53 protein-coding genes and 1 tRNA gene (1 of these 54 cut by a window edge) are annotated in these 57,187 nt (G+C 56.3%); 21 read left to right on the forward strand and 33 right to left on the reverse strand.

Annotated features, from left to right (window positions below; all coding sequences use genetic code 11):
• Positions 1-270, forward strand: a 270-nt coding sequence (locus AC2FIT_RS00005; RefSeq protein WP_496825495.1) for a hypothetical protein, incomplete at its 5' end; no start/stop codon positions are given.
• Between the two features lie 157 nt (positions 271-427).
• Here AC2FIT_RS00005 and AC2FIT_RS00010 read toward each other — a convergent pair.
• From AC2FIT_RS00010 to recA, 4 genes are all read right to left on the reverse strand, one after another.
• The gene (locus AC2FIT_RS00010) at positions 428-1,093 is read right to left on the reverse strand and encodes a transglutaminase-like cysteine peptidase (protein WP_496825496.1); all 666 of its coding nucleotides are present in this window, start codon (positions 1,091-1,093) and stop codon (positions 428-430) included.
• Between the two features lie 313 nt (positions 1,094-1,406).
• Positions 1,407-1,694 (reverse strand): DUF1330 domain-containing protein, encoded by a 288-nt coding sequence (locus tag AC2FIT_RS00015; RefSeq protein ID WP_496825497.1) that lies wholly within the window; start codon positions 1,692-1,694, stop codon positions 1,407-1,409.
• 1 nt (position 1,695) lies between these two features.
• On the reverse strand, positions 1,696-4,365 hold the full coding sequence (gene alaS, locus AC2FIT_RS00020) for an alanine--tRNA ligase (protein ID WP_496825499.1): 2,670 nt from the start codon (positions 4,363-4,365) through the stop codon (positions 1,696-1,698).
• Positions 4,366-4,503: 138 nt separating this feature from the next.
• A complete protein-coding gene (gene recA / locus AC2FIT_RS00025) occupies positions 4,504-5,571 on the reverse strand; it encodes a recombinase RecA (protein ID WP_068331329.1) in 1,068 nt (355 codons plus the stop codon).
• Positions 5,572-5,763: 192 nt separating this feature from the next.
• On the opposite strand from recA, the gene AC2FIT_RS00030 reads away from it, so the two are divergent.
• A complete protein-coding gene (locus AC2FIT_RS00030; protein ID WP_496825500.1) occupies positions 5,764-6,357 on the forward strand; it encodes a gamma-glutamyl kinase in 594 nt (197 codons plus the stop codon).
• Here AC2FIT_RS00030 and AC2FIT_RS00035 read toward each other — a convergent pair.
• The 3 genes from AC2FIT_RS00035 to guaB all read right to left on the reverse strand — a co-directional run bounded on the left by AC2FIT_RS00035 (position 6,354) and on the right by guaB (position 11,452).
• Entirely contained in the window at positions 6,354-8,645 is a 2,292-nt protein-coding gene (locus AC2FIT_RS00035) for an ATP-binding protein (RefSeq protein ID WP_496825502.1), read from the reverse strand. The two genes, AC2FIT_RS00030 and AC2FIT_RS00035, sit on opposite strands and share 4 nt — an antisense overlap.
• Before the next feature lie 104 nt (positions 8,646-8,749).
• The gene (locus tag AC2FIT_RS00040) at positions 8,750-9,907 is read right to left on the reverse strand and encodes an RsmB/NOP family class I SAM-dependent RNA methyltransferase (protein WP_496826462.1); all 1,158 of its coding nucleotides are present in this window, start codon (positions 9,905-9,907) and stop codon (positions 8,750-8,752) included.
• Positions 9,908-10,003: 96 nt separating this feature from the next.
• Positions 10,004-11,452 (reverse strand): IMP dehydrogenase, encoded by a 1,449-nt coding sequence (gene guaB, locus AC2FIT_RS00045; RefSeq protein WP_496825503.1) that lies wholly within the window; start codon positions 11,450-11,452, stop codon positions 10,004-10,006.
• Between the two features lie 218 nt (positions 11,453-11,670).
• Between guaB and AC2FIT_RS00050 the strand changes: the two genes are divergently transcribed.
• Together AC2FIT_RS00050 and AC2FIT_RS00055 are read left to right on the forward strand one after the other, a co-directional pair.
• A complete protein-coding gene (locus AC2FIT_RS00050; protein ID WP_496825504.1) occupies positions 11,671-13,716 on the forward strand; it encodes an ASKHA domain-containing protein in 2,046 nt (681 codons plus the stop codon).
• 24 nt (positions 13,717-13,740) lie between these two features.
• A complete protein-coding gene (locus AC2FIT_RS00055; protein ID WP_496825506.1) occupies positions 13,741-14,604 on the forward strand; it encodes a class I SAM-dependent methyltransferase in 864 nt (287 codons plus the stop codon).
• 48 nt (positions 14,605-14,652) lie between these two features.
• On the opposite strand, the gene AC2FIT_RS00060 is transcribed toward AC2FIT_RS00055, so the two are convergent.
• From AC2FIT_RS00060 to AC2FIT_RS00075, 4 genes are all read right to left on the reverse strand, one after another.
• Complete coding sequence (locus tag AC2FIT_RS00060; RefSeq protein WP_496825508.1) at positions 14,653-15,480, reverse strand: polyphosphate kinase 2 family protein; 828 nt, start codon at positions 15,478-15,480, stop codon at positions 14,653-14,655.
• Positions 15,481-15,606: 126 nt separating this feature from the next.
• Entirely contained in the window at positions 15,607-16,668 is a 1,062-nt protein-coding gene (locus AC2FIT_RS00065; RefSeq protein WP_496825510.1) for a methyltetrahydrofolate cobalamin methyltransferase, read from the reverse strand.
• A gap of 9 nt (positions 16,669-16,677) precedes the next feature.
• A complete protein-coding gene (locus AC2FIT_RS00070) occupies positions 16,678-17,604 on the reverse strand; it encodes a methylenetetrahydrofolate reductase (RefSeq protein WP_496826464.1) in 927 nt (308 codons plus the stop codon).
• A gap of 26 nt (positions 17,605-17,630) precedes the next feature.
• Positions 17,631-17,927: a virulence factor gene (locus AC2FIT_RS00075; RefSeq protein ID WP_224888995.1), complete on the reverse strand. Its 297-nt coding sequence runs from the start codon at positions 17,925-17,927 to the stop codon at positions 17,631-17,633.
• 240 nt (positions 17,928-18,167) lie between these two features.
• Between AC2FIT_RS00075 and AC2FIT_RS00080 the strand changes: the two genes are divergently transcribed.
• Positions 18,168-19,280 (forward strand): Ppx/GppA phosphatase family protein, encoded by a 1,113-nt coding sequence (locus AC2FIT_RS00080; protein WP_068331347.1) that lies wholly within the window; start codon positions 18,168-18,170, stop codon positions 19,278-19,280.
• Positions 19,280-19,996, forward strand: a complete 717-nt coding sequence (locus tag AC2FIT_RS00085) for an RlmE family RNA methyltransferase (protein ID WP_068331350.1) — start codon at positions 19,280-19,282, stop codon at positions 19,994-19,996. The genes AC2FIT_RS00080 and AC2FIT_RS00085 overlap by 1 nt, the downstream gene beginning before the upstream one ends.
• A 1-nt stretch (position 19,997) precedes the next feature.
• On the opposite strand, the gene AC2FIT_RS00090 is transcribed toward AC2FIT_RS00085, so the two are convergent.
• From AC2FIT_RS00090 to AC2FIT_RS00100, 3 genes are all read right to left on the reverse strand, one after another.
• Positions 19,998-20,186: a hypothetical protein gene (locus tag AC2FIT_RS00090; RefSeq protein WP_496825512.1), complete on the reverse strand. Its 189-nt coding sequence runs from the start codon at positions 20,184-20,186 to the stop codon at positions 19,998-20,000.
• Positions 20,187-20,283: 97 nt separating this feature from the next.
• The gene (locus AC2FIT_RS00095; protein ID WP_496825514.1) at positions 20,284-22,185 is read right to left on the reverse strand and encodes a cytochrome c3 family protein; all 1,902 of its coding nucleotides are present in this window, start codon (positions 22,183-22,185) and stop codon (positions 20,284-20,286) included.
• The gene (locus AC2FIT_RS00100; protein WP_496825516.1) at positions 22,182-23,048 is read right to left on the reverse strand and encodes a YihY/virulence factor BrkB family protein; all 867 of its coding nucleotides are present in this window, start codon (positions 23,046-23,048) and stop codon (positions 22,182-22,184) included. The genes AC2FIT_RS00095 and AC2FIT_RS00100 overlap by 4 nt, the downstream gene beginning before the upstream one ends.
• Before the next feature lie 126 nt (positions 23,049-23,174).
• Between AC2FIT_RS00100 and AC2FIT_RS00105 the strand changes: the two genes are divergently transcribed.
• Both AC2FIT_RS00105 and AC2FIT_RS00110 read left to right on the forward strand, forming a co-directional pair.
• Positions 23,175-24,290 carry an AI-2E family transporter gene (locus AC2FIT_RS00105; protein ID WP_496825518.1) on the forward strand — a complete coding sequence of 372 codons (1,116 nt, stop codon included), beginning with the start codon at positions 23,175-23,177 and terminating at the stop codon, positions 24,288-24,290.
• Between the two features lie 3 nt (positions 24,291-24,293).
• Positions 24,294-25,400, forward strand: a complete 1,107-nt coding sequence (locus AC2FIT_RS00110) for an acetoin utilization protein AcuC (protein ID WP_496825520.1) — start codon at positions 24,294-24,296, stop codon at positions 25,398-25,400.
• A 50-nt stretch (positions 25,401-25,450) separates the two neighbouring features.
• Here the strand turns inward: AC2FIT_RS00110 and AC2FIT_RS00115 are convergent, their stop codons facing one another.
• Positions 25,451-26,131, reverse strand: a complete 681-nt coding sequence (locus tag AC2FIT_RS00115) for a Crp/Fnr family transcriptional regulator (protein WP_496825521.1) — start codon at positions 26,129-26,131, stop codon at positions 25,451-25,453.
• Positions 26,132-26,327: 196 nt separating this feature from the next.
• On the opposite strand from AC2FIT_RS00115, the gene AC2FIT_RS00120 reads away from it, so the two are divergent.
• The 3 genes from AC2FIT_RS00120 to cls all read left to right on the forward strand — a co-directional run bounded on the left by AC2FIT_RS00120 (position 26,328) and on the right by cls (position 30,444).
• The gene (locus tag AC2FIT_RS00120; RefSeq protein WP_496825523.1) at positions 26,328-27,965 is read left to right on the forward strand and encodes an arylsulfatase; all 1,638 of its coding nucleotides are present in this window, start codon (positions 26,328-26,330) and stop codon (positions 27,963-27,965) included.
• A 68-nt stretch (positions 27,966-28,033) separates the two neighbouring features.
• Entirely contained in the window at positions 28,034-29,008 is a 975-nt protein-coding gene (locus AC2FIT_RS00125; RefSeq protein ID WP_496825525.1) for an HAD family hydrolase, read from the forward strand.
• Positions 29,009-29,031: 23 nt separating this feature from the next.
• Complete coding sequence (gene cls, locus AC2FIT_RS00130; RefSeq protein ID WP_496825527.1) at positions 29,032-30,444, forward strand: cardiolipin synthase; 1,413 nt, start codon at positions 29,032-29,034, stop codon at positions 30,442-30,444.
• On the opposite strand, the gene AC2FIT_RS00135 is transcribed toward cls, so the two are convergent.
• The gene (locus tag AC2FIT_RS00135) at positions 30,441-30,875 is read right to left on the reverse strand and encodes an ion channel (protein ID WP_068331370.1); all 435 of its coding nucleotides are present in this window, start codon (positions 30,873-30,875) and stop codon (positions 30,441-30,443) included. The two genes, cls and AC2FIT_RS00135, sit on opposite strands and share 4 nt — an antisense overlap.
• 152 nt (positions 30,876-31,027) lie before the next feature.
• Between AC2FIT_RS00135 and AC2FIT_RS00140 the strand changes: the two genes are divergently transcribed.
• The 3 genes from AC2FIT_RS00140 to AC2FIT_RS00150 are packed head-to-tail and all read left to right on the forward strand — an operon-like array spanning position 31,028 to position 35,116.
• Complete coding sequence (locus AC2FIT_RS00140; protein WP_496825529.1) at positions 31,028-31,675, forward strand: ABC transporter ATP-binding protein; 648 nt, start codon at positions 31,028-31,030, stop codon at positions 31,673-31,675.
• Positions 31,672-34,086: an ABC transporter permease gene (locus AC2FIT_RS00145; protein WP_496825531.1), complete on the forward strand. Its 2,415-nt coding sequence runs from the start codon at positions 31,672-31,674 to the stop codon at positions 34,084-34,086. The genes AC2FIT_RS00140 and AC2FIT_RS00145 overlap by 4 nt, the downstream gene beginning before the upstream one ends.
• A complete protein-coding gene (locus AC2FIT_RS00150) occupies positions 34,076-35,116 on the forward strand; it encodes a lipocalin-like domain-containing protein (protein WP_496825533.1) in 1,041 nt (346 codons plus the stop codon). The genes AC2FIT_RS00145 and AC2FIT_RS00150 overlap by 11 nt, the downstream gene beginning before the upstream one ends.
• A gap of 40 nt (positions 35,117-35,156) precedes the next feature.
• Here AC2FIT_RS00150 and AC2FIT_RS00155 read toward each other — a convergent pair whose 3' ends face one another.
• The 8 genes from AC2FIT_RS00155 to AC2FIT_RS00190 all read right to left on the reverse strand — a co-directional run bounded on the left by AC2FIT_RS00155 (position 35,157) and on the right by AC2FIT_RS00190 (position 42,733).
• Positions 35,157-35,588, reverse strand: coding sequence for a universal stress protein (locus tag AC2FIT_RS00155; RefSeq protein ID WP_068331378.1), 432 nt, complete (start codon positions 35,586-35,588; stop codon positions 35,157-35,159).
• Positions 35,585-38,197, reverse strand: coding sequence for a TRAP transporter permease (locus tag AC2FIT_RS00160; RefSeq protein ID WP_496825535.1), 2,613 nt, complete (start codon positions 38,195-38,197; stop codon positions 35,585-35,587). Before AC2FIT_RS00160 ends, AC2FIT_RS00155 begins: the two co-directional genes overlap by 4 nt.
• A 99-nt stretch (positions 38,198-38,296) precedes the next feature.
• Positions 38,297-39,265 carry a TAXI family TRAP transporter solute-binding subunit gene (locus AC2FIT_RS00165; protein ID WP_068331382.1) on the reverse strand — a complete coding sequence of 323 codons (969 nt, stop codon included), beginning with the start codon at positions 39,263-39,265 and terminating at the stop codon, positions 38,297-38,299.
• Between the two features lie 187 nt (positions 39,266-39,452).
• On the reverse strand, positions 39,453-40,751 hold the full coding sequence (locus AC2FIT_RS00170; protein ID WP_496825538.1) for a glycosyltransferase family 2 protein: 1,299 nt from the start codon (positions 40,749-40,751) through the stop codon (positions 39,453-39,455).
• A gap of 343 nt (positions 40,752-41,094) precedes the next feature.
• Positions 41,095-41,496: a hypothetical protein gene (locus AC2FIT_RS00175; RefSeq protein ID WP_496825540.1), complete on the reverse strand. Its 402-nt coding sequence runs from the start codon at positions 41,494-41,496 to the stop codon at positions 41,095-41,097.
• Positions 41,493-41,879 (reverse strand): helix-turn-helix domain-containing protein, encoded by a 387-nt coding sequence (locus AC2FIT_RS00180; protein WP_496825541.1) that lies wholly within the window; start codon positions 41,877-41,879, stop codon positions 41,493-41,495. The genes AC2FIT_RS00175 and AC2FIT_RS00180 overlap by 4 nt, the downstream gene beginning before the upstream one ends.
• Positions 41,866-42,363 carry a hypothetical protein gene (locus AC2FIT_RS00185; RefSeq protein ID WP_496825543.1) on the reverse strand — a complete coding sequence of 166 codons (498 nt, stop codon included), beginning with the start codon at positions 42,361-42,363 and terminating at the stop codon, positions 41,866-41,868. Before AC2FIT_RS00185 ends, AC2FIT_RS00180 begins: the two co-directional genes overlap by 14 nt.
• 286 nt (positions 42,364-42,649) lie before the next feature.
• A tRNA-Leu gene (locus AC2FIT_RS00190) sits at positions 42,650-42,733 on the reverse strand.
• A 145-nt stretch (positions 42,734-42,878) separates the two neighbouring features.
• Between AC2FIT_RS00190 and AC2FIT_RS00195 the strand changes: the two genes are divergently transcribed.
• Together AC2FIT_RS00195 and AC2FIT_RS00200 are read left to right on the forward strand one after the other, a co-directional pair.
• Positions 42,879-43,457, forward strand: coding sequence for a YqaA family protein (locus AC2FIT_RS00195; RefSeq protein WP_496825545.1), 579 nt, complete (start codon positions 42,879-42,881; stop codon positions 43,455-43,457).
• The gene (locus AC2FIT_RS00200) at positions 43,454-43,921 is read left to right on the forward strand and encodes a disulfide bond formation protein B (RefSeq protein ID WP_496825547.1); all 468 of its coding nucleotides are present in this window, start codon (positions 43,454-43,456) and stop codon (positions 43,919-43,921) included. Before AC2FIT_RS00195 ends, AC2FIT_RS00200 begins: the two co-directional genes overlap by 4 nt.
• Here the strand turns inward: AC2FIT_RS00200 and AC2FIT_RS00205 are convergent.
• Entirely contained in the window at positions 43,918-44,505 is a 588-nt protein-coding gene (locus AC2FIT_RS00205) for an HNH endonuclease (protein WP_496825549.1), read from the reverse strand. The genes AC2FIT_RS00200 and AC2FIT_RS00205 overlap by 4 nt on opposite strands.
• Positions 44,506-44,719: 214 nt before the next feature.
• On the opposite strand from AC2FIT_RS00205, the gene AC2FIT_RS00210 reads away from it, so the two are divergent.
• Entirely contained in the window at positions 44,720-45,325 is a 606-nt protein-coding gene (locus tag AC2FIT_RS00210; RefSeq protein ID WP_496825551.1) for an rRNA large subunit pseudouridine synthase E, read from the forward strand.
• A 31-nt stretch (positions 45,326-45,356) separates the two neighbouring features.
• Positions 45,357-45,782, forward strand: coding sequence for a VOC family protein (locus tag AC2FIT_RS00215; protein WP_496825553.1), 426 nt, complete (start codon positions 45,357-45,359; stop codon positions 45,780-45,782).
• A gap of 11 nt (positions 45,783-45,793) precedes the next feature.
• On the opposite strand, the gene AC2FIT_RS00220 is transcribed toward AC2FIT_RS00215, so the two are convergent.
• The 3 genes from AC2FIT_RS00220 to AC2FIT_RS00230 form a co-directional block, all read right to left on the reverse strand.
• Positions 45,794-46,207: a GNAT family N-acetyltransferase gene (locus AC2FIT_RS00220; RefSeq protein WP_496825555.1), complete on the reverse strand. Its 414-nt coding sequence runs from the start codon at positions 46,205-46,207 to the stop codon at positions 45,794-45,796.
• 93 nt (positions 46,208-46,300) lie between these two features.
• Positions 46,301-46,966, reverse strand: a complete 666-nt coding sequence (locus tag AC2FIT_RS00225; RefSeq protein ID WP_496825557.1) for an alpha/beta hydrolase — start codon at positions 46,964-46,966, stop codon at positions 46,301-46,303.
• Entirely contained in the window at positions 46,963-47,595 is a 633-nt protein-coding gene (locus tag AC2FIT_RS00230) for a DNA-3-methyladenine glycosylase family protein (protein ID WP_496825558.1), read from the reverse strand. The genes AC2FIT_RS00225 and AC2FIT_RS00230 overlap by 4 nt, the downstream gene beginning before the upstream one ends.
• Before the next feature lie 98 nt (positions 47,596-47,693).
• Here AC2FIT_RS00230 and AC2FIT_RS00235 point away from each other — a divergent pair, with 98 nt between their 5' ends.
• Positions 47,694-48,920, forward strand: a complete 1,227-nt coding sequence (locus AC2FIT_RS00235; RefSeq protein WP_496825559.1) for an MFS transporter — start codon at positions 47,694-47,696, stop codon at positions 48,918-48,920.
• A gap of 3 nt (positions 48,921-48,923) precedes the next feature.
• Here AC2FIT_RS00235 and AC2FIT_RS00240 read toward each other — a convergent pair whose 3' ends face one another.
• The 3 genes from AC2FIT_RS00240 to cysS are packed head-to-tail and all read right to left on the reverse strand — an operon-like array spanning position 48,924 to position 52,731.
• The gene (locus tag AC2FIT_RS00240; RefSeq protein WP_496825560.1) at positions 48,924-49,706 is read right to left on the reverse strand and encodes a squalene/phytoene synthase family protein; all 783 of its coding nucleotides are present in this window, start codon (positions 49,704-49,706) and stop codon (positions 48,924-48,926) included.
• Positions 49,703-51,337 carry a citramalate synthase gene (cimA, locus tag AC2FIT_RS00245; protein WP_496825561.1) on the reverse strand — a complete coding sequence of 545 codons (1,635 nt, stop codon included), beginning with the start codon at positions 51,335-51,337 and terminating at the stop codon, positions 49,703-49,705. Before cimA ends, AC2FIT_RS00240 begins: the two co-directional genes overlap by 4 nt.
• Positions 51,337-52,731: a cysteine--tRNA ligase gene (gene cysS, locus AC2FIT_RS00250; RefSeq protein WP_496825562.1), complete on the reverse strand. Its 1,395-nt coding sequence runs from the start codon at positions 52,729-52,731 to the stop codon at positions 51,337-51,339. Before cysS ends, cimA begins: the two co-directional genes overlap by 1 nt.
• Before the next feature lie 330 nt (positions 52,732-53,061).
• Between cysS and AC2FIT_RS00255 the strand changes: the two genes are divergently transcribed.
• Positions 53,062-54,252, forward strand: a complete 1,191-nt coding sequence (locus AC2FIT_RS00255; protein WP_496825563.1) for a pyridoxal phosphate-dependent aminotransferase — start codon at positions 53,062-53,064, stop codon at positions 54,250-54,252.
• A 6-nt stretch (positions 54,253-54,258) separates the two neighbouring features.
• On the opposite strand, the gene AC2FIT_RS00260 is transcribed toward AC2FIT_RS00255, so the two are convergent.
• Positions 54,259-54,777, reverse strand: coding sequence for an outer membrane protein (locus AC2FIT_RS00260; protein ID WP_496825565.1), 519 nt, complete (start codon positions 54,775-54,777; stop codon positions 54,259-54,261).
• A gap of 415 nt (positions 54,778-55,192) precedes the next feature.
• Between AC2FIT_RS00260 and AC2FIT_RS00265 the strand changes: the two genes are divergently transcribed.
• Positions 55,193-56,737, forward strand: a complete 1,545-nt coding sequence (locus AC2FIT_RS00265) for a trimethylamine methyltransferase family protein (RefSeq protein WP_496825567.1) — start codon at positions 55,193-55,195, stop codon at positions 56,735-56,737.
• 402 nt (positions 56,738-57,139) lie between these two features.
• Here the strand turns inward: AC2FIT_RS00265 and AC2FIT_RS00270 are convergent, their stop codons facing one another.
• A protein-coding gene (locus AC2FIT_RS00270; RefSeq protein ID WP_496825569.1) for a vitamin B12-dependent ribonucleotide reductase crosses the window boundary here: on the reverse strand, positions 57,140-57,187 show its final stretch. It continues 3,573 nt past the right edge of the window; only the last 48 of its 3,621 coding nucleotides appear in the window; the start codon falls outside the window, past its right edge; it ends in the stop codon at positions 57,140-57,142.

Raw genomic sequence — 57,187 nt, forward strand, 5'->3', positions numbered from 1 at the left:
AATGACGGCAACGGCAACGGCGGCAACAACGGCGGCGGTGGCAATGACGGCAACGGCAACGGCGGCAACAACGGCGGTCCGGGCAACGGTAACGGAAACAACGAAAACACAGGAAACGGCGGAGGCAACACTAGCGGCTTCGGCCCCGGCACCGGAAACGGTGGCAGCAATAACGGCCAGGGCGACGGCGGAAACTCCGGCGGTGCAGGTACTGGCGGAGGCGCTGGCGGTGGTAACGCGGGCGGACCTGGCAGCGGCGGAGTATTCTAACCGAAAAGCGGAGCGTGGCTGCCGTTTCGTGACGTCTGGTCACCCAGCCAACTCAAAGAACGCCAATAGAACACTAAAATGGGCGGCCAGTCGGTCGCCCTTGGTTTTGACTTAACTTCCCCGAAACCGACAGAAAAATACGGGCGAACACAGGGGCTCAACTGCGGGCATATACGCCTACCCATCCGCTGGGCTTCCGCGGATTTTGCATCCGAAGAAACAGATACCGCGTCGCGGACCAAGACTTGATCTGATTGGTCAAGTTGTCCAAAACCAAATCCCCGCCCGCCGACCGATAAATCAGTACTGCATGCGAGTTACGCTTTGCATCCAGCACAGTAGCAATGAGCAATTTGCTGGGATCGACACCTGCGCGGATCAGATCGCGCTTTTTCAGCAAGGCAAAGTCTTCGCAATCCCCACCACGCGACGTCGGCAACGCCCATCTCTCGGCGGTTCTATACTGCGAAAAATCTGTCACCGAACGTGTTGTTGCATTCACTTGACGATTCACACGTTGAATAATCTTCATTTCTTGCTGGCTCGTCAGCGGCGCAGACGTTCTGGTCGCGCAGGCCCAACTGTACTTCCGGCACAATTGTCGGGCACCAGACGGTGGAGGTGAAACAGCAACTGCCTTTATAAAGCGGCCTTCGCTTGCGTCCGCGCCCGAGCCTGCAATCATCGCTCCGACAGCCAGGGCGCAAATGATAACAAGTCGACCTAAAGGCGATTTCAAGTGCGCAAATGAGGCTCTGACTTCAGTGCTCAACGGTTTCATGCCTGTTCCCCGATCTAAATTTACCCACTCGATTGCAAACAAACGGGACCGTAGATTGTTGTACCTTAATATCAATCGACGGGATCGCCTGTTCAATCAGAGGTGAAGTTGCAGGTAAAAAAAGGCGGAAATCCGTTCCACACTTTGACCATTTCAGGCAAGAATTGAGGGCGCACGGCCACAATTCCAAGAGAACTTGCGCGGTGAAACCCGGCAATTCACGTAGTAACCAATTGTAAAATTGAGACTAAATCGAGCAAGGAAATTTTAAGGCAGCCGAGGATCTCGACTGCCTGCTAGATTGGCTAAAATCCGCTTACACAACTTTTAGTTGCAGCTAAATCACGCGCTTTTGTTACTCTGTTATCTCAACAACCATAAGCTCACGCTCACTGGCGCCTCGTGCGTGGTCTAGCGCTTTCTGGTATTCGGGCGAGTTGTAACACTCAACGGCAGCTTCGACCGACGGAAACCGGGCAACCACGTTGCGTGGACGCTCTTTACCTTCCAACTGCACATAACGGGCGGCACGCGCGATAAACGCGCCCCCGTGCTTGGCAATCGCGGGGCCAGCCAATTCAGCATATTTACCGTAAGCTTCATTGTCGGTCACGGTCACGTGGGCAATCCAGAGTGCGGGCATCTTATCCTCCCAAAACTTGTTCGGCGGCTTTTATTGCCGCGTCGGAATTCGACGCATCGCGGCCACCGCCTTGCGCCATATCAGGACGTCCACCGCCGCCCTTGCCGCCTAATTCAGAAACAGCCGCCCGCACCAGATCGACCGCTGACACCTTGTCGATCAGGTCCGATGTAACACCAGCAGCCACAGCCGCCTTCCCGCCCGCATCGGCAATCAAAAGCACGGCACCCGAGCCCAAACGGCTTTTGTGTTCATCGATCAGCGCAGGCAGATCCTTGCCCGAAACCCCCGTCAGCGCCTGGGCCAGGAAAGGAACACCATTCACGTCGCGCGCCTCTGCCCCGCCCTGCCCTGAACCTCCGGCCATGGCCAGATCGCGACGCAGCTGAGCGACTTCATTTTGCAAAGCCTTACGCTCGTCCAGCAACGACTTGACCCTGCTGACAACGTCGTCTGGCTGCGCCTTTAGTTCCACCGCAATCTGACCTAACCGTTGATCTTGCGCCGACAGATGTCTCAGCGCCTCATCGCCAGTCAGAGCCTCAATCCGACGAACGCCCGCACTGCTGGCGCTATCACCAAGCACCACAAAGGTACCGATATCGCCAGTCTGTCGCACATGGGTGCCGCCGCATAGTTCGATTGACCAGGTTTCTCCATCCTGCCCTTTACCGGTAGGTGCCTTGCCCATTGAAACAACACGAACCTCGTCACCGTATTTTTCGCCAAACAAAGCCTGAGCACCCAATTCTCGCGCATCATCTGGCGTCATGACCCGCGTCTCAACGGCCGAGTTCTGGCGGATGAACGCGTTTACCTCGCGCTCGACCTTCTGAATTTCCTCTTGGCTGAGCGCCTTTGAGTGGCTGAAATCAAACCGCAACCGGTCAGCTGCATTCAACGAACCACGCTGAGCCACGTGATCGCCCAGCGTTTCGCGCAGGGCCTCGTGCAGCAGGTGCGTAGCAGAGTGGTTGGCCCGGATAGCCGTCCGCCGAACGTGATTCACTTCAAGTTCTACGGCGTCACCTTTCGACAAAGTGCCGCTAGCGACCGAGACCTTGTGGGCATAGATTTTACCATCGGCGAACTTCTTGGTGTCTTCGACATTCGCAACGTCATCACGGTTTTCCAAACGGCGGACTACGCCAGTGTCTCCAACCTGACCGCCTGCCTCACCATAGAATGGGGTCTGGTTCACGACGATCCATCCCCTGCCGCCCCTATCAATCTTGTCGACCAAAACGCCATCAATGATCAACGCAGCCACCTGACCTTCAGCCTTTTCGGTATCGTAGCCCAGAAAATCCGTCGCTCCGGCACCATCCAGCACATCAAACCACACAGCCTGATCCGCAGACTCACCCGACCCAGCCCATGCCGCCCGGGCCTTGGCCTTTTGCTCGGCCATGGCTGCATCAAAACCGTCCGTGTCCACAGTCCGGCCCTTCTCACGCAGTGCATCCTGCGTCAGGTCCAGCGGGAAACCATAAGTATCGTAAAGCTTAAACGCCGCCTCACCCGGCAGTGCTGCACCTTCAGGCAAGTCGGCAACTTCGTCATCCAGCAGCTTCAAACCGCGATCAAGTGTTTGCTTGAACCTCGTTTCCTCAAGCAACAACGTCTCTTCAATCAGCGCCTGTGCCTGACCCAGTTCCGAATACTGTGCGCCCATCAGTTGTGCCAGAGTGGGCACCAGACGATGCATCACCGGGTCTTTCGCACCCAGCAAATGCGCGTGGCGCATCGCCCGACGCATGATGCGGCGCAGTACGTATCCGCGACCGTCGTTCGACGGCATCACCCCATCCGCAATCAGGAAAGAAGTCGAACGTAGGTGGTCAGCGATGACCCGATGATGAACGTTCTGTTCGCCGTAAGGGTCAACGCCAGTGACGTCCGCCGAAGCCTCAATCAGTGTTTTGAACAGGTCGGTGTCATAGTTGTCGTGGCTGCCTTGCAGCAACGCGCCGATCCGTTCCAACCCCATGCCAGTGTCGATCGACTGCATATCCAGTTCGACCATCGAGCCGTCTTCGAACTGCTCGTTCTGCATGAAAACGATGTTCCAGATCTCAATGAAGCGGTCGCCATCTTCCTCGGCCGAACCCGGAGGGCCACCCCAGATATGATCCCCATGATCAAAGAATATTTCTGTGCACGGTCCGCAGGGGCCGGTCGGGCCCATCTGCCAGAAATTATCATTCGTCGCGATGCGAATGATCCTGTCTTCCGGTACGCCGACCTTCTTCCAGATCTCAAACGCCTCATCATCGGTATGATAGACCGTGGTCAGCAGGCGATTTTTATCGATCCCGAATTCCTTTGTTATCAATTCCCAAGCAAAGGGAATCGCGTCGTTCTTGAAGTAATCGCCGAACGAAAAGTTACCCAGCATTTCAAAGAAAGTATGGTGGCGCGCGGTATAGCCGACATTGTCCAGATCATTGTGCTTCCCGCCTGCGCGTACACATTTCTGCGCGGTGGTGGCACGCTGATAGTCTCGGGTTTCTACCCCGGTGAACAGGTTCTTGAACTGAACCATGCCGGAATTCACGAACATCAACGTCGGGTCATTGCGCGGAACCAGCGGGCTGGACGCGACCACCTCGTGCCCCTGCTTGGCAAAGTAGTTCAGAAAGGTTGATCGGATATCGTTCAGCGTTGGCATAAGGCTCTCTCAGCGCGCAATCATATTGTGTTGAAACGGGTTTAGCCCCCTCCTTTCGGATAGTCCACAGCATTGGCGGCCCTCAACGTCGCAAGGCGGCCCCGAAAGGCCGCCCCGCTCATACTGATTTCAAAGGTATTAAGCTTCGAGGATATCGTCATCCTCTGCCGCGCCTGGGGGCATGTCGAAATCCAAACCATGCGCTGCGCGAATTTTATCTTCGATTTCAAGTGCCGCGCGGCTGTTGTCGCGCAAGTACTGCTTGGCATTTTCACGCCCCTGCCCGATCCGTTCGTCGCCATAGCTGAACCACGAACCTGACTTTTCGACAACACCAGCCTTGACACCCAAATCCAGCAGCTCGCCCATTTTTGAGATACCTTCTCCGTACATGATGTCGAATTCCACCTGCTTGAACGGCGGCGCCACCTTGTTCTTTACGACCTTGACGCGGGTCTGGTTGCCGACAACTTCGTCACGGTCCTTGATCGCCCCAATACGGCGAATGTCCAGACGGACCGAGCTGTAGAACTTGAGCGCGTTACCGCCCGTCGTGGTTTCGGGGCTGCCAAACATCACACCGATTTTCATGCGAATCTGGTTGATGAAAATAACCATACAGTTCGAGCGGCTGATTGAGCCGGTCAGCTTGCGCATCGCCTGGCTCATCAATCGAGCCTGCACGCCGACATTGCTGTCCCCCATGTCGCCCTCAAGCTCGGATTTCGGCGTCAATGCCGCCACCGAGTCGACCACCACCATGTTCACCGCACCCGATCGCACCAGAGTATCGGTAATCTCAAGCGCCTGTTCACCAGTGTCAGGCTGCGAGATCAGCAACTCATCCAGATCAACACCCAGTTTGCGGGCATATTGCGGGTCAAGCGCGTGTTCGGCATCGACAAATGCGCAGACGCCACCGCGTTTCTGCTGCTCAGCAATGCAGTGCAGGGTCAACGTTGTCTTGCCTGAGCTTTCCGGGCCGTAGATCTCAACAATCCGCCCCATCGGCAAACCGCCGATCCCCAGCGCAATGTCCAAACCCAGCGAACCGGTTGAGCTTGCATCAATGTCCTGCTTGGCGTTTTCGCCCAGCTTCATGATCGAGCCTTTGCCAAACTGCCGCTCGATCTGTGCCAGCGCACTGTCGAGCGCCTTTTGCTTGTCTGCGTTTTTCTTATCGCTCATTGTCAGAAGATCCGCCATTGTCCTGTCGCCTTCCCTTTTGTCACACCCTTGATCGGGCGGCAATCGCTGCTTTGTTCGCCTCTTGTTCCTTATGAGACCAAAAAGAGAACATTTCAACTAAAACTTACAAAACTCACTGTTGGGGAATTGTGTTAAGAAGTCGTTTACGCCAATCTGCTCTGGTAAGTAAGATCTAAACAAGGCCAATAAATGCTTGTTTTCTATAAGGAACGCCTTGCGTTTTTAGCGGTTCCCAAAACCGGAAGCACAGCCTACCATACTGCCTTGCGCGACCGTGCCGATCTGGTGGTAACTGGTCCGCCGGACCTGAAACACGCCTCTGTCCGTCGCTACGACCGCTTTTTTCAGAACATTTTTCGAAAAATGTACGACACCGAGATGGAGATCATGGCCGTCGTGCGCGAACCGCTGGATTGGCTGGGCAGTTGGTATCGCTTTCGCAGCCGCGACGACCGGATCGGGCATCCGCACTCCACGCGGAATCTTAGCTTTGATGATTTTGTACGGGCCTACATGCGATCCCCCCGCCCGGAGTTTGCGGATGTCGGCAGCCAAAGCCAGTTTTTCCGCACCCGCAGTAACGGTGTGGGCGCAAGCCATGTCTTTAAGTATGAGAACCAGGGCAAGGTTCTGGACTTCCTGCAAGACCGGCTGAACATGCAGATCAATTTGCAGAAAGAAAATGTCTCACCCCAACGAGAGCTCTTCCTGTCGCGCACGACTGAAGGGGAATTTCGCAAAAGATATGCGACAGAATTCGCTTGTCACGAGGCAGCACGTTAGTTGAGCTGCTGAAAAACCGCTTCGGTCAATTGATTTAATGAGAACGGCTTTGGCAAAAAGGTCGAGTTTGTAATTTCCGGACCAGAATCACCAAACGCACCCTCTGTATAGCCAGACATGAAAATCACCTGAACGTCTGGTCGCGTCTCTTTGGCTTTCCGCACCCAGGTTGGGCCATCCATTCCGGGCATGACCACGTCTGTAACGAAAACATCTACATTCAGCGCACCATCCTCAAGCAGTCGCAGAGCCTCTTCTGCGGACCCGGCTTCGAGCACGGTGTACCCCTTTAGCCGCAAGGCGCGTGTCGCAAAAGCACGCACCGGTGCCTCATCTTCCACCAGCAGTACAACCCCTTCACCCTGTCGAGCGCTGCGTGAGTTGGCTGAGGGAAGCTTTTCCGCCTGCCCCTGCTGCGCATGAGTAGAGACGGGTAGGTAAACTGTAAATTCTGACCCATGCCCTTGAAAACTGTCGACGAAAATGAAACCACCTGTCTGCTTGACGATTCCGTACACTGTGGACAATCCCAGACCTGTGCCTTCGCCGGTGCGTTTGGTGGTATAGAAGGGCTCGAACACTTTTTGCAACTTGTCTGCCGGGATTCCCACACCGCTGTCGATCACTTTGACAGTAACGTATTCGCCCGGCTGAACAGTCGCCCGGTCACGGGTCAGAGGTGTGTTCAGCACAACCACCTCGGTCTCAATCCTGACCTCGCCACCATCTGGCATAGCGTCGCGGGCGTTCACAACAAGGTTCATAAGCACCTGCTCCAACTGCCTTTTGTCTGCCCTTACGGGCTTCAACACCGGATCATGACTGAGGATCAGGCGAATTTTCTCACCAACCAATCGGTTCAAGAGGTGGATCAAGTCCGAGATCGTATCCCGAAGGTCTAACACCTCGGGCTGGAGCGTTTGTTTCCGCGAGAAAGCCAGCAACTGACTGACCAAAGCGGCAGCCCTGTTTGCGTTTTGGTTGATCTGAACAAGATCACCATAGTCCGGATCACCTTGGTCATGCCTAAGCAACAGCAGGTCACAATGCCCCGAAATCGCAGTGAGAAGATTGTTGAAATCATGCGCAACACCACCGGCAAGCTGTCCGACGGCCTGCATTTTTTGCCCCTGCACGAACTGTGCCTCAAGTGTCTTGAGTTCCGTAGCATCGTTTAACACGGCAATCAGGCAAACCTGTCCCTTACTCACGACACGAGCCAATGTGACTTGAACAAAAACCTCTTTGTCCTGTCGGGTCAGTCGCAGGAACTCGGACCGTATTGTCGGCTCTTGCGCCGCTGTGAGGGCGAGCCAATCCAGGATTGGATGCCCAAGAGCTTGCATAATCTGATCGACATTGGTTTCCCCGGGCTCGATATCGCCAATCAGTTTGACGGCCAGGCGATTGGCCTCAAGAATACGACCATCCGGCGACAGGCACATGATAGGTACAGGTAGGTCAGTAAAGGATGTTCCATTTCCGTCCTTTTCAGCCTGCGCCATCGGTAAAATCAGCAAATCCCGCAGTATTCCCGAGCGGCCAAGCTCGTACACGGCGGCAGAAGCCGGGCCTTCTACCGTTTGGACCTCAGTGAGGTTGTCTTTTTCACGTGGCTCGCTGGTAAACACATCATGAAGCTTCTCAGGCCGACGCCCCAAAAAATGTGCTGCTGCATGATTTACTCGCAACAAAGTTCCGTTGCGCCCTTCGGTGACAACCGGCACACTTACCTCATCCCACTGCCCTGGAACATCCAGATGAAAACGCCAGCAAAACCGCCCGCTGCCTACATCGAACACAGAAACAGGAATGGTTGACCCGATCGTTACAACCTCTTCGTGCGCTTTGCCGTAAATCTCTGCCCTTGACTGCAGCCGCAACAATATCGCTGGAGGGTTCGCAAACATGGACTTAAGACACTGCTCCAACCGATTGCCGGGAAAGGCGCGTATGCGTGTTCGCGCCTCGGGGTTCGCAGTCAGAATGTCGCCCTGAGCATTTGCGATCACGCAGGGAACCAGCTCTTGTTCCGTAAACACAGCCATGGTTTTGACCACCTGCTGCGCAATGTGGTCTGCAATTACTCCGCGCACAACAACCAGTAATACAGCCGATAACATGGAAACCCCGGCCACAATGAATCCGGTGTGCCACATTTGCGGCAAGAGACCGACCACAGGCGAAAGGATCAGCAGCTCACCGATAACGACCAACGAGACGAGCCGCAGGCCGGAGGGTGTCTTTTTTGATGATGGATCAGAGAAAAATTCCGTGGCGTCGGTCATAAACAACTCAAGTCAGTAGGCTTTTTCCCAATCAGCCGAAATATGGTTAATATCCACTTAAGAGAAGCCGAACACTTTCGTTTAAGTTGCTAAACTCAGGCGCACTAGCGCGTCAAGTGTGCAGTGAAGAATCCGTCGGTCCCGTTCGTAACAAGCCACGTGTTACGAAATGTCTCTGACCACGCCGGATTTGCGGAAAGGAAAGCATCAACAACCGCGCCGTTTTCCTCATCAAGCATCGAGCACGTCGCATAAGCCAGCACGCCACCCTGGATCAGCATCGAAGACAGTTTTGTCAGAATTGACGATTGAATCTCTGTCAATTCCATCAGCCGCGCCTCTGTCAACGCCCATTTCCCCGCCGGAGCCCGACGCCACGAGCCGCTGCCAGAACATGGTGCATCGGCAAGTATGACATCGAACGGTGCGTGTCGATCAAGCTCTGCCGTTGAAACAAGCTCGACCCGCGCGCCAGCTCGCTCAGCCCGCGACGGAAGATCACGCAGCCGGTCGGGGTTAACATCATGCGCGAACACTTTAACGTCCTGATGCACCGCCAACGCCAATGACTTTCCACCACCACCGGCGCAATAGTCCAGAACACGCAGCCCCGGACGCAGATTCAGCGCAGCGACAACCGCCTGGCTGGCCGCATCCTGAAGCTCGACAAGGCCGTCTCGATAAGCTGTGCTCTGACTGATTTTGCGGGCGCCCTCTTCAACCTCTAAGGCCGTACCACAAGCCGGGTGCGAAACAGCCACAATATCTTCCGCAGCCAAGGCCGCGACAGCCGTCGACACGTCCGCCTTGATGAGATTGACCCGCAGATGTACCGGTGCACGATGTTGCAACGTTTGCGCCACCGAAGCTGCCTGATTGCCCAGCGAAGACTGAAATCTGGGCCATAACCATTCCGGAATATCCAAGCGTTCGGCGTCCGTATCAAAATCACGCCCCACCTCACCTGCGGTCACGACGGGTGGCGCGTGGCGCACACCCGAGAACAGGTCACTCACCGGCTCGTCTTTTGCCCGAACGGCCCCGATCATCAGGCCACGTCCGGTCTCTGATCCTCCAAGTGCCGCAAAAGACCGCTTGCATCGAATTGCGGAAAAAACGTGATCCCGTACCGCTGCGCGATCTTTCGACCCTGCAAACCGGCTTCGACGCGCCCAGTTGGTCAGCGACTTTTCAACGGGCATACCGGCAATTATCTCGTCAAGGATTTCTATCGAAGCTTGAATACGAGCGGCCGGGGTCATGGTGTCTTCCATTGTTGTAGACAAGGCGCAGAAACCTGCGCCACGATAGCAAAACGGCGCCCTGTTCCGGACGCCGCATTATACGAAAACCTGCGCTTACATCACACGGTAGTTCGGGCTTTCCCGGGTTATCTGCACATCATGCACATGGCTTTCCTTCAGGCCCGCACCCGTGATTTTAACGAAGCTGCAGTTTCTGCGCATCTCTTCCACTGTCGCACAGCCAGTATAGCCCATCGCCGCACGCAGGCCGCCGACAAGTTGGTGAACCACTGCGCTGGCCGAGCCTTTGTACGGCACTTGTCCTTCGATCCCTTCGGGCACCAGCTTGTCATTTGCTGCATCCTTCTGGAAATAACGATCCGCCGAGCCGCGCGCCATTGCACCAAGGCTGCCCATGCCGCGATATGACTTGAACGAACGGCCTTGGTACAGGATCACTTCGCCTGGGCTTTCGTCAGTACCTGCGATCATCGAACCGACCATGGCGCAGGATGCACCCGCCGCAATCGCCTTGGCAAAATCGCCCGAGAATTTGATGCCGCCATCGGCAATCACCGGAACATCCCCGGCGGCGGTCGCGCAGTCCATGATTGCCGTCAGCTGAGGCACGCCGACTCCAGCCACCATGCGCGTGGTACAGATAGAACCGGGCCCGATGCCGACCTTGATTGCATCCGCCCCGGCGTCGATCAGAGCCTTGGTCGCCTCGCCCGTGGCGACGTTACCGGCGATAATCTGCACCTCGTTCGACAGCGTCTTGGCGCGCTTCACCGCGTCTATAACGCCTTGCGAATGTCCATGTGCCGTATCCACAACGATGATATCGACGCCGGAATCCACCAATTGTTCCGACCGTGCAAATCCTTCATCACCAACCGAGGTCGCCGCAGCCACTCGCAAACGACCCAAATGGTCTTTGCAGGCGGTCGGGTTCAGAACGGCCTGTTCGGTGTCTTTTAGCGTCAAAAGACCGGTCAGCTTGCCTTTACCATCTACCACCAACAGCTTTTCGATACGCCGCGCCCGCATTAGGCTTTTGGCCTCTTCCAAATCAGCAGGTTCTTGCAGCATCGCCAAATTGTCCGAGGTCATCATTGCCTTGATCGGCGTATCGTCCGAGGTCGCGAACCGCATGTCACGGTTGGTCACGATGCCAACCACACGGCCTCCATCGTCAACAACCGGAAAACCGGTGAAGTTGTACCGCTGCACCAACGCCTGAGCGTCTGCCAATGTCTGATCGGCGCGCAGCGTGACGGGGTTGTAGACGATACCTGATTCAAACCGCTTGACCCTGCGTACCTCGCGAGACTGTTCTTCTATTGTCAGGTTCTTGTGAATGACGCCAATGCCGCCGGCCTGCGCCATGGCTATGGCCATGCGCGCCTCGGTCACCGTATCCATCGCCGAGCTGAGCAACGGGATGTTCATCTTGATTGCACGGGTCACGCGAGTGGTCGTGTCCGCCTTGGCAGGCAGCACCGTCGATGCCCCCGGAACCAAAAGTACGTCGTCAAAGGTGAGTGCCTCACGAATCTGCATCTGCTACCCTCATGCATAAGCCCGTTTGGCGGTGACCCTATTACATGGATTTACGCCAAGTAAAAGCCCCTGACCCAAACTAGTTTTCTCCTACGGACAGATGCCACGCCAAAAAACGACGCTCACAGTTTCAAAGGTGCCGCTGAATGGCCTTTCCCTTTGCGCGCAAACCCATATCTTGCGCGGCATACGCGCGAATTCAAAAAGGCAGGCCAGACATGACCACCGACCCTCTTGTTGTCTTTACCCCATCGGGCAAACGCGGGCATTTCCCTGTTGGCACCCCGGTTCTGACTGCGGCCCGGCAGTTGGGCGTAGATTTGGACTCGGTCTGCGGCGGGCGTGGAATATGTTCGAAATGTCAGATCACGCCCAGCTATGGCGAGTTTCCCAAACACGGCGTGACGGTATCGGATGGCGCGCTGAGCGAATGGAACGCGGTAGAACAACGCTATGATGACAAGCGCGGTCTGAAACCGGGCCGTCGTCTGGGCTGTCAGGCAACGGTCCAGGGCGATATCGTGATCGACGTGCCGCCAGAAAGTCAGGTACACCGCCAGGTCGTCCGCAAGGCCGCAACGGCCCGCGCTATCACGATGGACCCGGCAACGCGGCTGTATTTCGTTGTCGTGGAAGAGCCCGACATGCACTCACCCACCGGCGATTTGGAGCGTTTGGAGCGCGCTCTGCGCGAGCAATGGCAAATCGACGCCGTAACCGCCGATCTGTCGCTGATGTCCAAGCTGCAGCCGGTTCTGCGAAAAGGAAAATGGGAAGTCACGGTTGCCCTTCACAAGGGTCACAAGGACCCGGTCGCGCGCATCGTTGAAATCTGGCCCGGCTTGCATGAAAGCGGGCTTTACGGTCTGGCCATCGACCTTGGTTCAACCACCATCGCGGCACATCTGACCGATCTGGAAACCGGAGAGGTCAAAGCCTCCTCAGGACTGATGAACCCACAGATTCGGTTCGGCGAAGACCTGATGAGCCGAGTGTCCTACTCCATGATGAACCCCGGCGGCGATCAAGAGATGACGAAGGCCGTACGCGAGGCGATCAATGACCTGACCACCTCGATTGCTGAAGAGGCCGGGATCGACGCCGACCTGATTGTCGAGACGGTCTTTGTCTGCAACCCGGTCATGCACCATCTGCTGCTTGGGCTGGATCCGGTGGAACTGGGCCAGGCACCTTTCGCGTTGGCGACCTCTGAGAGCATCTCGTTGCCCGCGCGCGAAATGGACCTGACCAATATGAACCCGCGTGCGCAGGTTTACATCCTGCCTTGTATCGCGGGCCATGTCGGCGCGGACTGTGCCGCCGTGGCATTATCAGAAGAGCCGGGCAAGTCTGATGACCTTGTGCTGATCGTTGACGTGGGTACAAACGCCGAGCTTCTGCTTGGCAACACCAGCCGCGTTCTGGCCTGTTCCTCGCCGACGGGTCCGGCGTTTGAGGGTGCGCAGATCAGTTCCGGCCAACGCGCCGCACCCGGCGCGATCGAGCGTATCGAGATCGACCCCGCAACCAAAGAGCCACGCTTTCGCGTCATCGGATCGGAGAAATGGTCCAACGAAGAAGGTTTCTATCAGGATGTCGCAACGACCGGTATTACCGGCATCTGCGGATCCGGCATCATCGAGGCTGTCGCCGAAATGCGTATTGCTGGCCTGGTGGACGAAAGCGGACTGATCGGGTCGGCCGAGCAAACCGGCACCTCTCGTTGCGTTCCCGAGGGTCGCACGCATGCCTATCTGATCCACGATGCCAGCGCCGAGGGCGGCCCGCGCATTACTGTGACCCAAGGCGACATCCGCGCCATCCAACTGGCGAAATCAGCGCTACACGCAGGTGCCCGCCTGCTGATGGACGAAATGAAGGTCGACAAAGTGGATCGTGTGGTACTGGCCGGGGCATTTGGCGCCCATATCTCAACCAAACACGCCATGGTTCTGGGCATGATCCCAGACGCGCCGCTGGACCACGTGACAAGTGCAGGCAACGCCGCAGGAACCGGCGCGCGGATCGCCCTGTGCAACATCGCAGCCCGGGCCGAGATTGAACGTGTTGTGCGTGAAATCACCAAGGTCGAAACCGCGATTGAGCCCAAGTTTCAGGAACATTTCGTCGCCGCCAACGCAATCCCACACAAAACCGACCCGTTCCCGGAACTGGCGCAGGTGGTCAGCTTGCCCTCGCCCACGTTCAACACGGGCGGAGGGGATGAGGAAAAGTCTGGCCGCCGTCGCCGTCGCCGGTCATAGTCGCCTCACTGGCAGGAGGTCATCATGCACGTTGCGAACGAAGAACAGGCTGAATACTGGGGAAGCTCGCCCTCTGGTGCCAAATGGCTGACCTATGAGGAGCAAATGGATGAGTTGCTTGAACCAGTTCTTGATCTGGTCTTCGAGCGCGCGAATCTGCAGCCCGGCATGCGTGTGCTGGATATCGGCTGCGGCACTGGGGCAAGCTCGGTAAGGGCCGCGCAGATAGTCGGCAACACCGGGCATGTCCTTGCCGCAGATTTGGCGCAGCCGTTTCTGAACCGCGCCGCACAGCGGGCTGCAGAGCATGGGTTGGACAACATAGGTTTTCAGTACGCAGATGTTCAGACCTATCCGTTTACAGAGGCTGATCGCGACGCGATGATCTCGCGTTTTGGGGTCATGTTCTTCGAAGACCCGGTTGCGGCCTTTGCCAACATAGGCCACGCGTTGAGACCGGGCGGTCAGATGACCTTTGCCGCTTGGGGACCGCTGAGCGGAAACCCATGGTTCAAGATACCGCATATCGCGGCCTGCGCACGATTGGGCAACCCACCACCCATGGACCGAAACGCCCCCGGCCCCCTGGCCTTTCACGACCAGGATCGGGTGTCGGGTCTCTTGGCGGACGCTGGGCTGACCGAAATCGTTGTAGACCAAGTGCCCACCCATCTGCACATTCGTAGTACGCTGGAAGTCTGCGCCAAGCTCTGCACGCGTATCGGGCCTGCTGCCCGGCTGATCACCCTTTTCGAAGGCGACGACCAAGACGTCCTGGCGATTCAACAGGCGGTGGCTGAAGCCTTTCGACCTTTTGCCACCAAAAACACCGTTGAAATTCCGGCGCTGATCAATCTGTTTCAGGCGCGACGACCTGAGACCGGCTAGACCGTCGGCGCGTTATTCGGGTGAAAGCGACTTTTCGCAGCGCCGCACCTACTCGGTCCGGGCGCGCAAACTATCGATTAGAGACTGATCAACATCCAGAACCTTGCAAGCCGCATCCAACGTACGCTTGTCCAAATGCTGAGGGTTCAGATCAATATCCTTCGAAAACGTGTCCACAATGGCTCGCATGGCGGCGACTCTTGCATATTTCTTGTTGTTAGCCGGGATCACATGCCACGGAGCAATATCCGTTGATGTTCGAGCAAACATCTCATCAACTGCAACCTTGGCTTCAGCCCAACGCTCTCGGTTTCGAAAATCTTCATAGGTCAATTTCCAGCGTTTCATCGGGTTACGCAAACGCTCGGTGAACCGTCTCGTCTGTTCTTCCTGAGAGATGTGGAAGAATAGCTTCACGATCCTTGCGCCATCATCAATCAACATCCGCTCAAAATCGTTGATCTCGCGATAGGCCGCCCGCCAGCGCTTTTCCGGCGTGAACTTTTCAAGCCGCTCCACCATTACGCGTCCGTACCAACTGCGGTCGAAGGCAGAGATGGCACCTTCCGGAGGCAAACGCTCCCAGAAACGCAACAAGTAATGGCGGTTCAGATAGTAGTTTCTGGGGGCTCCGATCGGCCAGACCTTGAAACTGCGCGGGTCCAATGCCTGACTAATCCGTCGAATTGTGCCGCCCTTGCCAGCCGCATCCCAACCTTCAAAAACAAGCACTCCTTTCACGCCGTGAAACAAAAACGCTTGCTGGATCACGGCCAAGTGCGCCTGCAGATTGACCAGTTCTTGAAAATAAACCTTTTTTTCCAGACGCTTACTCAAGTCGGCGTCCGCCAATTTCGGAGGGGTGTGTTCTTTCATTTCAAAACCTGATCCTTGCCGCGAGAATCCCAGCATTGTCGCATGCCGCAATTTCTACGTCATTGATCAGGGTCAATAAAAAAGGCCGGGCATAATACCCGGCCTGTGATCATCCTGTTGCAACGGTTACGCGCGGCGACGACGGCCACCGCCACGGCGTCCGCCAGCAGCGCCAGCGGCGCCGGCCTCCTCGGGCGCTTTGTTGAACTTGATCCACTCACCACCATGCGGGTCATTGTTGGTCAGCAGGTTGGCGGCGCGGATGGCCTCCATCTCTTTGCCAGGGCGCGGCTTTGTCGAGCCCAAGCCGAACATTTGAACGAATGTCTCATCGTCCATACCCTCGGGCAGAATGATGCCTGCAGCGGCGACGGCTTCTTTCTTTTCAGCAATCTTTTTCTGCGTCACCGGCAGAGCCACCGGGTTCATGATCGCCGAAGTCATACCAGCACCCATCGCCATCGGCAGGAAGGCATTGTTGATGCCGTGACGGTTCGGTAGACCGAACGAGATATTGGACGCACCGCATGTGGTGTTTACGCCCAGTTCCTCACGCAGACGGCGGACCAGGGCAAACACTTGCTGACCAGCCGTTGCCATCGCGCCAATCGGCATGACCAGTGGGTCAACAACGATGTCATGGGCGGGAATGCCATAGTCGGCAGCACGTTCAACGATCGTTTTCGCAACCGTAAAACGGACATCCGGGTCTTCGGAAATCCCGGTATCGTCGTTTGAAATTGCAACAACCGGTACGTTGTATTTTTTTACGAGCGGCAGAACCAGTTCCAGACGTTCTTCTTCGCCCGTAACCGAGTTCAGCAGGGGACGGCCCTCAGCCGCTTCCAAACCGGATTCCAAAGCACCAGGTACGGACGAGTCGATACAGAGCGGTACCTCAACCAAGCCTTGAACCAGCTCAACAATTTTGCGCATTAACGGCGGTTCGGTTTCGTTCGGGTTGGGGTTCGAGTTATAGACAACGCCTGCATTGATATCCAGAACCGTCGCACCCGCCATCACCTGCGCCAGTGCGTCCTTTTCAACCGTTGAGAAATCACCCGCCTCAAGCTCGGCCGCCAGTTTTTTTCGGCCGGTCGGGTTGATCCGCTCACCAATGACACAGAACGGCTCGTCAAAGCCCAGAACCGCGGTTTTTGTTTTTGATTCTACGACTGTACGAGTCATATCCGTTCCTTAAGAGTTAGCTGGCTTTGCCGAAGCGCCGCCATTGTCGATTGCCCAATTGGCGTTGGTCTTGATGCCACCAAGCGGGAAGAAATGCACATTGGTGATGTTAAAGTCCGGGTTGGCCGCCTTGTGCTCTGCCAGTTGGGTCAACACATCGGTCGGCTCGTAGGGCAGCAGCAGTTTGGATACATCCATCGCGCGCTTTTGCAGAACCTTCAGGGACGGGCCTACGCCACACGCAATCGCGAATTTGATCAGTGTTTGCAGCTTGGCCGGACCCGCGATTCCGATATGGATCGGCAGGTCTATACCTGCCTTTTTCAGGCCGTCTGCCCAGGCGATGATCGGTTTGGCGTCGAATGCGAACTGCGTAGCCAGCGCCATCTCGGCATCCGTGGTTTCGCTGAATTTCTGCTTCCACCGCAGCGCATCTTCGACGTTTCTGGTCGAGCCGTCCGGGTCGATATCCTTGTTGCCCTCGGGGTGGCCCGCCACGTGCAGACGCTTGAAGCCCGCCTTGTCGAACAGCCCACTTTCCAGCAATTGCATCGAGCTATCGAATGCACCGTGCGGTTTTTCTACGCCACCGGCCAGCAAAAGCGCCTGATCAACACCAGCCTCGCCCTGATACATGGAGATCCAGTTTTCCAGCGTTGCCGCGTCTTTGATGATGCGCGCGGGAAAATGCGGCATGACCGGATAGCCCTCATCCGCAATCCGTTTGGCCGTTTTGACCATGTCCTTGATCGGCGTGCCCTCGATGTGGGCTATGTAGACGCGCGTGCCTTCGGGCAGCAGTGCGCGAAAATCTTCGACCTTCTCGGCGGTGCGTGGCATCACCTCGATCGAATATCCTTTCAAAAAGGCTTCGACGGTCGGGTTTACCGGGGCCTTTTCAGCCGCATCACGTTTCTTGAAGTTCAGCAAAGCCATTGCGGCCTCCCATAAAGATCTGGGGCTCATGCCCAACCGTCATTGGCGATCAGTGCCTTGACACGGTCCTGATCGTATTCTGTTTCCAGACGCAGGGCTTGCGCCTCGGCAATCTCGGACGGGTCGCCCTCAACTGCAAAGGGTTCGGCTTTGCGCCACTCGGCCAGATAGGCATCACTGTCCTTGGCGTTCACCTTCATGGCAGCACGGTCGATGGCTTGTTCGAACCGTTCCTCCAACTGCCGCTTTGCACCGCGACGACCTTTGCCGACGATGACTTGGGCCGGGATATCGCGCCAGTATACGATGGTGACGTCAGGCATTGCCTTTGATTCCTCCTAACCAGATGTGACGGTTCTAAACACCAATATGGGCCAAGGTCGGTCGGTTTTCGACACACGGCGTATTTCAAACGACCTTTTGCCTTGGATGCGTTCTGCGCTTTCTATCGAAAACACAAACAAATGCGCACCTCAAAATACTCATCACCTTAATGAGCGTCTTGCAGGTTGGATTGGGCCGACATATGGTCGGGGTAACTCGAAAATCGGAGGGCGTGGAAGATGGCGCCCAAGCGTCCCAAAGGTGCGGGCGCGTTCCCGAAGGCGGTCGAAAGCCCCGCGCCGGCAAGGCCCGATCCAGACGCGTTGTACGCGGCACTGGACTTGGGAACAAATAGTTGCCGCATGTTAATAGCCCAGCCCAAGGGCAGCGGGTTTCATGTGGTGGATAGCTTTTCCAAGTCCGTGCAGTTGGGCGCGGGTTTGGAACGGACCGGACGGTTGTCTCGGTCCTCGATGGCGCGCACTATTCAGGCGCTTCGCATCTGTCAGCAAAAACTGAAACGCAACAAGGTCAAACGCATGCGCCTTGTCGCGACCGAGGCGTGTCGGCGTGCAAAAAACTCACGCGATTTCATTCGTCAGGTAAAACGCGAAACCGGCCTGACACTTGAAATCATCCAGCCCGAGGAAGAGGCACGTCTGGCCGTCATCTCGTGCGCGCCGCTGGTGTCGACCAAGACCGAGCAGTTGTTGGTCGTGGATATCGGCGGCGGTTCGACCGAGTTGGTGTGGATTGATATCTCGTCTGTTCCGCGCCGCGATCGTCCTGCTGCGATCATGCGTTTGCACAATGGGTTTCACACGGTCGAAAGCCCGTTTCCCGCAGCCAAGGTCGTAGATTGGATTAGCGTGCCGCTTGGAGTCGCGACGTTGAGAGATCAGTTCAACGACGTCGAAGACGACTCAGCCCGCTTTGCCCTTATGAGCTGGTTTTTCGAAGAAAACCTGGCCGACTTTGCGCCCTACAAGGACGAGCAGGCCCGGGAACGGTTTCAGATTGTGGGAACCAGTGGGACGGTGACGACCGTGGCTGCCTCTCATCTTGGGTTAAAGCGCTATGACCGGACCAAGGTTGACGGTCTGCGGATGACCAGCGATCAGATTGACAAAGTCATACGGGGATACTTAGAACTCGGCCCACTTGGGCGACGACGCGATCCGCGTATCGGTGATGACCGGCAAGCCCTGATCATGTCCGGCTCGGCCATTCTGCAGGCATTGCTGCGTTGTTGGCCCACCGACCGCCTTTCCGTGGCGGACCGTGGGCTGCGCGAAGGTTTGCTTTATGCACAGATGAGCGCGGACGGTGTATTGGAAGACGGACCGTTTTGATGGCGAAAAAACCGACTGGCAAGAATACCTCGGGCCGCGGACAACGCGACCTGAAGGTCAAGGTAAAGACAGCGCGCGGGCGAAAGCTCAGCTCGACCCGCTGGCTTGAGCGGCAGTTGAACGACCCATACGTCAAACGCGCGCAGGCCGAGGGCTATCGCGGGCGCGCGGCATATAAGATTCTTGAGTTGGACGATAAGTTTCGCTTTCTCGTCCCCGGTGCGCGTGTTGTCGACCTTGGCTGTGCGCCCGGCGGCTGGTGTCAGGTCGCTGTAAAACGTGTGAACGCGCTGGGCGAACGGTCCGGTAAACGCGTCGGCACTGTTTTGGGTGTCGATCTGCAAGAGGTTGAACCCGTGGCTGGCGCGGAAACTCATGTGCTGGACTTTATGGAGGACGACGCCGACCAAAAGGTCAAAGACTGGCTGGGTGGCAAGGCGGATGTTGTCATGTCCGACATGGCGGCAGCCTCGTCAGGGCACAAGCAAACCGACCATCTGCGGATCATGGCCTTGTGTGAAACAGCGGCCTACTTCGCCTTTGATGTGTTAGAGGAAGGCGGCACCTTTGTTGCCAAGGTTCTGGCCGGCGGTGCCGAGGGCGATTTGCAGAAACTGCTCAAGCAGAAGTTCGAAAAGGTTGCGAATGTAAAACCACCCGCGTCCCGATCCAACAGCTCTGAAAAATTTGTGGTCGCGACTGGCTTTCGCGGTTGAGCTAGTCGTCAATCCAACGCCGATAACCGGTCAGGAATTGCTCGCGCAGCGAATCCGCCGCAGTACGTTGCAGCAGCAGCGCCTCACCGTGGTTTATGTAGTTTGGTTTCCTGGCCTGCAAATCTGCGATGCGCTGATTAAGCTTTGATGGGTTCTGCAGTTGCGATGTATGGACCGGTTTCTCAGACATACGTCACCTCGGGGCCTGATAGGGTTTCTAACTTGCCCCCTCGTTAACCCAGAAATTTGCCGGGAACGTGGCGCAATCCGGGCCGCGACATGCAGATTTAAGGAAAAAGCTGCGCCTTGAGCTGCAAAAGGTTCGGGTCTTGCGGAAGAATTTCCAAGCCTTCATTCAGTACGTCGCGTGCGGCTCCGGCACCGCGATTGATCTGTGCCAACTGTACCAACATTGGCCATGCTTCAGCGCGTTGCGGATCTAGGGCGACGACTTCGCGAAAGGCGCGTTCGGCGGCCGGGGCATTGCGGAACGTCAACGCCATCCCCGCTAAAACAAGATGGGTTTCAGGAAAATCCAGACGATTGCCAATTGCTCCTTGCCATTCTGCCATGCTCTGCGCCACCCGCGTCTGCTGTTCTGGCTCCAAGGACTGAGCCGGAATGTTCAGAAACTCCTTGGCCGCCGAAATTCGAACATTCAGCGTCGGGTCAGAGAGCAAAGGTTCAAGCCTTTGGATTTGATCCCGCAACACTGCAGGACGTTGTAGCGGCGCGGCGTTGGCGCGTACCAATGGGTCAGGGTCCAGTAGCAAGGGCGCGGTTTTTTCAGCGACCTCAGCCGATGCAAACGGCTGCAACAAGTAAGCCGCCGTCGCGCGCACAATGCCTGCAGCATCAGCGTTGGTCGCTATTTCCAGCAATGCGTCCGGTCCATCCGCCCGACCAGTTGAGGCCGCGTGAAACGCCGTTCCAAAATGCGGTGTTCTATGCGCCGAGTCGGGGAACCATGCCGCGATTTGTTGCGCGGCCCAAGCCTGATCTTCGCCTTCGTGACAATCCGTACAGGCGTCCTCACCCAACCCTAGATCAGGGCGCGGGATACGAAAGCTGTGATCGCGCCGCCCATCAACGCCCATATAGACGCGCTCAATCATGTGGCAGGTTTTGCACTGCGCCCCTTCGCTGTCTTCCGGATGGTGATGGTGCAGCGGCGTATCATACTCCTTACCCGTCAGGGTCGGAAAGTCGGGATTGCCTGCGGGGGAATGGCATTGCGTGCAAACGCCATTCCCCTCGGCCTTGAGCGTTGCACCGTGCGAATCATGGCAGTTCATACAACCGACACCCTGCGCATACATCTTGGATTGCAGGAACGAGCCGTAAACATAGACCTCATCCAAAATCTGCCCATCGGGATGATAAAGACCGGGGCGCAGCACTGCCAGATTATAGGCGTCATGGTAGGGTGTCCCGGGAAGTGGATTGCCATCGCCATGCGCCTCGCGCCGGGAATGGCAACCGGCGCATTGCTGGATTTCGGCCTCGGTCCGGCCCCTGCCCCAGCTCGCGGTGAAGCCATACTCGCTCAGATCATCAGAAATGGGTTGATCCTGTGTCCAACCGATATGAGCAGACCCGGGGCCGTGGCAGGCCTCGCACCCGACCCCGATCTCGGATTGAACCGAGCCATAGCTGCGCGTCTCTACGTCATAGTTTTTTTCGAACCCTGTGGCATGGCATTCTGCACACCGCGCGTTCCAGTTCTTGTATGGACCGGTCCAATGCAACCCGTCATCCGGCGGAAGGTCCTGATCGGGATAAAGGTGAAACCAACGTTGGTTTTCGGTGTCCCATACGACATCGAAACTCTGCAATCGGCCGGGTTCGGTTTCGAACAGATATTGCTGCAACGGCTCAATACCAACCACCGAGTGTACATCGTAGGGCGTGGTTACACCGTCCTTTTCGGTAACACGCGCTTGCAGCGCGTCCTCCGCCGCGCTGAAGTCTACCGACATACCGTCGAGCTCAAACCGAGTGCCGTCAAAGTCAGCAACTACATGGCCATCTTCGACCTGTGTCCAAGCGAGGGCGTGATGGGATGTGGCCCATGCCTCGGCCTCAGCCCTATGGCACTCGACACACTGGTCCGAGCCGACATAGTCAGGCGTTTGAGCGACGGTCAGAACCGGTGCCAGTGACGCGAGGACAACCGCAACCGCCCTCACGCGGTGTACCCCTCTGGATCATTCTGCATATCCATCAAAGCGCCGTTATACTCAGCCCCCAGAATCAGAATCGCTGCGCAAAGATACAAGAAAATCAGCGCCGCCATCGCCCCGGCCAAGCCTGCGTAGGTTGCGCTATATGACGCAAACTGCGCGATATAGACGGAAAATCCCCATCCACCTGCAGCCCACAGCGCCAGCGTCAATACAACTCCCGGCAGGATTTGACGAAGTTTGTGACGACCAGTCGGCAGGATCAAATGTGCAACAAGCACCACACCTATTGGTACACCAACGGTGAAGGTCCAGCGCAGACGATCCACGGACAGCCATTCCGAGACATTGACATCCGTCTTCTCTGACACAAGCTGCGTATAGACGGGCACGACAACCTCAACTGCTGCAACCATCATGATGGTGATGCCGCCAGCAACCACCAGGCCCAGACAGAGCAAACGCGTTTTCCAAAAGGGCCAACTGTCTTTGTCGTGATACGCTTGGTTAATCGCCATCCGGACAGCAACCACACCGTTCGAGGCGAAGAATACCGCCAGCAAACCACCCAACGTGATCACGCCAGAGCCGGATTCTTCCAGAACCGCGCGCAGTTCGGCCACGATTGGCTCGGCCACATCACTGGGCCACGCACCAAAAATCAGCTCGATCAGGTCGTTCGTGATATAGTCTTGCGACAAAGACCCGGCCAACGCCACGGTGAACAACGCAAAGGGAAACAGCGCCAACATCATCGACATGGCGACATGGCTGCTCATGACAAAACCGCTCTTGGCATCGAAACGGGCAAAGGCCAACCAAAGCGCCTGAATCGGGCGGCTAACATAGGGAATCACACGCGCGCTCATATTCAAAGCCTAGCGCGTCAGCCGCACTCAAAGAACAGGCAATCCCATATGTTACATAATTATTCGAATACAAATCTTTAGTCGCATTGCCTAATCTGTCGTTGCCGTGCAGGATCAGCCTTTCATATGCGCGTTTTTCCTAAATCGGGCCAAGCTATGACACCGGACGAAGACAGCACCTCAGCGCCGACCGCGCTCAAACTCTCCGTCGTGCGGGACGTGACGATTGTGGCGACGCTCGTCGTGCTGGGGCTATACGCTGGCGCCGCATTTTTGATCCCGTTGACCATGGCGCTGCTGGTGAATGTTCTGATCATTGCGCTCAGCGACCGGATCAATGCATTGACACCGATGCCAGTCTGGCTGGCCAATGTCGCGGGCGTCACAGTCGTTTTGGCCGGGCTGTTCGTCATCATGTATATTCTGGGCAGCCAGGCAACACAGTTCGCCCGGACCATCAGTACCTACGAAAACCAATTCGACGAAACGGTCAGCCGCGTTACCGGCTTTGTCGGCAATGACGTGACCACATTCATCCGCGACAACTTGATTAACATCGATATGTCTTACATCGCGCGTGTCTTGTTGGGTAGCGCCACGTCACTGTTGAACCAGTTCTTCCTCATCAGCCTTTATGTCGCCTTCCTAATGGCCGAGCGACTGGCCTTTCGCAAAAAACTACGGCTGGCCGCAGGCGACCCGAAGACCGGAGCCGATTTTGCCGCCATCCTGGATGCAATCACGCTCAGCCTGCAACGATATGTCGGGGTAAAAACCCTGATCAGCCTGATCACGGCTGGCATCAGCTATTCGGTCTTCAGGCTGCTGGGCCTTGAGTTTTCCGAAACCTGGGCGGTTCTGACGTTTGCGTTGAACTTCATTCCATCCATTGGCTCAATCATCGCGGTGGTTTTTCCGTCTCTGATCGCTCTGGTTCAGTTCGAAAGTATCGTGCCGTTTCTGGTGATCGTACTCGGCTGTGGCACCATTCAATTTGTGATCGGTAATTTTCTGGACCCTGCCCTGTTGGGTCGTTCGCTGAACATGTCGACCTTCCTGGTCATCTTGGCGCTTATGTTCTGGACCACGATCTGGGGGCTGATCGGAGCATTCCTGAGCGTACCGCTGACCGTTTGTATCCTGATCGTGTTCAGCCACATTCCAGCGCTCCGCCCACTTGCAATCATGATGTCTCTTGATGGAAGGCTGGGCGATGAAACCCGCCCCGAATCTGCTGGCTAGATAATGCGCGCGCCCCTATTCATCGGATCAGAGATTTACCGCAAATCGACCTATGGATCGAAGCACCCCTTGGCGATCCCACGCGTGTCGACCGTTATTGACCTGTGCAGGGCGCAGGGATGGTTAACGCCTTTGAACTATCGTGTCAGTCCTTGCGCAAAGCCCTCTGCGCTCATGGCATTTCACACGCCAGACTATATCGCCGCCTTGCAACAGGCCGAGAGAGATCAGGCAGTGTCGGACGAAACGCGGCAGAAATACGCGCTGGGCACCCTGTCGAATCCTGTTTTTCCTGAAATGTACCGGCGCCCCGCGACCGCTGCAGGCGGCTCGATGCTAGGTGCCGAACTGATCCGCGACAAAGGCATCGTCTACAACCCGGCAGGCGGTACACATCATGGCCTTGCTAACCGGGCAAATGGGTTTTGTTATCTGAATGACCCGGTGTTGGCGATCCTGACCCTGCTAAATGCCGGGCTCGATCGCATCGTCTACATCGATATCGACGCGCATCATTGTGACGGGGTCGAAGCCGCCTTCAAAGGTTCAACAAAGGTCCGCATGATTTCGCTTCACGAGGCGCGCCGATGGCCATTCAGCGGCACTCTGGACAACGATGCGGGCGGGGCTGCCTTCAATCTGCCAGTCGCGCGCAATCTGAATGACGATGAGTTCTATGCCATACTCGACCAGTTGATCCTGCCCGCCACCGTGTCGTTCAACCCTCAGGCCATCGTTCTGCAATGCGGTGCTGATGCCGTGGCAGAAGACCCGCTGTCGCGTTTGACCTTGTCAAACAACGCCCATTGGCATGCTGTCACCCAAATACGTGATGTGGCACCCCGGTTGCTTGTCCTGGGCGGTGGCGGTTATAATCCATGGTCTGTCGCGCGGCTTTGGGTCGGCGTGTGGGCAACATTGAACAGGATCGACATTCCGGGCGTTCTGGACCCCAGTGCTCAAGCCGTTCTGAGTGCCCTGAAATGGAACCGCGTGGCTGGCAAACAACCACACCGACACTGGTTCGAAACGTTGCGCGATGCACCAAACCACGGGGAAATACGCGCGGAGGTGCGGAGCGATCTAAAATTTCTGGCCGATCGGATTTGACAGTGGGGTGGTAAGAGCCGCAAGCACTTCCACCGCCGTAACTTCGCCGACTAGGTCTGACAACTCGCAATTAGCGCTTGCTTGTCTAACAAACGCAACCGCCCATAGCCAAGTTCGATCAGACCCAAATCCGCAAGGCGGTGCAAGCTGCGGTGCAAAGTGGGTTGCGACACGGCAATCATCCCGGCCAGCTCTTCCTGGCTCACTATGATCCAGCCACCCTGTTTGCTTGTTCCTTCATCAAGATGCAGCAGCCGCAACACAAGCCTTTTTTCACTGCCGGTGACGGCCAGATTTGCCATTATTCGCAGCGCTGTCTGCATGTTTTCCTGAGTGAGCGCATAGAATTCTCGAACATAGTGCGGATTGGCTTTGACAATTTTCGCCACCCGCGAGTTGGGAAAAAACAGGGTGTCTGTTTCCTGAGTTGTTACGATACTGACAAGGCGTGGGGCGTCGGCGAACAAGGCCAGGTCACCGATCCAGAACCCCGCCCCTTCGCGGTGCAACACAAACTCCTGCCCGTCATCAGCCGGGGCGGTGATCTGAACGCCACCGTTGAGAACAGCAAATATACCGTTTGCGGGATCACCGTAATGGTAGAGCGTTTCCCAAGCGTCGAAGGTCTTTGGGATCCCGCATTCCAGCAAGTCCCGCTGAAAACGTTCAGAGCGTCGGCTGAACCAACGACCCTCTTGAAAAAGCTTTTGGTTATACCCTTTGTCCAACATTACTATACTTCAATATCATCATATGATTGGTTTTCAATCTTCCTGATATCCTAAGCTAATGGTGTTCGATTCCCGGCAAGTTGAAATATCACCGGACGGATTTCGATTTTTAGGAAGCTTTTGGGCTGACTTTGCCAGCCATCAAGCAAATCATTGTTCCGGGCTCATCAAACCCATTCCAGAACAGGAGCACATCATGTCACCACCACGTTCGCTTGCAGACATCTGGCACACAAATCTACGCCGCATTGCTGTGGCTACAATTGCCGTCACGTTAGCAGTTCCCGCCTGGGCGCAGGAACAGAAACCCAACATCCTGGTTATCTGGGGCGATGACATCGGCCAGTCTAATATCTCAGCCTACACCTTTGGCATGATGGGCTACCGCACGCCCAACATTGACCGGATCGCCGCCGAGGGCATGATGTTCACCGACTACTATGGCGAACAGTCCTGCACCGCCGGGCGGTCGTCCTTCATCATGGGTCAGTCGGTGTTCCGCACAGGCCTTTCGAAGGTGGGCCTGCCCGGTGCGGAAGAAGGCATGCAGGTCGAGGATCCGACCATCGCGGGCCTCCTGAAAGCTGAAGGTTATGCAACCGGGCAGTTCGGCAAAAACCACCTTGGCGACCGGGACGAGCATTTGCCCACGAACCACGGCTTTGATGAGTTCTTCGGCAACCTCTATCACCTCAACGCCGAGGAAGAGCCCGAGAACGAGGACTATCCTCGTGATCTGGTGCTGCCGGACGGCACAACCTTTCTTGAGCGCTTCGGGCCCCGAGGTGTGATCCGGTCCTCGGCCAGCTACTCCGAAACAGAAATCACGCAGGACATCGAAGACACCGGGGCGCTGACCATTGAACGGCAGGAGGTTGTCGATGATGAAACCTCCGAGGCCGCGATCGCCTTCATCCGAGAGCACACCGAAGCGGGCACGCCGTGGTTCGTCTGGTGGTCTGGCACGCGGATGCACTTCCGTACCCACGTCAAGGAGGAAATGCGCGAGACCGCGAACGAGCTCTACAACGGTGAGAATGCGGATAAGTACACCGCCGGCATGATCGAGCATGACATGCACATCGGTGATTTCCTCGACGTGCTGGACGAGCTTGGCATCGCCGACAACACCATCGTGTTTTATTCGACAGACAACGGTGTCCACATGAACACCTGGCCCGATGCTGGCATGACGCCTTTCTGGGGCGAGAAGAACACCCAGTGGGAAGGCGCGTGGCGCGTACCGGCGATGGTACGCTGGCCCGGACAGATCGAAGCGGGTCAGATTTCGAACGAGATCGTTCACCACATGGACTGGATGCCGACCTTCCTCGCTGCCGCTGGCAACGAGACGATCAAGGAAGATCTGCTGGAAGGCGTCACTGTTGATGAGATGGCGGGACGCGAATACCGCGTGCATCTCGACGGCTACAACATCCTGCCGATGCTGACCGGTGAGACGGACGAAAGCGGGCGCAACGAGATCTTCTACTTTACCGATGACGGGGACCTCGCGGCGCTGCGGTATCGCAACTGGAAGATCACCTTCCTTGAGCAAAAGGAGTGGTCAACCTTCCGCGCCTGGATGGAGCCGTTGACACCGCTGCGCGTGCCGCTGATCACGCATCTGCGGCGTGATCCCTATGAACGGGGATACCGCACGTCGAACACTTATTACGACTGGATGATCGACCGCGCCTTCATGCTGGTTCCCGCGCAGCAGTACGTCGCACAGTTCCTTGCCACCTTTGCGGAGTATCCGCCGCGGCAGGAAGCGGCGAGCTTCAGCCTCGACAAGGTGATGGAAAAACTTACCTCACCAACCAGCAACTAACAACTTTTGAGAACAAAGGGCCGCCCGTCAAAAGGCGGCCCTTTCTAGATTGATAAAAGGATTTCCTCATGAAAACCGCCCTTCTCGCCACTGCCGTTTTCATGGCTCCGTTCTCTGTACTGGCCGACCCGTTGCCTAGCTGGACTGAATCGGACACGAAGACCCGCATTATCGAGTTCGTAAACGCGGTCACTGATCCGGACAGTCCCGACTATGTGACACCGGCAGACCGTATCTCAGTATTCGACAATGACGGGACGCTATGGGCAGAACAACCGGTCTATTTTCAACTGACCTTCGCGATGGACCGTTTGGCCGAACTGGCACAGGCTGACCCTTCAATCCTATCCAGCCCAACACTGGAAGCGGCGGCTGAGGGGGACTTGCAGGCCATCGTCGACGGTGGACATGACGCGCTGATCGAGGTTGTCAACGCCTCTCACGCCGGTGTCAGTGTCGAGCAGTTTCAGGACACGGTCGCGAACTGGCTCGACACCGCGCGGCATCCCGATACTGGTCTGCCCTATGATCAGATGACGTACCAGCCAATGGTCGAGTTGCTGCGCTATCTCAGAGACGAAGGGTTTCGCACCTATATCGTGTCAGGCGGCGGGCTGCATTTCATGAGGGTATTCGCCGAGGAAGCCTATGGCATACCCCCTGAGCAGATACTTGGCACTTATACGGACACCACATATGAAACCGGTGACGGAGCCCCCGCAATTATCAAGGCACCAGGCATTGCGTTCATCGACGACAAGGAAGGTAAGCCGATCAATATCGAGCGTACAATCGGGCGACGCCCAATACTGGCTGGCGGAAATTCCGATGGCGATTTTGCCATGCTTGAATGGACAACAGCGGGCTCAGGGCCGCGTCTGGGCATTCTGGTTCATCACACAGATGCCCAGCGTGAATGGGCCTATGACCGCGAAAGCCCGATCGGAAAACTTGTCGACGGGTTGGACAAAGGCCCTGAAATGGGCTGGGTCATAGTTGATATGGCGCAAGACTGGGATCGCATCTACACTGGGGGCGATTAAGACACTCAGAGACTGATAACCCCATGTGGACATTGCTTGTTTCCGCAGCCGTCTTCTTCCTGTACCTGACGGCTGCGGTCTTTGCGATCCGGGCGGCTCAGACAGCGCGCACGCCTCAGGGTGCGGTTGGCTGGGTGGTGTTCCTGATCTCGGCGCCGTTCTTTGCCGTACCTCTTTACCTGTTTCTCGGGCATCACAGATTCCGGGGATATCGGATCGCACGTAAGCAAAGCGAACGAGTGGTCGAAGGTATCAAAAGCTTCGCGGATTTCTCACAGCCTGATCTTTCGACGATGTCCATCAACCCCCGCCCGTTCGAGGCGCTGGCGCATTTACCCGTATCCCGTGGCAACGGGGCTGAGCTGCTGATCGACGGACAGGCCACGTTTGACGCCATCTTCGATGCCATCGACGCCGCAAAAAGCTATATCCTGATCCAGTTCTATATTGTCCGCGACGATGCGCTTGGCAAAAAGCTTCAGTCCAAGCTGATCGCGGCCGCAAAGCGCAAAGTCTCTGTTCGATTCATGACCGATGCGGTGGGCAGCTATGGCTTGCCAACAGCCTATCTGGACACTTTGCGCGCAGCCGGGGTCGAGGTAGCCAACCCGCGCGACCGGCGTGGCCCGCAGCATCGGTTTCAACTCAACTACCGCAATCACCGCAAAACCGTGATCATAGATGGCGAAATCGGGTTTATCGGAGGCCACAATGTCGGCGTCGAATATCTGGGTCAGAACAGCCATTTCGGTCATTGGCGCGATACACACCTGAAAATGACCGGCCACATCGTCAGGCAATTGCAGTTGATTTTTGTCGAAGACTGGCACTGGGCCCACCAAGAGGATCTGATCGACCTGCTGGATTGGGCTGGGGATGAATCCGAGCAGGACATGAATGCCCTGTTGGTTGCAACAGGTCCCGGGGACGAGACGGAAACCGGCGCGATGATGTTTTTCTCGGCCATCACTGCGGCCAAAAACCGAATTTGGATCGCGTCGCCTTATTTCGTGCCCGATATCGACGTCATGACAGCCTTGCAACATGCCGCACTGCGGGGTGTCGACGTGCGCATTCTGGTCCCGGATGTAATTGACCATCGCCTGCCCTGGCTGGCCGCATATGCCTATTTCGACGAAATCCGCGAATGCGGAGCGCGGGTGTTTCGATACACAGATGGCTTTTTGCATCAAAAGGTTTTCGTCGTCGATGATACCTTGGCTGCGGTGGGCACAACCAATTTGGACAACCGCTCATTCCGGTTGAATTTCGAAGCCATGGCATTGTTTTTCGACAAGCGTGCGGCTGATGCCGTGGACAAAATGCTGCGCGCAGATTTCGAGAAAAGTTATGAACTGACGCGAAACCTGCCCGAGCAACCCGCATACATCCGGTTCGGCTCGCCACTGGCGCGGCTGTTTGCGCCGATCCTTTAAGAGATCAACTCTTCCTTGAATACCTGGGTAAACAGCGCAACCATGAACGCAGTAGACAGCCCAAAGGCCAAAAGCCCGGTGACCGATGCGAATGCCCCAAAAATACGAAGATCTTCGCCCAGCACGACGTCACCGTAGCCCAGCGTCGTGAACGTCACCAACGAGAAATACAGGGCGGTATTCCAATCCGGCAGAACGTCTCTGAGAACCCATACAATGGCCCAGAGCCAGACCTGAAACGTATGGATCGCTACGATGAAGCCCAAGGCCATACTGATCGGCCCAGCGATGGTAAGGAACCGCTTGCTGTTTTCCAATCGAATGGACATTTGACGGACCACTTGGGTGCACCATGTCAACAGGGCAATCTCGATCAGAAAGCAGATCCCGAGATAAATACTCCCCCATAAAATCTGCTGCGTTAATGTCATGAAGCTGTACCCCGGTTCCAAAAAGTGCGGTCACAATGGCGATTTGTCCGCAAAAGAACAAGGCTGTGACAAAGCGAAACGTGAACGCCTTGGTGCTGGACTCTGCGCTGCGGCGCTGCACATTGTGGCTTCCACCGTGCAAGGGGTTTTGAATGCTGCTGAATATCGACAAGGTCCAGAAATCCTATCCCGGTGGGCGTCCGGTTCTTAGAGATGTCTCGTTGAGGCTGGACCATGGGCAGACGCTTGCGCTGACCGGCGAAAGCGGCAGCGGTAAAAGCACGCTTTTGAACCTTGCTGCCGCTTTGGACAGCTTTGACGGTGGCGAGATCACACTGGACGGAACTGCCCTGTCGCCACTGGATGATAGGGCGCGCGCTGCGTTGCGACGGCAAAGCGTGTCGTTGGTCTTTCAGCAATTCAACTTGATCCCGTCGCTGACTGTTGGCCAGAACCTGTCATTCCACGCACGGCTGGCAAACCGCGAAGACACGGGTTGGAGCACACAACTGGCCGAAAGGCTCGGCTTAGCCGATTTGTTGACCCGCTATCCTGAAAATCTGTCCGGTGGACAGCAGCAACGCGTCGCCATCGGGCGAGCCATGGCCGTGCGACCGAAACTTCTGTTGGCGGATGAACCAACCGGCAATCTGGATGAAACAGCCAGTGCGAATGTACTGGACCTGATGCTCTCGCTTGTCGCGGAAACGGGGGCTGCTTTGCTGCTGGTCACCCATTCACAAGACATCGCGGCGCGTCTGGATCGGCAGGCACATTTGGCTGGCGGACATATCGTATGACCTTTGCCATAGTACAGGCTCTGCTATCGCATTGGCGGCGGCATCGGCTGCAATTAGCGACGTTGTTAATTGGCATCGCACTGGCGACCGGGTTGTGGTCGGCTGTTCAGGCCATCAATGCGGAAGCCCGCGCCAGTTACCAGCGGGCAAGCGAACAGCTTTCCCTTGGCCTTTATGACACCTTGCGCGATCCGTCCGGAACAATTGCGGTTGACCGGTATGTTGCGCTTCGCCGGGCTGGATGGCAGGTTTCCGCGGTTCTGGAAGGCCCAATGCGGATCGCTGGGCGCACGGTTCAGGTGATGGGGGTCGACATGGTGACCTATCCTGCGCTTCCCGCCATGACGCAGACTGGGCAAAACGAAGCGCCCCCAGAACCAACCGATATGTTGACCGCCCCCGGACGCTTGCTGACTACGCCGGAATTGGCTGAGCACCTGAAAGCGCAAACTGATTTACCACCCATCATTGAGTCCGACGCGGTTCCGCCTGACTTGATCTTGACAGATATCGGCGTGGCCGAGACCCTGCTGAACAAGCCCCAACAGATCTCGCGGCTTGTTATTTTGCCGGATCAACCGCGCGGCGTGCTGGCCCTGTCCGAGATAGAGCCGGACCTGCAAAGGGTCGAAGCCTCGGCCCAACTGGATACACAGCGCCTTACCGACAGCTTTCATTTGAACCTTACAGCCTTTGGCCTTCTGTCTTTTGCCGTGGGGCTGTTCATCGTCAACGGCACGGTCGGTTTGGCCTTCGCACAGCGGCGCGCGATGATCCGCACCCTGCGGGCGCTGGGTGTCTCGATGCGGCGGCTGGTTTGGGTGATCACGGCAGAACTGACCTTATTAGCCTTGATCGGCGGTGCGTTGGGGTTGGTCCTTGGGTTCTTTTTAGCCGGAGCGCTGTTGCCTGACGTCGCCGCAACTTTGCGCGGGTTGTACGGCGCGCCGGTGGATGGGCAAATATCGCTGCAACCGGAATGGGCGCTTGCCGGGCTGGGGATGGCCTTGGCGGGCACGTTTCTTGCCAGCGGACATGCCTTGTTCCGCCTGTCACGGATGCCGATACTCACCGGGGCCGGAGTGCAGTCGTGGCGGAGTTCCACATCGAGCCAAGGCTTCAGCTTCCTTATTGGGACGGCTCTGATCACCGGTGGTTATGTCATTGGCTACACGGTTGAAGGGCTGGTCGCTGGATTTGCAATGGTGGGTGGTATCCTGACAGGTGCGGCACTGGTGTTGCCGTACTTCTTGACCCTAGCGCTTTCCGTTTTTCAACGCCGCGCCCGTGGGCCTGTGGCCCAATGGGTTTGGGCTGACATGCAGGCGCAACTGCCCGGGTTATCACTGGCGTTGATGGCCTTGTTGCTGGCGCTGGCCGCGAATATCGGCGTTGGAACTATGGTATCAAGCTTTCGACTCACTTTTGTCGGCTGGCTGGATCAACGTCTGACGTCAGAACTGTATGTAACTGCCCGGGACGAACAGCAGGGTGAAGAGATTGCGCATTGGCTTGGCCCTCAGGTGGACGCCATCCTGCCGATCCGCAATGTGGAGTTAAACCACGAAACCGGGCCGCTTTTCTTGTATGGCGTGGTCGATCACGAAACTTACCGCGACCACTGGCCGCTCATCGCCTCATCAAACAGTGCCTGGGATCGGGTTTTGGCGGATCAGGCCGTGCTGATCAACGAGCAATTGGCCCGTCGCGCGGATCTTTGGCCGGGTGATATGCTGACCCTGAACGCAGAACATACTCTGACCATTGCAGGCGTCTATTCGGATTATGGGAACCCAACAGGCCAGGCCATCGTGTCCATGCCGCAACTTGATCTAATTGCACCGGGGGCAGAGACACGCCAGTTCGGCATACGCGTGTCACCTGAACGCGCCACCGAATTGGCACAAGCGCTGCGTGAAAGGTTTGACGTGCCTCGACAGGCCGTTGTTCAACAAGCCGCCGTCAAGGCGCAGTCGCTCGCCATCTTTGACAATACCTTTGTGGTGACATCTGCTCTGAACGTACTGACACTTGGCGTGGCCGGGTTCGCCATTCTGACCAGCCTGCTGACGCTGTGGACTCAGCGCCTGCCGCAGATCGCTCCTGTCTGGGCGCTGGGGCTGACGCGAGCGCAACTGGCGCGGCTGGAGCTTTTGCGCAGTGTATTGTTGGCGGCGTTGACGGCCGTTTTGGCCCTGCCACTTGGACTGGTTCTGGCCTGGGCACTGCTGGCAGTGATCAACGTGCAGGCCTTTGGCTGGCGGCTGCCTATGTTTCTGTTCCCGGTGGATTGGGCCTATCTGTTCGTGCTGACCTTACTGGCCGCGACTGTCGCCGCTGCCCTGCCCGCCCTGCGGGTCTTGCGCCTGCCGCCTGCTGATCTTTTGAGGGTGTTTGCCAATGAACGCTAGAGTTTGGCTTGTTGTATTGCTCCTGTTGCTACCCAGCGCATCGTGGGCGCAGGGCTATGCTGGCTTAGGCGGGTCCGCCGATGGGTTCGACGTTCCCAAACGCGACTATCAGTTCGAATTCCCACGGGATCACGGTCCCCATCCAACCTATAGGATCGAGTGGTGGTACCTAACCGCCAATCTTACCGGTGAGGACGGGCGCGACTATGGCATTCAATGGACCCTCTTCCGGTCTGCCCTGAAACCTTCCGCATCCGACGGCTGGCAAAGCCCGCAACTCTGGATGGGTCATGCGGCCGTAACGACACCGGAAACACACTACTTTGCTGAACGTCTTTCACGCGGTGGAATCGGTCAGGCTGGTGTGGCGGCCGACCCGTTCGAGGCATGGATCGACGAATGGTATATGCGTGGGCCAGACCTGAATACAGTGTCCCTGTCGGCCAGCGGTGCCGAGTTCGCCTATGACCTTGACCTCACAGCGCAAGGCCCGCTGGTGTTTCACGGAGACGCCGGATACTCGGTCAAATCCGCCGATGGGCAAGCCAGCTATTACTATTCCCAGCCGTTCTTCGAGGTCGAAGGGGTTTTGAACCTGCCTGACGGAGATGTGGCGGTCACCGGTCACGGCTGGCTGGATCGAGAATGGTCTTCGCAACCCTTGGCCGACGATCAAACTGGTTGGGACTGGTTTTCATTGAGCTTTGACGATGGCGATAAGCTGATGGCGTTTCGTCTGCGCGGCGGGCGCGGTGATTTCACCGCCGCCACATGGATCAGCCCGGACGGCACAACGAACCCACTGCCTAACGGGTCGGCGTCGTTCACACCAATGAACACGACGCGCGTGGCCGGGCGGGACGTTCCGACCGAATGGCACGTGACCCTCGCCGACCGCGGCTTGGACGTTGAGGTCTCTGCGATGACGCCCGACGCGTGGATGGCCACGCAATTCGAATACTGGGAGGGTCCGGTAACCGTCAAAGGAAGCCACACCGGACGAGGTTATCTTGAGATGACAGGCTATTAGAAGCCGTCGGTATCACCGTTTAAATTTCAGCGGACTGGCCTTAGCGCACCACATAGACCGACGCGTTGGAATGCCGAACAACGCGCGAGGCATTCGGACCAAGCAGATAATCCTTGAGGTCCGGTTTATGTGCACCGATCACGATCAGGTCGCTGTTCGCGCTTTCCGCCGTCTTCAGAATCTCGCGATACGCAGTGCCAGTGGCAACAACGTGGCGAACTTTGTCGTTTCGCGCGGCACCCAAAACCGTAGTGCATAAATCCACAAGATGTTTATGCGCATCCTCCAGAGCTTTTTCGTGGAAATCCGGCTGGAAAAACCCGGATACCCAGCTTTCTCCGAAATCCGGCAAAACCGTCACTACATCCAGTTGGGCGTCGTCTTGATCAGCCAAGCGTGCTGCGGTCTTCAGTACATTTACGTCAACATCGCCATTGCTGATATCGACTGCACAGAGAACGGATTGCGTCATGCGGGCACCTCTTCTTGTCTGGCGGCGCGGCCGCGTTGAAGGAAGGCGATCAAACCCAGTAAGATCATCGCAGGAATGTAGATCAACTGTTTGGGAGGTTGGCTGGACGGCAAGCTGACCGAGGTCAAACGCACAGCCTCATCCCCGTAATAGTCGAAGTTGCCCAGCTCATCAGCAACTGGCGATCCAAACATCGGCTCTTCCAGTTTGATCAAACCGTCCTCTTCAAGCAGCAGCAGACCCATTGCGTCGACCCGCGCCTCGCCACCCTCTTCGTTGCCGACAGCAACTATAACGGTGGTGTCCGTCATGGCAAGCGTATCGAAGTCCGGGCCGCTGACAACCAGCCGAACCTCGGTTCCCGGAGGCGTTTGCCCGATCGTTTCAACAAAGGCCGATGGTTCAACCGACGCATATGGTGGGGAAATGCGATCCATGAAGTAATCCGGTCGGAACAATGCAAAGGCCACGAAGATCAGTGCGATGCTTTCGTAAATACGGCTACGGGTTAGGAAGTAGCCCATTGTTCCCGCAGTGAAGACAAGAATTGCTATTGTTGCGAATATGGCAACAATTATCCCTTCAACCCAGGTCACATCAATCAACAGAAGATCAGTGTTGAAGATGAACACAAATGGCAGGGCTACGGTCCGCAGGCTATAGAAGAAGGCTGTGAAACCGGTTCTGATCGCATCGCCGCCCGAGACTGCCGCCGCTGCGAAACTTGCCAACCCGACCGGAGGCGTCACGTCCGCCATGATGCCGAAATAGAACACGAACAAGTGAACCGCTATCAGCGGCACGATCAGGCCGCTCTGCGCACCCAGTTCGACGACCACTCCTGCCATCAACGAGCTGACCACGATGTAGTTCGCCGTGGTCGGAAGACCCATACCCAGGATGAGGCTAAGGATACCGACCATGACCAGCATCAGGATCAGGTTGCCGCCTGAGAGGAATTCAACCAGATCGGCCATCACTTGACCTACCCCTGTCAATGTAACGGTACCAACAATCACACCCGCAGTTGCCGTGGCCAACGCGATGCCAATCATGTTACGCGCACCATCAATCAAGCCCTGCCATAGGTCTACGACTCCATCGACAAAGCTGGCGCTCAGGGTGTGCTGACCGCGAAACAACGCCTTGAGCGGTTTTTGGGTCAGCAGGATTACAAATAGCAAGGCCGTGGCCCAGAACGCAGACAGACCCGGCGACTTCTGTTCAATCATCAGGAAATAGACCAGCACGATGATCGGCAACAGATAATGTAGACCCGCCTTGTAGATATCCGCGATGACAGGCAGCTTAACCTCTTGGGCGTTTGGATCGTCTGGCTCCAAATCCGGGACCTGAGAGGCAAGGTACAGCAACGCGACATAGGCAGCGCAGATTGCAAGGCTCAGGATCATACCGGCGGCAGAAGGCGCTAAACTCGTGACCGCTTCGACCGGGAATTGTGAGCCATAGCAGAGACCGGCGAAAATAAGGAAGAAGGACAACATACCGACAACCGTGCGCGCCAGATGCACATCGCGGTCACCCAGCGTGGGCATGTTCCGTTTCACCGCCTCTAGATGCACGATGTAGACCAAAGCTATGTATGAGATCGCAGCCGGCAGGAAGGCGTGCGTGATCACTTCGACATACGAAATGCCGACATATTCGACCATCAGAAAGGCCGCAGCCCCCATGACCGGCGGCATGATCTGACCGTTTACGGATGACGCGACCTCAACCGACCCGGCCTGTTCGCTGCTGAACCCGACGCGCTTCATCAGCGGAATGGTGAATGTGCCCGTGGTCACAACGTTCGCGATCGACGATCCCGAGATCAGACCTGTCGCAGCTGATCCCACAACCGCTGCTTTCGCCGGACCGCCGCGCAGATGGCCCAAGGCACCGAATGCCATTTTGATAAAGTAGTTCCCTGCCCCGGCTTTATCGAGCAGCGCACCAAACAGAACGAAAAGAAAGACGAACTTTGTGGAAACTCCCAAAGCGATTCCAAACACGCCTTCGGACGTTATCCACATGTGGCTCATGGCCTTTTTCAGGCTCGCACCTTTCCAGCGGATAACCTCGGGCACCCATTCGGATGACCCAAAGAACACATAGGCAAGAAAAATTGTCGCGATGATCGCCATGGCCGGACCAAGCGCGCGGCGCGCTGCCTCGAACAACAGCAACAGGCCTACCAGCGCAACCCATTTGTCGACGTCATCCGCCAACCCGCCGGCATCGACGATTTTCTGATAGAAGAAATACCCGTAAAGCGCGACAAACGCGCCGAGAAGCCCCATGATCCAGTCCTGAACCGGAATGTAGTCACGCGGACTCGACTTCAGCGCGGGATAGGCCGCAAAGGCCAGAAAGATAGCGAAAGCCAAATGAAATTGTCGAGAGTTGTTCACGACGCTTCCAGGCAAAACATAATTCGCCAGTGGCGAGGCCAGAACCACCTGAAATATCGACCAGATCGCGGCCACAACGGCCAAGAAGACCCCAACATTGCCAACCGGATTGCGCCCACCTGCATCGGAAGAGGCTACAAGCTCCTGCAGTTCTTCCTCGGATAGCGGACGATTAGATTGTGTGTCGGAACTCATGAAATGTCTCCCCGTCGTGGCCTTTTTCGGCCTTTTAAAACACCCATTTTTTACGGGCTTGATGCAGGGCGCCCGCGGGCACCCTGCCTTAAGACTGGCTTACTGAATCCAGCCTTTTTCTTTGTAGTACTTCTCGGCGCCCGGATGCAGCGGAGCCGACAGGCCATCTGCGATCATCTCTTCGGGCTTGAGGTTGGCGAATGCCGGGTGCAGCTTTTTGAAGTCTTCAAAATTCTCGAAGACCGAGCTTACAACCGCATAAACCGCGTCTTCCGACACGTCTGCCGAGGTCACGAAGGTTGCGCCGACACCAAAGGTCGCTGTGTCACCATCCGACCCGCGATACATGCCACCAGGAATGGTTGCAGTGCGGTAGAACGAGTTGTCGTTCACCAGCTTATCCACGGCTTCACCGCTGACATTCACCAGAACCGAGTCGCACGCGGTAGTTGCTTCCTGGATCGAGCCCGAGGGGTGACCCACGGTGTAAACCATCGCATCGATCTGGTTGTCGCACAAAGCCGCCGATTGCTCAGCCGCTTTCAACTCGGTCGCCAGTTCGAAATCGCCGGTGGTCCAGCCCAGTTCACCCATCAGCACTTCCATGGTGCCGCGCTGACCGGAACCGGGGTTGCCGATGTTGACGCGCTTACCCTTCAGGTCTTCGAAGTTGGCGATGCCGGAATCGGCACGCGCCACAACTGTGAACGGTTCTGGATGTACCGAAAAGACGGCGCGCAGGCTCTCAAACGGGCCGGCTTCTTCGAATTTCGAAGTGCCGTTATACGCGTGATACTGCCAGTCAGACTGCGCAACACCAAATTCCAGCTCACCCTCGCGGATGGTGTTGATGTTATAGACCGAACCACCGGTCGACTCGACCGAACACCGAACGCCGTGTTCTTTACGGCCCTTGTTTACCAGGCGGCAGATTGCACCACCGGTCGGATAATACACACCGGTCACGCCGCCTGTGCCGATAGTGATGAATTCTTCCGCATACGCTGCCGGGGCCATGAGGGCTGCGGTTACCACCGCGCCGAGGCTGAGCTTGCTGCTGTTTTTCATATTTGAGAACTCCCAATTCTTTTGCTGGATGGGAGACCGCCTTACAGCCCCCCTCCAGGGACTTCGTCGGTTAAGGCAAGCGGACGCATGTCGCAATAGGTGCAAACGCCAACGTGTAAATCTCCCAACACGTTAGACGTTTGAATCTGACACGGTGGTTGTCAAGCCCCAGGGTTGACCCCAAAGCTCAAAGCTTCATATCTGAGGGTAACCGCGGAACTTTCCCCGTTTCCGCAGGACTGAACTCTATCGAAGGGTGTTCTTCTGGAAGGGCTGCATAGGTTTGCCGCGGCAAGGCACCTTCTTTTCCCTGTCGTACCGGAATTTCAATGATCCCGAAAAGAAACGCTGCAAACGCGGATTGAATGGAAATTGCGATCAGGCTGAGTCCTGCCGCCGTAAGCTTGGTTGTCAACGGGGTGTGCAAGTCACCAAACCCTGTCCACGCCCATTGCGCAAACGCTATGAGGAACAAAAACAGCCCCAACAGCAACAGCCAGAAAGCAAGTAACGCAATATTGTCTGTTGTCGCCCAGTTGCGCAGCACCCTGCTTGCACCGCCAACAGGCACTAACCCGTTTTTGGTCGCAATCATTCGCGCAAGGGCTCCGAAGGTCAAAAGCTGTGTGCCGACGATGGCCGTCAGACAAGCCGCCAGGAACGTATTGGTACCAAGCCTGACGGAGTCGGTGAGTTGTATCGGGCCGAACATAAGGGCCAGTGCCAGCCCCCCTCCGATCAGCGTAAACGCGAGGCCAGGGTATAGGAAAAGCCACCTTGGGCTGTGCATCAAAAGAAATTTCAGATGCCTCCATCCATCCCGCCATGTCCTTAGATGCGGTGGCCTGCTGCGACCATCGGGGCGCAGCGTCGTGGGCACTTCGGCAATTTTCAGAGACTCCATGGACGACCGAACCACCATCTCGGACGCATATTCCATCCCAGAGGTATGCAGACCAAGGCCAAGGATCGCATCGCGTCGAAATCCACGCAGGCCACAATGGAAATCTCCGGTCCTGATATCGAACAGAAGACGCCCGATAAAACTGAGGACTGGATTGCCCAAATATCGGTGTAAAAACGGCATCGCGCCTTCAGAAATACCCCCTCTGAACCGGTTGCCCATCACAAGGTCATTTCCCGCGCGCAATTCCTGGACAAAGAGTTCGAGCTTGGAAAAGTCATAGCTGTCATCGGCATCGCCCATGATGACAAATTTACCGCGCGCAGCTTCAATTCCGCCGGACAATGCGGCTCCATAACCTTTTTGCGCCACGTGAACGACCCGAGCACCCAGATTTTCGGCTATTCCAATCGACCCATCCGTGCTGCCGTTATCCGCGATCAGAACCTCGCCCTGAATGTTCTCTCGTTCCAGAAAGTTCAAAGCCTTGCGAATACAGATTTCGATAGTTTCGGCCTCGTTCAGGCACGGCATCAATATCGTTAACTCAAGCGCGTCTCCGCTCTGTTTACTCACACTCATAGCACAACACCAGAAAACATAAGTGAATACGTAATAGCTTCGCAGACGGTTACGATAAGTCAATGCTTGGAGTTTGAGCTTTTCGAATTGGCTGTACAACCAAACAACGTGCAGACAAATGCAAGTATTGTTTCGAAACCGGATACATTTGGAGACTAAAAACGACTTATTGACCTCAAACAATCAGGCCCGTCAAGTCGATGAAAAAGGATGTGGTGCCCAAGGAGAGACTCGAACTCTCACGGTATTGCTACCGGGGGATTTTGAAAATCCAATTTATTCTTTGTTTTCAATGAACAGGTACTCAAAACAAGGCCCAGAATATCAATTCTAGGCCTTGGGTTTACTCGTCGATACGGTCAGCTTTCAAACCAACTCTTAGCGGGAACGCTTCGAGCGTAGTTCCATCATCAAATTCAGCAAGGAATTCCAAGGTTCCGGGCGCCTCCAATTTCACGGGAACATTGAACATGAAGCCTTGCGGTACTTCATCGTCTCTTGCAACCATCTCCCCACCCGCCTTCATAACGACCGCTCCGTTATGAAGAACTGAAATGGTGTTTGAGTACTCCCCTGGAGGCAAGTTCGGGAAACGGAACCAAATACAAAGCGACAACGGAAGGTCGAAGTCTTCAACCAGAATTGAACCCGCATAAACGCCGATGAGTAAGAATTTTCCGTTTTGCTCAACGCGGACGTCATCACAGACAATTACGTCAAAGATGGCATTCATTTTCTCACTCATACGCCTTCAAACACAGCGTAACTTGTCGAAGTGGAGGTCTGCGCCTTTTTCGGCTTATCGCCTATAAATTGAACCACCACTTTCTCTACGTTCTGCTCAATGTCTTCGTTGCCGTCACAAACCCGAACAGGGGTCTGTTTTATTCGATACCCTAATGCCCAAAGTAGCTCACCTATTGTTCTTTCAGTTAGGTTAGCGTTCCCCTTGAGCATTTTGGTGACAACGGATTTGTCGACGCCTAGTGCGTCGGCGATCTTCGCTTTTGTTAACTTTCGCCTTTTTTTCTCATCGCTGTATAACTTGATGAGCAAACGATTAGTGTCGGCCATGTATTCGACCGCGTGAGCGTCCTTCTCGCTTACACCTAAGTCAAAGAAGTCCATGTATATCTCCCGTCAAATAGACGCCACCGTAGAGGTTAACCTCTGTTCGATGAATCTGCGCTTGTTTCTTGTATCCCTCGTACAACGACATGATTTTGCAATCCTCTTTTCGTGCCACGGCGGAAATGCAGAACATTCCCTTCTTCGGCACCCAACCAAAGAACCTCAAGTCGTCAGTCCGCAGTTCAAATATCCCGGCTTCCGCGTCACCCATGTCATGCGGTAGCGGTGGTTCAAAATCTCTCCCGAAAATAAATGTGCGAAGGAGATGCATCGCTTGTTCCCTTGGCTTGATTTCACCGTCAACATATCCATCTCGCTCCATTCCCGGCAACTCGGCCTTCATCCATTGTACGGCTTCCGGCGTCGCCAATACTATCCGGCTAACGAGGTCGCCTGGACCAGGTTTGAGTCTGATGAATTCGAGCAGTCCCTCATCCAAAATCTCTCTGTAGTTGTCCAATTCTCTTACAGAAGTTGACATATATTGCAACTATTCTCGGCTTCAACGGTCAATTTTTGGTTAGCAGCGTGCACGTTTAACTTGCAACTAACCGCTACAATTCAATTGAGTGTCTCACTCTGCAAGCAAAGCGCAAGAGAAATCTTGGTCTATTTGTAAAGAAAGCGATTAAAGTGGAATTTGGAGAAAAAACTTGGCCAAGAAAGCTTCAAATACTTGAATGGTACTCACGCGCAGAGGATTCTCACAAGTACCGGACAAAGCGCACCGATATGCCGAAAGTCCAATTTTAGCTTTAAAATCAATGTGGTGCCCAAGGTGAGAGTCGAACTCACACGCCCGAAGGCGGGGGATTTTGAATCCCCTGCGTCTACCATTCCGCCACTTGGGCCACGAACACTGCATTAGCCTTCACAGCCGGGAAGGTCCAGAGGCAAAAACCAACCCAATTGCAGTTTGTTTTCATCACAGTGGTTGACGACCCACCGGGCGCGTGTTTTGGCTTGATCAACGTTTTAACAGGGTTTTAACACCAGATGTTGCGATCGCTTTATGACTGGACCATTCGTCTGGCCGAACATCCGAATGCTTTGTGGGCGTTGGCTTTCGTGGCCTTTATCGAAAGTTCGGTCTTCCCGATCCCCCCTGATGTGCTGATGATTCCGATGATATTGGCCCGCCCATCACGTGCTTGGCTGATCGCAACGGTGGCATTGGTGGCCTCAGTACTGGGGGGGTTGCTGGGCTATGCAATTGGTGCGTTTTTCTACGAAAGCATCGGCCAACCCGTATTGCAGTCCATGGGCAAAGCTCAAGCGATGGAAGCGTTCAATACCCGCTTTAACGACTTTGGGTTTTGGGCCGTCCTGACGGCAGGCGTTACGCCGTTCCCCTACAAGGTCATCACCATCATGTCCGGATGGACGGGAATGCCATTGGGTACGTTCATTGCTACGTCGATTCTGGCCCGTGCGTTGCGATTCTTTGCAGTGGCCGGGCTGCTGTGGGGTTTTGGAGAACCAATCCGGACCTTCATTGAAAGACGCCTAAGCCTGATGTTTACCCTGTTCATCGCCCTTCTGATCGGTGGATTCTACGTGGTAAAACTCCTATGACCCACAAAAATACTCTGGTTTTGATCGCAATGAGTGGATCCGCGGTGTTACTGTTGGGCGCGTGGGGTTTTCAGTATCTGGGCGGGCTTGCACCTTGCAAAATGTGCATCTGGCAACGTTACCCGCATGGCGCGGCCGTGATGTTCGGGATTTTGGCCCTGACGTTTCCGCGCGTGAACCTGTTGCCTCTGATTGGCGCACTGGCTGCGTTCGCGACCGCTGGGATTGGCGTGTTTCACGCCGGGGTCGAGCAAAGGTGGTGGGAGGGCCCATCTAGCTGTTCCGCCAGCGATATCGACGGGTTGTCACCGCAGGAACTGATGGACCAGATCATGTCTGCACCGCTGGTACGTTGCGATGATATTCCGTGGCAGATGTTCGGACTGTCCATGGCCGGGTGGAACGCCGTTCTTTCGGGCATTCTGGTTATGCTGTGGATTGCTGCGTGGCGCTTGGGCCGTTAAAACTCGTCCAGTTCCGCATCCCAATAGAGAAAGTCAATCCAGCTTTCATGCAGGTGGTTGGGTGGGAATTTCCGGCCGATGTTTCTAAGCGCTTCTGCATCTGGTCGACACGGCGGCTTGCGCAAGGTCATCCGCGCCTGTTTTAGCGACTTGGACCCTTTCTTCAGGTTGCATGGGCTGCAAGCTGCCACCACGTTTTGCCAGCTTGTAACACCGCCCGAAGCGCGCGGGACAACATGATCAAAAGTCAGATTATCGCGGCAACCACAGTACTGGCAGCGAAATTCATCCCTCAGAAATAAATTAAAGCGCGTGAATGCCACGCGCTTTCTGGGTTTTACATAGTCTTTCAGGACAACCACCGAAGGTATTCGAATCTCGGTACTAGGGCTTCGGACGACCTCGTCGTATTCGGCCACAATATCCACCCTGTCCAGCCAGGCAGCTTTTATCGCCTCTTGCCACGGCCATAGGGACAACGGGTAATAAGACAGCGGGCGATAATCGGCGTTCAAAACCAATGCCGGATGATGCTTGAGAGCACCGGGTTCCCTGACAAATTCGGTCCTGAATTCTCCATCCATATCAGAATCGCTCCTGGCTCTGCTCTGCCCGTTTTTGACGTCAGAGCGGGTATCACCCGCCCTGTCCACAACTTAACTATATATCGTGTTAAAACTCTGACAAGCCCTGAGTTTCCACAATATCTCGCGGATTGGTTAAGGCGAATCCGTAACATCTGCGTGACAGTTATCCACAGGTTGCGCCAACCGTGTCCTTCAAGCTATGGCGTGGGTCATGAGCTGGCTCATTCGATTCAATAAACCCTACGACGTCTTGCCGCAGTTCACCGACCGCGCAAACTCGGAATCACCACGCAGCACGTTGTCAGATTTTATCGACCTGCCCGGTGTCTATCCGGCCGGGCGCCTGGATCGCGACAGTGAGGGGCTGATGCTGCTGACTGACAACGGCCGGTTGCAGGCGCAGATTTCTGATCCCAAACACAAGATGGCCAAAACCTATTGGGTGCAGGTCGAGGGTTTGCCCGATTCAGCCGCGCTGGCGACCCTCCGAAATGGGGTAGAGTTGAAAGACGGGCTAACCCGCCCCGCCAAGGTGCGGTTAATTGACGAACCAAATGGGCTTTGGCCGCGAAATCCACCGATCCGGGTGCGACAGACAGTGCCTGATTGCTGGATCGAACTGACCCTGCGCGAAGGTCGCAATCGGCAGGTACGGCGAATGACCGCAGCCGTTGGCCACCCAACCCTGCGCCTGATCCGTGCAAAGATCGGCGATTGGACGTTGGACGGTTTGGACCCCGGCCAGTGGGATAGTCTACCTGCGCCCGAGTTGAACGTCGGGCAGCAACGAAAACGGGACCGCCGCCCGCGCCGATGACAAAAAACGCGCCATGTGATAGAGTTACAGCATGAAAGTTACACCTGAGACACCTGTACCCGAAGGCATTCTTGAGGCCGCGCTGTATGTCGACGACCTGGCTGCCGCAGAACGCTTTTATGGAGAGATCCTCTCACTTGAGAAAATCCAGCATGATGCCGAACGGCACGTTTTCTTTCGTGTCGGAAGTTCTGTTTTGTTGCTGTTCAACGCAGATGAAACTGAAAAGTCGGCTGGGAATACTCAGTTCCCTGTACCGCCCCACGGAGCACGGGGACCAGGCCATGTCTGCCTGATCCTTTCGCGGGAACAGATCGACGTTATGCGCAAGCACCTTTTGGATTGGAACATTCCGATTGACTCGGAATTTGACTGGCCCAATGGCGCGCGCTCGCTCTACGTGCGTGATCCGTCTGGAAACTCCGTAGAGTTTGCCGAGCGGCACCTGTGGGCCTAAGCCCGGCGCGCTCAGGAAACTGTTTCCCTCCTGATGTCGAAGCGTTTTGAGATTCGATCAACCTGTGTCCCATCCGCTAGCGGAACGCCGTAAGCAACTGAATAGTCACAAAAACCCATCTTCTCATAATACCTCAACCCCATTCCGTTATCGGCCCTAATTGTTGCGTTATTAGAAACAATTCCAATTGAAGCGGCGTATTTTGAAGTTTCCCCAAACAAAGCCAGTCCAGCCCCTTTCAGTACAGGCTGACGGCGCGTGAACGTGGCGATGTCGGCCCAGCCTGTCGGAAGGGCGTCGTACTCGCCCAGCCACTGAAAACCGGCCACCTGACCTTGATCGTCAAGCGCAACGTGGCAGCAAATCTTGTCTGGATTTTCCCAAAAAGGATTGATTGAACGAAGCTTCCGAAAATGGCGTTTCAAGTGCGGTTGCTCCACCGATCTTAATGATTTCATTGAGGATCTGGTAGGCGGTGCCCACGTCCTCGGACATCATTGGGCGAACAGTAATCACCGCTATAGACTCAACTTGTCGCGCATGAAGGCCAGCGCGACACTCAGGCCATCCGGCGCAATTCCGTGGCCCGTACCCTTCATGACATGTGCGTAGATCTCTTTAAAGCCAGCGATCTGCAGCGCTTCGGCGGCTTCAGGCAATGATTGTGGTGGAACCAAATCATCAGCGTCACCGTGCACCAACAGGATGGGCATCCGACTGACAACTTCGTCGGCAAGCAGGTCGGGCTCCAGCAATCGGCCAGAAAAAGCGACGATTCCTGCGACCGGGTCTTCGCGACGCGGGGCGACATGCAGGCTCATCATCGTGCCCTGCGAGAAACCAAAAAGAACGACCTGCTCAGGCAAAACGTCTTCATCAACCATCAATGCATCGAGGAAAGCATTGAAATCCTGAATTGCCATTTCCATGCCTCTTTGGGCTTCTTCTTCTGACGACCCGTCGATCCACGGGATCGGGAACCACTGAAACCCGTTGGGCATTCCTGGAATCTGCTCGGGCGCATCTGGGGCGACGAACAGCGTGTCTGGCAGATGCTCACCAAGTGGATCAGCCAGGCCCAGCAAATCGGCCCCGTTGGCACCATACCCGTGCACGAACACCACGACCGAGCGTGTGTCGCCCGAAACCGGCTCTTTTCGGAGCGCATTCAAAACCCGTGTCATCTGATCCCTTCTCGTTCTTTGGCCACCCGGTAATAGGCCCACAACACACGCGCCGCAACCGACCGCCAAGGCGACCAGGCCTCGGCCATCATGCGCAGCTCTTTGTCCGTAGGACGCGTGGGCAGGTCGTAGAGAATTCGCGCCGCTTCTTGCAATGCCAGATCGCCCGGCGCGATTACATCGGCACGGCCCAGCGAAAACATCGCGTATATCTCGGCCGTCCAAACACCGATGCCGGGCACTTCGGTCAGCGTGGCTACAACATCAGCATTAGAAGAGGTGCGTAACGCTTTGTAATCAATACGGGCCTCGGCCAATGCACGCGCATACCGAATCTTCTGACGGCTCAGCCCGACTGCCCGCAAGTCGTCATCTGCTGCCCACATGATCTTGCGTGGCCCCGTAAGATTTGCGTCTTTCAAACGCTTCCAAATAGCGTTGGCCGACGCCACGCTAACCTGTTGACTCACTATCGCGCTCAAAAGCTGCGCAAACCCGTCGGGGCGTCGGCGCAAAGGCAGTGGCCCGGTCTGGTCCATCGCCCAAGCCATGCGCGGACAGCTATCTGCCAGCCAAGCGGCCCCTTCTGAAACGCATTCAGGTGTCTCGATAATACGTCCTACGGACATCGGCGCTCCGGGCTGTTTGCAGTGCGCTCACGTTAGGTTGCTTTGTCGCAGATGCAACCCGCTTGTATGACTGGCGTTTGAAAGATACGGATGAGCCCATGACGATGACGACCACAACCCCCGACAACAGCCAGGCCAAGCGCAATGTGGCCGTATTGGTGGCGGCACAAGCCGTTCTTGGCGCACAGATGCCGATGATTTTTATCGTTGGTGGACTGGTGGGACAGTCGCTGGCGTCCAACCCCTGTCTGGCCACGCTGCCTATTTCGCTGATCGTTCTGGGTTCAATGCTGGCGGCGACACCCGTTTCAGCCATCATGCAGCGTTGGGGCCGACGCGTTGGTTTCCTCGTGGGGGCCACGGCCGGAGCCTGTGGTGGCGTGGTTGGCGCCTATGGGCTTTATCTCGGGTCTTTCCCGATTTTTCTATTGGGCAGCGCGCTGACCGGCATTTATATGAGCGCGCACGGGTTTTATCGTTTTGCCGCTGCGGATACAGCTTCGGACGACTACCAACCCAAAGCCATTTCCTATGTCATGGCGGGCGGTCTGGCAGCCGCCATCATTGGGCCGCAAATCGTAAAACTGACCGCGGAAGCCTATGTTATTCCGTTTCTCGGCACCTATCTGGCCGTTATTGCGGTGAATGTTCTTGGCTCGGCCCTGTTCCTTTTCCTCGACATTCCAAAGCCCGAAAAGCCGAAACAAGACGCTCCCAAAGGACGCTCCCGGCTTGAGATGCTGAAGACTCCCCGAATTGCAGTGGCAATCATCTGCGGCATGGTCTCGTACGCGCTGATGAACCTTGTGATGACCTCGACCCCGCTGGCGGTCGTGGGGTGCGGATTCAGTTCCGACGATGCTGCGGATGTGGTCACAAGCCATGTTCTTGCAATGTATGTACCCAGCTTCTTCACAGGGCAGTTGATCGCGCGATTTGGTGTTGAGAGAATCGTGGCCCTTGGTCTTGCGATTTTGGGGGCGGCTGGCATTGTTGCCCTGCAAGGCGTTGAGCTGGGCAATTTCTTCATTGCCCTGATCCTTTTGGGGGTCGGTTGGAATTTCGGCTTTATTGGCGCCACAACCATGCTGGCCTCTTCACATGAGCCGAGCGAGCGCGGCAGGATGCAGGGTCTTAACGATCTGCTGGTGTTCGGCGGTGTAACGGTTGCGTCGCTGGCCTCCGGCGGGCTGATGAACTGTTCGGGTGGCTCTCCGGTCGAAGGATGGACGGCGGTCAACCTCGCCATGATCCCCTTGCTGACACTGGCCGGTGGCGCGTTGTTGTGGCTGGTCCTGAAACCGTCCGAGCCGGAAACGGTCTGACAGCTACCAGCGCCCGCTTGCAACCGTCCACATCAGGGACAGCCTGCGCCGGATTTCACCCTGTGCAAGATCACCCGCCGCAACACGGTCTGGTCGCGTAACGGCCCGCCGCAGCACCCATTCAGCCTGCCAACCGGCATAAAGCGCGGGTCGGGCCTGTGCCGAAATGAGCGATGCGTTGGACCGACCTTTGCGAAGCCGAGTGAGCGCCCTTCGCGCAAGTGCGCTCACGCCATCAGGCGTGCCGTCTAACAACGGAATGCGGCCACGCGCCTCAAGATCAGGAATGGCACGAAGCCAATTCGCCACGCCAACTCCATAGCCGATATCACGCAACGCGGTCTCATCCGCCGGACCCAAAATATGCGCGGCTGCAACCATCAAGGACCCGGAACTGTGGTCGATGTAAGCGTCAAAATGTGCCTCATCCTCAAAAGGGTCCCGGTAGATATCCCAACGTCTTACGGCCACATATTCATCAAGCATGGCCGCCAAACCCGGCGATAGAACCCGAGACAGAGGCATTACGACCTCATGCCGACGCACGGCCTTACCATCAGCGATCTCTTGCAGCGCATCGCGCCACCATTGCAGGCGCATCTCGGCAATCATCGCTTCTTGTGTGACCCACGGTGCGCGCGCAACCTCGACGTTCAGCGCATAAAGCGGGAACAACGTTGGTCGCACAGCAACAGGCGCCGCCATAACCGCCATGAAGCGATCCGGGTCGGCGCGATGCACCAGAGCAGCACAGGCCTTGACGTCATCGTCGAATCCAACGGTCACTCGGCCACCACCGCTTGCGGCCCCGCGTCACGCACCAGTTTCCACTGGATTGCGTCCAGCAATGCCTCGAACGAGGCGTCAACGATATTTGCGCTGACGCCCACGGTTGACCACCGCCGCCCCTGCCCGTCTTCGCTGTCGATGATCACGCGGGTCACGGCCTCTGTCCCGCCCTGCGTGATGCGCACCTTGAAATCAACCAACCTCATATCGGCCAGAACCTGAGAATACTGCCCCAGATCCTTGGCAAGGGCTTTGGCCAATGCGTTCACCGGGCCCCGGTCGCTGCCGTCTTCGTCCAAAGACTCGCTGACCGACAGTTTCTTTTCCCCATCGACCTTCACAACAACCACCGCCTCAGACAGGCTGACCATCTTGTTGTACTTGTTCTTTCGCCGCTCAACCGTGACTTTGTAACGTTTGACCTCAAAGAGCTCTGGCAGCTGCCCCAGCTCCTCCCGGGCCAGCAATTCAAAACTGGCCTGAGCGGTATCATAGGAATAGCCGTCAGCTTCACGTCTTTTGATCCGATCCAGGATGCGGCCAAGGGCCGGATCATCTTTGTCAACGGAAAGCCCCGCTTCGGTCAGCCGTTTGCGCAGGTTCGACTGCCCCGCCTGATTTGACATCGGTATGATGCGCGCATTCCCAACCGAGGTGGGATCAACGTGTTCATAGGTCGACGGGTCCTTGAGAATCGCGCTGACATGCAGCCCAGCCTTATGCGCAAACGCAGACGCCCCTACATAAGCCGCTTGCTTGCTGGGCACCCGGTTCAGGATGTCGTCGAGCATTCGGCTGACACGCGTCAAACCGGCCAAGGCTTCGGCGCTGACACCGATGTCAAAGTTTGATGCATACGGTTCCTTCAGCAACAAGGTCGGGATCAGAGCAGTCAGGTTCGCATTTCCGCAACGCTCACCCAAACCGTTCAAAGTCCCCTGAATTTGTCGCGCACCGGAATCAACAGCGGCCAGAGAGCAGGCCACCGCGTTCTCAGTATCGTTGTGCGTGTGAATCCCCAGACGATCTCCTGGCAACCCAACTGCGATCACCTCGGACACAATGCGCGAGACCTCAGCTGGTAGCGCACCACCGTTTGTGTCGCACAGCACGACCCAACGGGCACCGGCCTCCAAAGCGGCCCGGCACACATCGACAGCATAGGTGGGATTGTCCTTATACCCGTCAAAGAAGTGTTCGGCATCAAACAGGGCCTCACGCCCCTGCGCCACGACATGCGCGATCGAGGCTCGAACGTTTTCAACATTCTCATCCAGTGAAATCTCCAACGCATGAGTCACGTGGTAATCATGCGACTTACCCACCAGGCAGACCGCTTGCGTGCCCGCGTTCATAACAGCGGCCAACACATCGTCATTCTCTGCCGACCGACCCGCGCGTTTGGTCATCCCAAAGGCAGTCAACCGGGCCGATGTCTTCGGAGCGGTTTCGAAAAACGCACTGTCCGTTGGGTTTGCACCGGGCCAGCCGCCCTCGATGTAATCAAGCCCCAGTGCATCCAGCGCCAGCGCGATCTGCACTTTTTCAGCGGTTGAGAATTGAACCCCCTGAGTCTGCTGTCCGTCCCGCAAGGTCGTATCGTAGAGGTATAGACGTTCCTTTGGCATTACACCTCCTCCAGCTTGGCCGCGTCGAAACCGGCACCCGGCACCAATTCGACCCCGTCCTTGCTCATACGGACCTCCAGTCCGGCGGCCAGATAGGCGGCTTTCAGACGATCTACTTCCGAGAAATCCTTGCTTTGCATCGCAACGGCCCGCGCATCCGCAAGCCGATCCTCAAAAGCAGCCAGGTCCAACGAAGCTGTGTCCGCCCACGCCCCCATTTCCGGCAAGAGCAGCCCCAACAGCTGCGCACTTGCCAACAGGCCCGCTGCATCCCCATCGGCAGCCAGGCGGTAGAGGTCAGCCAAAGCACCCGCTGTATTCAGGTCATCACTCAACGCAGCGACAACCGCGGGTGCCGCGCTGGCGGCGGGCTCAATGCCCGCAGTCAGCGCCCGCCATTTGCGCAGCGTGGTCTCCGCCTCGCGCGCCTTCTTCTCAGTCCAGTCCATCGGTTTGCGATAATGAGTTTGCAAGAAAACAAAGCGGATCACTTCCCCGGGGACACCTTGTTCCAGCAGATCATGCACGGTGAAGAAATTGCCCAGTGATTTCGACATCTTCTTGCCTTCCACCTGCAACATCTCATTGTGCAACCAGTACCGGGCGAACTCACCTTCGGGATGCGCGCAGCAGCTTTGCGCAATCTCATTTTCATGATGCGGGAACATCAGATCATTGCCACCCCCATGAATGTCAAAACTGTCACCCAACAACTCATAGCTCATGGCCGAGCATTCTATGTGCCAGCCCGGACGCCCCCGGCCCCAAGGGCTGTCCCAGCCCGGCAACTCGTCAGTGGACGGCTTCCACAAAACAAAATCCATCGGGTTCTTTTTGTAAGGCGCGACTTCAACCCGCGCCCCAGCAATCATGTCATCAACGGATCGACCTGACAAAGCACCGTAGTGCTCTTTCCAGCTGTCGACAGCAAAAAGAACATGCCCTTCAGCCACATAGGCGTGGCCTTTGTCTATCAGGTCCAGAATCATCGCGATCATCTGATCGATATATTCAGTCGCGCGCGGCATGTAGTTGGGCTCCAACGCGCCCAAGGCTCCCATGTCGTGAAGGTACCAGCCGATTGTCTCGTCCGACCGTTCCTGCACCAACTGCTCCAACGTTCCTTCTGCCCCGGCCTTTTGACGGGCCAGCGCCGTTGCGTTGATCTTGTCATCAACGTCGGTGAAGTTCCGCACGTAAGTTACGTGGTCCGCGCCATAGATATGCCGGAGCAACCTATACAGCACATCGAACACTACGACAGGCCGCGCGTTACCCAGATGAGCACGGTCATAGACCGTCGGACCACAGACATACATCCGCACATCTTCGGCGTTGATCGGCACAAAATCTTCCTTCGTCCGGGTCCGGGTGTTGTGCAGTTTGATCGTCATCGGTCGGCTCCTAAAGACAGCGTAGCGTCTCGCATTGGCGCGGGCTTAGCAACTTGTCTCAGGGATGAAAACGAAAGAAACCGGCCCGCTTGATTAATCAGCAGGAAATGCAGCAGATAATGGTGCAGATCATCCGGTTCATAATTTTGCACTAGCACGCAGAAGGTCAGACGCCAACCCCTGAGTTTCGCTTTCCTCCGCTGCACGTTTTGCGGAATGAACCGCTTCGCACTACCCCTAGAGGTCGATGCCAAGCTTCAGCCGCGAAGCTGATTGACAAATGATCACTGCTCTGCCCCTGTCCCCGAAACGACAGAACGGGAGCGGGCCATGAAATTGTCGCAGCGCATCACGCACCTGACCAAAGACGGCGGTGACGGATGGGATGTATTCTACCGCGCCCGCCGGATGATCCTCGACGGTTATGCCGTAACCGAACTGACCATTGGTGAGCATGATATTCGCACGGACCCGACGATACTGGAGGCCATGGACCTTTCAGCGCGTCAAGGTCACACCGGTTACGCAATGGTGCCGGGCACCGACCTGCTGCGAGACACGGTCGCCGCTCGGCTACAAGCGCGGACCGGTGTGCCGACCACCCGCAATAACGTGTTGATCACCCCTGGCGGTCAGGCGGGCTTGTTCGCCGCGCATGTTGCTGTTTGTGATCCGGGCGATGTGGGCCTGTATCTCGACCCGTTCTATGCCACCTACCCCGGAACGATCCGCGGTGCAGATGCTGTGGCACGGGCAATCCAAACCACCGCCGAGGATGCATTCCAGCCGCGCGCCAACCTCATCGATTCTGCCGCTGACGGCGCTGTGTCATTGTTGATCAACACGCCGAACAACCCTACCGGAGCGGTCTACGGGCGAGAGACCCTTGAAGGTATCGCCAAACTGTGCCGAAACCGCGACCTCTGGCTGATTTCAGATGAAGTCTATGACACTCAGGTATGGGACGGTCAGCATATCTCACCACGCACCTTGCCCGGTATGTCCGAACGAACACTCGTTGTGGGTTCGATGTCCAAATCCCACGCGATGACAGGATTCCGCTGCGGCTGGGTCGTGGGGCCGGAAGAAGTAATCGCCCATCTGATCAACCTCGCGACGCACACGACATACGGCGTACCCGGATTTATTCAGGACGCCGCCAGTTTCGCGCTGACCGCGGGACATGCGTTGGAAGAGCAGATCGCTTCGCCGTTCCGCAAACGGCGCGCTTTGGCCGTTGAAATTCTGAACGCCCAAAACACAGTCGGTTTAGTTCCCGCGCAGGGAGCCATGTACCTGATGCTGGACATCCGCACCACCGGCCTGAGCGGTGAAGAATTCGCAAACGCCCTGCTGGATACGCATTCGATTGCAGTTATGCCGGGTGAAAGCTTTGGATCCGCAGCAGCGGGGCACATCCGTGTGGCGATGACAATTGACGATGAAAGGTTCTGCGCAGCGCTATCGACAATCTGCACATTTGCTGCGGACCTGGCAAAGAAGCAGGTCGCGGCAACTTAAACGCAACTAGAACCGAAAAGAGGTGCGCAGGTTGAACACGTTTGTATCCAGTGTGCCGTTCGACCGCGTGACATCGTCGAACTCTTGTCTCAATGCCTCGCCACTGATGATAAGGCGGTCGCCTATTGGGTAGGCCACACCAATTCCGTACACGGCAGCGGTGTCATTGTCAGCCGAAGCGTCCGCTCGGGCTGCGCCGACCACCACGTAACCAAGGGCACTGCCAAAATCGTAACCGCCGCGCAGCTTCACGCTGGCAATGCCGTCCAAAGTACCCTCGCCATCACCCAGGCTTAGGGAAAGGTGGTTGTACTCAAGCTCACCACCCAAGACGAAATTCCCAAAGTCCCGGTCATATCCGATATGGGCACCGAGGCCAAAGTCATCTCCGCCCGAACCATCCGGACCATCCGCATCAGCGTATCCAAAACTGAACCCGGCATAGGCACCAGTCCAATCCTCGGCCAAAACCGGGGTCGCAAGCGAAGTTGCTAAAGATAGACTGATCACCAAAAGGCGTTTCACTAACCTCTCCTAAAAAACCTTACGCCACAGCTTCGGTTCTTAAAGTAGCACTAACTCAATAACTTGGTTCGTGATCATTAAGTTTCAATTAAAGACACGAGACACTTTCAAATAAGTGAAATCAGTATAACAGATTTACGTCCGCGCAGGGAAAAACTTGCGCATACGAATGAACAGTGTGACATCCGCGTGTTTACTTCGTTTTTGGAGCCCAAGGTCGCAAACAGAACAGATTGCAACACTACAAGACCGAATACTTCTTCACATAGGTGAGGACCGGCATGCAGAACGACATCTGGAAAATTCGACTGGTCAGCCGCACGATCGGTGCGGACCGCGGGCGTGCAGCACGAGGAAGGCCTTCAGGGGTTTAAAACACCCATCCTGAAGTACCTTAACGCTCGGAAACCATACCATGAACGATCAATCCCGAACCTCATCCCGCACTGGTGGCCGCGCTGCGCGACGTGCTGCACGCGCCACCGCATTGCCCGAGCATTTGCGCCCAATCCGCCCCGGCATGGAAGGCGGAGTGCTAAATGTTCTGACCCAAGCCCAGATCGAACGCATCCACGAAACAGCCCTGACCGCCTTGGAAACCATCGGTTTGGCAGATGCCCCGCAAAGCGGCATCGACTATCTGGTTGGGGCTGGCTGCACACCGGGCGACGATGGTCGCATCCGATTTCCGCGCGCTTTGGTTGAAGATACGCTCGCAAAGGCCAACCGCTCGGTAACTCTTTACAGCCGAGACGGTAAAACCGATCTGGAGTTGTCGGGCACGAAGGTCCATTACGGCACGGCCGGTGCCGCAGTCAGTATGGTCGATGTGCATGGGCAGGAATATCGCGACTCGACCGTACAAGATCTGCACGACGCCGCGCGTATCTGTGAACAGCTCGAAAACATTCACTTTGTGCAACGTCCAATGGTCTGCCGAGATATTGCTGACAATCTGGAAATGGACCTGAACACAATTTACGCAGCCTGTTCAGGCACGTTTAAACATATTGGCACCTCATTTACCGAACCCAGTCATGTTGCTCCTGCGATGGAGATGATCCACATGATTGCTGGCGGCGAAGGTAAATATCGTGAACGACCATTTGTGTCGAATTCGAACTGTTTCGTTGTCCCGCCGATGAAATTCGCAACTGAAAGCTGCGAAGTGATGGAAGAATGCATTAAGGCCGGGATGCCAGTCCTGCTGCTTTCTGCCGGGATGGCCGGTGCTACCGCGCCCTCAACGATCGCCGGAGCAATTGCGCAAGCGACTGCCGAATGCCTTGCGGGACTGGTTTATGTCAATGCTGTAAGCCCCGGCGCTCCGGCGATTTTTGGGACTTGGCCCTTTGGTCTCGACCTTCGGACCGGTGCAATGTCCATTGGGTCCGGAGAGCAAGCCCTGCTGACCGCAGGTTGCGCCCAGATGCATCGTTTCTACGATTTGCCGGGCGGTGCCGCTGCCGGGGCGTCGGATTCGAAACTGCCCAATATGCAAGCGGGTTGGGAGCAGATGTGCTCAAACGTCATGGCGGGTCTCGCCGGTTTGAACATGGTGTACGAAGCTGCGGGCATGCACGCGTCATTGCTTGGGTTTTGTCATGAAAGCCTGATCTTGAGCGACGATTTGATCGGTCAGGCGCAGCGCTGCGTGCGCGGGATCGAGGTCACTGACGAAACGTTGGCATTGGATCAGATGGCACAGGTCTGTATGGGTGGGCCCGGTCACTATCTTGGTGTAGATGCAACGCTCAGCCGGATGCAGGCGGATTACGTTTATCCTACCTACGGCGACCGAACATCACCGAAAGAGTGGGCAGAACTTGGCAAACCCGACCTGCTTGAGAAGGCTGTCAAACGCAAGCAAGAGATTTTGGCCACGCCCTCTCCAGCCCGCTTTGACCCCTTGCTGGACGCTGAGATTCGCGAAGTATTTAACATCCACCTCGGCAAGTAACATACTGGAATAATGTCGTTCTTTCTGGCTGCCTTTGCTTCGGCAGTCAGCAATATGAGTCTATTCGTATCGCTGCGTGGGTCTACCTAGGAGCCAGGTTGGACGGCAAAAAGAAAGGGGGCCGAGGCCCCCTGTCAGTTTCGCCTTCCAGGCTCATTTCGTTGACCGCCCGGTATTTTTTTGCCTGCGGCCTGGACTGCGCATGGGACGAGCGCACCCGCCCCGTGAAAGAGTGGGAGGGAGCAAATATTCCGCCCCACCCTGTTCCCGGCCAACACGGGCATGTTGACCGAGTGGAGAAAGGCAACCCTGGTAAGTCTTGGCGCCTCTCTCTGTGTTCGTCGGGACCGGAAATCCATTGGAAACCCAGGTCCCTACACCCCGCCTGGCGGGGCGTTTGCCTTAGCTACACCCGCTGGTCGCCCCGCAGGTATTGCATTTCATACAGGT

This window comes from Ruegeria sp. YTSA135 (genome assembly GCF_059610165.1).

Excerpts from the sequence above, each read along its gene's own strand:
- AC2FIT_RS00015 (WP_496825497.1), bottom strand. The coding sequence starts at position 1,694 with ATGCCCGCACTCTGGATTGCCCACGTGACCGTGACCGACAATGAAGCT.
- alaS (WP_496825499.1), bottom strand. The coding sequence starts at position 4,365 with ATGCCAACGCTGAACGATATCCGATCAACCTTTCTGAACTACTTTGCC.
- recA (WP_068331329.1), bottom strand. The coding sequence starts at position 5,571 with ATGGCGGATCTTCTGACAATGAGCGATAAGAAAAACGCAGACAAGCAA.
- AC2FIT_RS00030 (WP_496825500.1), top strand. The coding sequence starts at position 5,764 with ATGCTTGTTTTCTATAAGGAACGCCTTGCGTTTTTAGCGGTTCCCAAA.
- AC2FIT_RS00035 (WP_496825502.1), bottom strand. The coding sequence starts at position 8,645 with ATGACCGACGCCACGGAATTTTTCTCTGATCCATCATCAAAAAAGACA.
- AC2FIT_RS00040 (WP_496826462.1), bottom strand. The coding sequence starts at position 9,907 with ATGACCCCGGCCGCTCGTATTCAAGCTTCGATAGAAATCCTTGACGAG.
- guaB (WP_496825503.1), bottom strand. The coding sequence starts at position 11,452 with ATGCAGATTCGTGAGGCACTCACCTTTGACGACGTACTTTTGGTTCCG.
- AC2FIT_RS00050 (WP_496825504.1), top strand. The coding sequence starts at position 11,671 with ATGACCACCGACCCTCTTGTTGTCTTTACCCCATCGGGCAAACGCGGG.
- AC2FIT_RS00055 (WP_496825506.1), top strand. The coding sequence starts at position 13,741 with ATGCACGTTGCGAACGAAGAACAGGCTGAATACTGGGGAAGCTCGCCC.
- AC2FIT_RS00060 (WP_496825508.1), bottom strand. The coding sequence starts at position 15,480 with ATGAAAGAACACACCCCTCCGAAATTGGCGGACGCCGACTTGAGTAAG.
- AC2FIT_RS00065 (WP_496825510.1), bottom strand. The coding sequence starts at position 16,668 with ATGACTCGTACAGTCGTAGAATCAAAAACAAAAACCGCGGTTCTGGGC.
- AC2FIT_RS00070 (WP_496826464.1), bottom strand. The coding sequence starts at position 17,604 with ATGGCTTTGCTGAACTTCAAGAAACGTGATGCGGCTGAAAAGGCCCCG.
- AC2FIT_RS00075 (WP_224888995.1), bottom strand. The coding sequence starts at position 17,927 with ATGCCTGACGTCACCATCGTATACTGGCGCGATATCCCGGCCCAAGTC.
- AC2FIT_RS00080 (WP_068331347.1), top strand. The coding sequence starts at position 18,168 with ATGGCGCCCAAGCGTCCCAAAGGTGCGGGCGCGTTCCCGAAGGCGGTC.
- AC2FIT_RS00085 (WP_068331350.1), top strand. The coding sequence starts at position 19,280 with ATGGCGAAAAAACCGACTGGCAAGAATACCTCGGGCCGCGGACAACGC.
- AC2FIT_RS00090 (WP_496825512.1), bottom strand. The coding sequence starts at position 20,186 with ATGTCTGAGAAACCGGTCCATACATCGCAACTGCAGAACCCATCAAAG.
- AC2FIT_RS00100 (WP_496825516.1), bottom strand. The coding sequence starts at position 23,048 with ATGAGCGCGCGTGTGATTCCCTATGTTAGCCGCCCGATTCAGGCGCTT.
- AC2FIT_RS00105 (WP_496825518.1), top strand. The coding sequence starts at position 23,175 with ATGCGCGTTTTTCCTAAATCGGGCCAAGCTATGACACCGGACGAAGAC.
- AC2FIT_RS00110 (WP_496825520.1), top strand. The coding sequence starts at position 24,294 with ATGCGCGCGCCCCTATTCATCGGATCAGAGATTTACCGCAAATCGACC.
- AC2FIT_RS00115 (WP_496825521.1), bottom strand. The coding sequence starts at position 26,131 with ATGTTGGACAAAGGGTATAACCAAAAGCTTTTTCAAGAGGGTCGTTGG.
- AC2FIT_RS00120 (WP_496825523.1), top strand. The coding sequence starts at position 26,328 with ATGTCACCACCACGTTCGCTTGCAGACATCTGGCACACAAATCTACGC.
- AC2FIT_RS00125 (WP_496825525.1), top strand. The coding sequence starts at position 28,034 with ATGAAAACCGCCCTTCTCGCCACTGCCGTTTTCATGGCTCCGTTCTCT.
- cls (WP_496825527.1), top strand. The coding sequence starts at position 29,032 with ATGTGGACATTGCTTGTTTCCGCAGCCGTCTTCTTCCTGTACCTGACG.
- AC2FIT_RS00135 (WP_068331370.1), bottom strand. The coding sequence starts at position 30,875 with ATGACATTAACGCAGCAGATTTTATGGGGGAGTATTTATCTCGGGATC.
- AC2FIT_RS00140 (WP_496825529.1), top strand. The coding sequence starts at position 31,028 with ATGCTGCTGAATATCGACAAGGTCCAGAAATCCTATCCCGGTGGGCGT.
- AC2FIT_RS00145 (WP_496825531.1), top strand. The coding sequence starts at position 31,672 with ATGACCTTTGCCATAGTACAGGCTCTGCTATCGCATTGGCGGCGGCAT.
- AC2FIT_RS00150 (WP_496825533.1), top strand. The coding sequence starts at position 34,076 with ATGAACGCTAGAGTTTGGCTTGTTGTATTGCTCCTGTTGCTACCCAGC.
- AC2FIT_RS00155 (WP_068331378.1), bottom strand. The coding sequence starts at position 35,588 with ATGACGCAATCCGTTCTCTGTGCAGTCGATATCAGCAATGGCGATGTT.
- AC2FIT_RS00160 (WP_496825535.1), bottom strand. The coding sequence starts at position 38,197 with ATGAGTTCCGACACACAATCTAATCGTCCGCTATCCGAGGAAGAACTG.
- AC2FIT_RS00165 (WP_068331382.1), bottom strand. The coding sequence starts at position 39,265 with ATGAAAAACAGCAGCAAGCTCAGCCTCGGCGCGGTGGTAACCGCAGCC.
- AC2FIT_RS00170 (WP_496825538.1), bottom strand. The coding sequence starts at position 40,751 with ATGAGTGTGAGTAAACAGAGCGGAGACGCGCTTGAGTTAACGATATTG.
- AC2FIT_RS00175 (WP_496825540.1), bottom strand. The coding sequence starts at position 41,496 with ATGAGTGAGAAAATGAATGCCATCTTTGACGTAATTGTCTGTGATGAC.
- AC2FIT_RS00180 (WP_496825541.1), bottom strand. The coding sequence starts at position 41,879 with ATGGACTTCTTTGACTTAGGTGTAAGCGAGAAGGACGCTCACGCGGTC.
- AC2FIT_RS00185 (WP_496825543.1), bottom strand. The coding sequence starts at position 42,363 with ATGTCAACTTCTGTAAGAGAATTGGACAACTACAGAGAGATTTTGGAT.
- AC2FIT_RS00195 (WP_496825545.1), top strand. The coding sequence starts at position 42,879 with ATGTTGCGATCGCTTTATGACTGGACCATTCGTCTGGCCGAACATCCG.
- AC2FIT_RS00200 (WP_496825547.1), top strand. The coding sequence starts at position 43,454 with ATGACCCACAAAAATACTCTGGTTTTGATCGCAATGAGTGGATCCGCG.
- AC2FIT_RS00205 (WP_496825549.1), bottom strand. The coding sequence starts at position 44,505 with ATGGATGGAGAATTCAGGACCGAATTTGTCAGGGAACCCGGTGCTCTC.
- AC2FIT_RS00210 (WP_496825551.1), top strand. The coding sequence starts at position 44,720 with ATGAGCTGGCTCATTCGATTCAATAAACCCTACGACGTCTTGCCGCAG.
- AC2FIT_RS00215 (WP_496825553.1), top strand. The coding sequence starts at position 45,357 with ATGAAAGTTACACCTGAGACACCTGTACCCGAAGGCATTCTTGAGGCC.
- AC2FIT_RS00225 (WP_496825557.1), bottom strand. The coding sequence starts at position 46,966 with ATGACACGGGTTTTGAATGCGCTCCGAAAAGAGCCGGTTTCGGGCGAC.
- AC2FIT_RS00230 (WP_496825558.1), bottom strand. The coding sequence starts at position 47,595 with ATGTCCGTAGGACGTATTATCGAGACACCTGAATGCGTTTCAGAAGGG.
- AC2FIT_RS00235 (WP_496825559.1), top strand. The coding sequence starts at position 47,694 with ATGACGATGACGACCACAACCCCCGACAACAGCCAGGCCAAGCGCAAT.
- cimA (WP_496825561.1), bottom strand. The coding sequence starts at position 51,337 with ATGCCAAAGGAACGTCTATACCTCTACGATACGACCTTGCGGGACGGA.
- cysS (WP_496825562.1), bottom strand. The coding sequence starts at position 52,731 with ATGACGATCAAACTGCACAACACCCGGACCCGGACGAAGGAAGATTTT.
- AC2FIT_RS00255 (WP_496825563.1), top strand. The coding sequence starts at position 53,062 with ATGAAATTGTCGCAGCGCATCACGCACCTGACCAAAGACGGCGGTGAC.
- AC2FIT_RS00265 (WP_496825567.1), top strand. The coding sequence starts at position 55,193 with ATGAACGATCAATCCCGAACCTCATCCCGCACTGGTGGCCGCGCTGCG.